Consider the following 57001-nt stretch of genomic DNA (forward strand, 5'->3'; position numbering starts at 1 on the left):
ATGGGCACCGGCGGGATTGGCATCACCGTCGGCAGCGCTAAATCGCGCCATGAGATGAACGAGGACGGCACCACCCAGAGCCAGAGCGCCAGCACGGTCGGCTCCACGGGCAGTAATGTCAGCATCAGCGCGGGCGGCCAGACACATATCGGTGGCTCTGATTTAATTGCGGGTAAAGATTTGTCCATTACCGGCGACAGCGTGGTGATTGACCCCGGCCACGACAGACGTACCCGCGACGAGTCTTTTGAGCAGAAGAGCAGCGGGCTGACGCTTGCGCTGTCGGGCGTGGTGGGAAGCGCGATTAACAGCGCTGTTACGGCGGCGCAGAGTTCGAAAGAAGAAAGTGACGGCAGGCTTGCAGCGCTGCAGGCCACCAAAGCGGTCCTGTCCGGCGTGCAGGCAGCCCAGGGGGCGGAGCTTGCGCAGGCAGGCGGCGACCCGAACAACGGCATGGGCGTCAGCCTGTCGCTGACCACCCAGAAATCGAAATCAGAGCAGCATCAGCAGTCCGATACGGTCAGCGGCTCCACGCTTAACGCGGGCAATAATCTTGCCATCACCGCGACCGGAAAGGGTAAAAGTGAACACAGCGGCGATATTGCCATTGGCGGCAGTCAGCTCAGGGCGGGTGGTGACACCACCCTCGATGCGGCGAATGACATCCTGCTGTCGGGTGCGGCAAACACGCAGCAGACCTCCGGTAAAAACAGCAGCAGCGGCGGAGGGGTGGGTATCAGCATTGGCGGCGGCTCGAACGGCGCGGGCATAAGTATTTTTGCGAATGTGAATGCCGCGAAAGGAAAAGATAAGGGCAACGGCACTGACTGGACCGAAACCACGATAGACAGCGGCAAGACCGTTACCATTAAGAGCGGGAACGACACCGTGCTCAATGGGGCGCAGGTCAACGGCAATAAAATTGTGGCTGACGTGGGACATGACCTGCTGATGCGCAGCCAGCAGGACACCAACAAATACGACAGCAAGCAGACCAGCGTGGCGGCGGGCGGCAGCTTCACCTTCGGCAGCATGACGGGCTCCGGCTACATCAGCGCCAGCCAGGACAAGATGAAGAGCCGCTTTGACTCCGTTGCCGAACAGACGGGGATGTTTGCCGGTGATGGTGGCTTCGATATCACCGTCGGCAACCACACCCAGCTTGATGGTGCGGTTATCGCTTCCACCGCCACGGCAGATAAAAACCACCTTGATACCGGTACGCTGGGCTTCACTGATATCCACAACGAAGCGGACTTTAAAACCGAGCACAGCGGCGTAAGCCTGAGCGGTGGCGGCAGCTTCGGGGGCGACCAGTTTAAAGGCAATATGCCGGGCGGCGTAGTTTCGATGGCCGGTAACAGCGGGCATGCGGAAGGCACCACGCAGTCGGCCGTTGCTGACGGCAGCATCACCATTCGCGACAAGGATAACCAGAAGCAGGACGTGGCGAACCTGAGCCGGGACACTGAGTATGCCAACGACAGTATCAGCCCGATCTTCGACAAGGAGAAAGAGCAGAAGCGGCTGAAGGAAATCGGGATGATCAGCGATATCGGCGGCCAGGCGGCGGATATTGCGCGGACGCAGGGTGAGCTGAGCGCCATTAAAACGGCCAAAGAGCGCATGAACAGCGTGACGCCTGAAGACCGTGACGCTGCCAAAACACAGTGGGAGAAGGCAAATCCGGGCAAAACACCAAAACCGGAAGATATCAGCAATCAGATTTATCAGAACTACTACAACGAAGCCTTTAACGCGACAGGTATGGGCACCGGTGGTGCAGTTCAACGTGGTATCCAGGCCGCGACGGCAGCACTTCAGGGCCTGGCTGGCGGCAATATCGCTGGTGCACTGGCAGGGGCTTCGGCTCCGGAGCTGGCGCATCTGCTTAAATCAACGGAGGGTGATCCGGCCGTCAATGCTATTGCTCATGCTATTCTTGGTGGCGCGGTTGCAGCCATTCAGGGGAATAGTGCAGCAGCAGGCGCAGCGGGCGGAGCTTCGGCAGAGCTTGCCGCCAGCGCCATTATGGCGGTGATGTATCCGGGTAAAGCCGTCAGCCAGCTGTCAGAAGACGAGAAGCAGACAGTGAGTTCACTGGCAACCATCTCGGCAGGCATGGCGGGCGGGATTGCAGGGAACAGCACATCCGGTGCGGCAACCGCGGCAGGGGCCGGTAAGAATGCGGTTGAGAATAATGCGCTGGGCGATATTGCGCAGGCACAATCGGAAGGCAAGACGCTGGAGCAAAAGGCTGCTGAGTACGTTGAGGCGGAGAACGAGCGTTATAAGAAAGAAAACTGCGGCGGGCTAAGTGCAGAAACCTGCTCAGCCAAAATGTACGATGAACGCAGGGAAGCGCTGAAAGGTACAACATCGTTTGGTGCTGATTTTGTGCCGGTGGTCGGTGATATCAAAGGCTTTGCGGAGGCTGATTCAGCTATAGGCTATCTGGCTGCGGTTATTGGGCTGGTTCCGGGACTGGGAGATGTTGCAGGTAAAAGCCTCAAAGCAGCAGAGAAGGCTCTGGCAAAAGGTGATCTTGAGTCTGCATCTAAGCTGATTAACCAAGCCAGCAATGAAATACAATCAGTAAAAGCCCTTGATGTCGGTTCTTATAAAGATCTTAAAGCGCGAGAAGTCGTTGGTGATGGGCTGGAGCATGATCATATTCCATCATTTGCTGCCCTTCGTAAGGCAAAGGAAACTGAGCTGGGTAGAAAGTTGAGTCCAGCAGAAGAAAAAGCTTTATACCAGAATGCTACGGCAGTTGAGGTTCCTAAAGATGTACATACAGCAGGGCCGACATATGGTGGTAAGAATAACGCCACTCAGGTTCAAAATGATGCAATGGATCTTTGCGGAGCTGTATGCCGCGATACTGATTCTTTAAGAAAGAATATGTTAGAGCGAGGATATGACCCTAAACTGGTCGATGATGCGATAAAACAGATTCAGGATAGGAACCAGCAAATGGGAGTGATTAAATAATGTTGCCATGGAATTACTTTATTGAGATTTTAGGGTGTTCAAAATTTGATGATAACTTTGTTAAATTGTCTGAAAAATTCAATGAGTTACCAAGTTTCGATACAGGTGTACTGGGTGACAGGAATTATTATTCCTTCTTCCAAGCAGGTGTTTTGTTGTTGTTAGAAAATGAAACAGTAAATCAAATTAGTTTCTACATACAGCCGGATGAAGGGTTCTCAGCCTATAAAGGGGCTTTACCATTCAAAGAGCTAGAGTCTGAAATTATCCAATTACTAGGTGAACCCTCTGCCAGCGGCGGGGGAAAAATGGATATGCTTCTGGGCTATATAAATCGCTGGATTAAATATGAGAAAGAAGGCTATTCCCTGCATCTGCAATTTGACCAAAATGACCAGTTATGCCGGGCCAGTCTGATGTGTTCAGAATGACCCAAAATCCCGGCCACTTATGAGCCGGGATTTTTTACCTGTCAGCCAGCCATCAGCCCCACTTCCCCGCTGGCGGCCGTTTAGCTGAAATCACCTCGATAAACTCGAGGATCTGTTGTTGCTTACGGCCTGAAAGTTTACAGACCTTCTTCAGCGTCTGCATAATCTCCGGCTCTGGCGGCGGTGCGGGTAACGGCTCCTGGGCGGTGAGCACCAGACAACCGGGCATCACGCGGATCTTCAGCGGCGTCCCGGTCGCAAACCCCGCATCTTCCAGCCAGTAGCCCTTCAGGGTAATGGTCGGTGCAGGTTCGTGGGTCTTCCAGTCTCGGATGTAGCCCACGGTATAACGGCGTATTTTTAATTCCGGTGCTTCTGTTGTAACAACATCTGACTTAGAATCGTGCTCAGCCATAATAACTACTCCTAACTAGTTGTTGTGGTTAGCGGTGATTCAGTGCGCCAACACTGGATTATCGCGTCTTCTTTCAATGCTGATCCTCTGCTTTTTTAGCTTTTCTGTTAGCATCATGTCTCAAAAGTGCCTTGATTAATAACTTTGTTGCTGCTTTTCCTTCCTGAGTTAACTGATTAACCGCTTCAAAAAGAAGTTGTAATTCCCGATCAGGATTGCGTTCAGCTTCAGCAAAAACTAACACATCTGCACTTACTGATAATGCCAGGGATAAGTTATGTATGGCCTCAAGCGTTGGCTGAACTGAATCGCCACGGAGAACTACAAACGTTTTTCAGCGGCAGTATAATCACCGGCTCCTAAGCAATCAGCACCAGGTGGCAACCAGGCTTTATAAGCATCGTCAACGATGTACCCGTCGCAACAGCCCGTGCTGTTGTTATGTTCCAGCCAGTAATTGGCATCCCTTTTGCGAAACCTTTAAACACAATCTTTCCCGTCAGTTTCCTTACGATTTTCCTACCCTTAATAAGCTTGCTAATCATTCATAAACCGCATAACGACTGAATCCTGGAGAGCAACATGATTAAGCCTCATTTTTCCGCCCTGTTATTTGGCGCGCTGCTGGCAAGTTTTGCGGCGCTGGCCGCCCCGCCCGACAACGTGATTAAACCCGTGCGTGGCACTATTGATGCAGTGAATGACAATTCGGTACAGGTAACCACCCGGCAGGGAGAAAAGCTCTTAATTGGGCTGACGGATAAAACGAAAATAAACGGCGTCAGTCAGGCAAAAATGAGCGATATCAAGCCGGACAGTTTTATCGGCACGGCTGCTGAACAACAGGCGGACGGCACGCTAAAAGCGCTGGAGGTTCATGTTTTTGACCCAAGCCTGCGCGGTTCCGGTGAAGGTTTTAATCCGTTTGAGTCCGCCAGTGGCCAGGTAAACACCATGACCAACGGTACCGTAGGCAAACTTGTAAACAGCAATGGCCGCACGATGACGGTGAAGTATCACGACAAAGAAAAAACCATCACTGTGCCGGACGATGTACCGGTGGTACTCATCGCCCCCGGGGATAAATCGCTGTTAAAACCCGGCGCCAAAGTTGTGCTTTTTGCAATGAAGGACGAGAAAGGCCAGGTGGTGGCACGGGGCATTTCAGCGGGAAAAGATGGGTTAACGCCGCCGATGTAAGCACCGGCAATTTGTTAAAGGGAGGCGGTTGCCCGCCTCCCTTTGATGCGGCCTGAACATGAAATCACTTAACGTATTTCATGATGACTTCAAGCAGTTGCAGCAACGCAACCATGAGTTTCAGAAACGCGAGTGCGATTTCCATCCAGCTCATACGCTTTCTCCTGTGACCAGGAGCACTTTCAGCCAGCGTACCTCTCCGCTGCCTGTAACCGGCTGAGTTTGTTGAGATTACATGGTGCGCTCCTCAGAGGTTAAGGCACTGACGGCACCACCCGTTTCAGCCAGGACTTGAATTGCGCGGCGGATTGCGGCCTCAGAGCACAGCATCAACAACGTCATCAGTATAACAATTGCACTGTATAAATACACAGTGGTTTGTTGCGAATGCGAGCGGCTTCGCAGAATGAAAATATAACTTTTGCTCAAAATAGCAGCAATGATTTGCGCCGCCGCGGGTTTCGTCGTATATTTCGGGTGTTGAGATTACGTGGTGTGCTAAGCAGTAAAAGCCATAACGTAGCAAAACAGAAAACCTCGCCTCACCAGCGGGGTTTTTTGTTATCCGGCTTCTGACAGCCGCCTTTTCCGGGCGCCAGGCATTCACCGGAGCGCGCATCCCCTTCCCCCTTGCTCAATTCAGGCTTCACAACCCTGACTCCTGAAAACAGCGATGTGATAAAGGAGCATTTATGAACGGACCCGATCCGCAAAATAAGCACCCAATGGCGGGATTCCCGCAGGTGTGTTTTATCAGGAATACGATAACCAACCCGAACATTATCGTCGGCGATTACACCTATTACGACGACCCGCAGGACTCAGAAAACTTCGAGCGCAACGTGCTCTATCACTACCCGTTTATTGGCGACAAGCTCATCATCGGCAAGTTTTGCGCCATCGCCAAAGGCGCTCAGTTCATTATGAACGGCGCGAACCATAAGCTTTCCGGCCTCTCGACCTATCCGTTCCAGATATTTGGCAACGGCTGGGAAAAGGTGATGCCGGGCGAAGGGGATTTGCCTTACAAGGGCGATACCGTGATCGGCAACGATGTGTGGATCGGCTATGAGGCGCTGATTATGCCCGGCGTTAAAATTGGCAACGGAGCAATTATTTCCTCACGCTCGGTTGTGACATCAGATGTGCCTGCCTATACCCTGGTGGGCGGCAACCCCGCAAAGCCATTAAAAACTCGCTTCGCTCCGGATGTCATTGCGCACCTGGAAGCCCTGGCATGGTGGGACTGGACGCCTGAAGCCATTACGCAGAATCTGGCGCAGATTGTTGCGGGCGATGTAGAGGCGCTGCTGGCGTGCAGCCAGTCAAAATAGACGAGAGATGATGTTGTAAGGCCCGTTGCCGAGCGGGCCTCGCTTGCTATGAACACATGTAATTAAACGGCCCGCGTTCACAGGGGCGCATCCAGGTATGAATTTTGTCTTCTTTAAACGTATACATGCCGCCAAAGAACGGATCGACAATCAGCCAGCCCGGCACGCCGAAGAAAATAATATTGCCGAAGGTGTACCAGCGGCTAAAACGGTACTCAAGCGGCATGCTCGCCGAGTAATAACCTTCCTGCTTTAGCGTTAGCGTATAAGCCTGCTTCCCGAAATAACCGCCGTCCGACTTCCTGAGCGTAACGGACTGCGGCGTAGTGCCGATGGCGGTTATCTGGCCCTCGTTATCAGTAATCATAAAGGGTACGTTGGCGGGCGTGCTGTCGATAAAGACCGTCTCTTCACCGTTACCGACGATGGCGGCGCAGCCCGTCAGCAACAACGGCAATAAAAGCAGACAAATAAATTTTTTCATGCTGAACGCTCCGGCTCTTCCTTTCTGTAGCGAACAAGAGCGACACAGGGGGTGGGGAACTTTAGAGGGGGGACAAGTCGCTCCTGAGGAGAAGTCCGGGTCGAGGGCGTTCAACCTCAAATAAGACCGCCGCCCTCAATCTAACTCAGTGAATCTCGTTCGTTGCATCGCCGATCATCATTAACCCGGCGTCCGTCTTAATAAAGCGCGGGGCTTTTAAATCCTCAACCAGAACGCCGATCAGCTCGAATACTAAGCCTGTTATGTGTTCTTCCTGCTCCGGAGACTGCTGACGTTGTAATAGCAGCATGGTTAACGCCGCGCAGTATTCCCGCAGGGTTTCGGAATCTGTTGAAAGCGCGCAGGGATAATCATTTTCTTTTGCCACTTCTACCGTCAGGCGCTCAATCAGATGTGCGGGCAACGGCGCTTTCAGCACAACTTTTAATACCTCCAGCCCGGCATACAGGCGGCCGCATAGCGCCACGCGTTCGGTACTGTCGTCGTTTTCGATAAGCGCATCGACAAGGCTTTCGCAGCAGTCGAGCACCTGGAATAAATCCATCGTCGCGCCAAACGGGGTTTTTAAAAGCCTGGTGATAGCCGACTCGATAACTGGTTGAGTGCACAGGATTTCAGAAGAGGTGATTGTGGTACTATTCGTGTTAGCCATGGCGTTATGTCCTTAACGTTGTGGTTAGACGCCTCGTTAGTGTTGCAGCACTGCCGGGGCGTTGCTCTTTTCAGAGGCGGCATGATAAGGTGGCCTCCTATATAATCCAAGTTAATAAATAGGTGGCCTCTTGTCAATCACTTCGCGCGATAAAAAACCAAAAGGCGGTGGACAGTCCCCACAGTTCAAGATGCGTATTGATCCAGCCTTGCGAGAGCAGTTGGATGTTGAGGCAACTGAGCAAGGAATGAGCCTCGCGAACTGGTTTAAGAATCTTGCTCGCGAAGCCTTGAAAAGGAAGGGGATTGAACCTAAGGGGTGAAAATATATTCTCCTAACGCTGAATTATACTTTATTGCATACTATTTGATACTTCTTTAATAGTTTATCAAACTAGATGTTTTATTATTTATATAGATGATAGGGATAGTAAATGAAGAGTATAGTTTTTTTTAATAACAAGGGTGGAGTAGGTAAGACGACTTTGCTTTGTAATGTGGCATCTTTGTTTGCTCTTGAATACAGCAAAAAAGTGCTAGTTGTTGACACTGATCCGCAGTGTAATACCACGACTTATTGTATGGGCGAAGAAGAAATAGAAAAGATATTTTCAAAGGTCAAACGCGAAACCATTGAAGTATTTTTTGAACCATTGAAAAAAGGGAAAGGAGTTCTTGATGCTCCGATTACTCCTTTAAAATCAAAACGCTTTGGATTTGATCTTATTTCTGGTGATCCAAAATTGTCGTTGAGTGAAGATTTGCTTGCATCGGACTGGAAGTCAGCAATTTCAGGAGATGCAAGAGGACTACAAACCAACTTTGTGATAAAAGATCTTTTATTAAAATACGAGAATGATTACGACTTTATTTTCTTTGACGTTGGTCCATCGTTAGGTGCTTTGAATCGATCAATACTAATTTCTTCAGATTTTTATATTGTCCCAATGTCTGTTGATTTATTTAGTCTTTCAGCAATTGAAAATATTTCTATATCGCTAAATAAATGGAAGTCATCCATAAGTCGAAGTCTTGAGATTCATGAAGAGGAAGAGGGTGAAAAATTTACTATTTCAGGGACTGAGATTGAATGGACTTTGAAATTTCTTGGATATGCTGTTCAGCAATATACTGCAAAAACAGTAGGTGGAAGTAAAAGGCCTGTGAGAGCTTACGAAAAAATAAATAAGAAAATACCCTCTTTAATTGAAAAATATTTAGTTGGAACTTCTGTTAACGACATTAATGATTTTAAACTTGGAGAAATACAAAATCTTCATAGTTTAGTGCCACTTTCTCAGTCTGCGAATTGTCCGATTTTTAAACTAAAATCAAGCGATGGAGTTGTCGGAGCTCACTTTTCAATGGTCAAAGATGCGAAGGAAATCTTTGATTCAATTGCTCGTAATATCATTAAACAAATGGAGGTTGTATAATGATAAGCTGGCCTGTTGAGTTAATAAAAGATATAGCAAGGCGTAAGTCTGTTATTTATATTGGTTCTGGTGTTTCTATGAATAGTGTGAATAGACATGGACGAAGACCGAAAACGTGGGCAAGTTTATTAGAAGAAATGCTTGCTCACATACCTAGCCCCAAAAAACATATTTCAAAAATCTTGAAGGAAAATGATTACCTTACGGCTTGTGAAATAATTAAAAAAAAATTAGGCAAAGAACGTTTTGTTGGCCTTTTGCGAGATGAATATTTAAATCCTGGTTATATCCCCGCTGATATACATAAAAATATATTTAATCTTGACTCTAGAATAGTTATCTCACCAAATTTTGATAAAATATATGATACTTATGTCAATACTCAAACTAATGGTTCAACACAAGTTAAAAATCATTATGATGATGATGTCCAATCTGCCATTAAGGAAAGCGGCAGGTTAATTATTAAGGCTCATGGCACAATTGATACGCCAGAAAAATTGATTTTCACAAGAAAAGAATACGCTGAAGCTAGATCTAAATACAACGGATTCTATGAAATATTACAAGCTTTAGCCATTACGCATAATTTTATATTCATAGGGTGTGGCGTAAATGATCCGGATATAAGATTATTATTGGAAGATACTTTTTTTAAACATGGTAGCTATAAGTCCCATTATTTTATCCTTGCAAAAGGTGCAATTCATAATGATCAAGTAGATATTATCGAAAATACCATGAATGCTAAAGTAATTAATTATTCAAAAAATAATGATCACGAGGAGCTTACCTTATCACTTGAAGGATTAGTAACAAAAGTGAATGAATACAGAGAGCAATTGAGGGAAGATGGTAATTGGTAATAGGCCTTTTTACTTAAACATAAGCTGTAAAACTTGGCGGAAGATCACAGGAGTCGAACCTGCCCGGCACCGCTGGCGGCACCAACTGGAGTTGAAGTCCAGCCGTCTCACCGGAGACGACGATCTTCCCAGCCTCGATTGCTACATGGAGGCGGTGCGGATTATACCGGGTTTTAGGATTACTCCAAACAATGCTTTGCCCCGCCACCGTAATACTTCGCAAATCCTTAGCCAAAGCAACTATTCTGTACGTAAAGCATTCACCTCGGTAATCTTCCCCCGCCAAAAGAGCGACCCGGCTCACAGTTATAAAGAAACGTAATCTGATAGCCAGCAAACCGCCGACAGACGGTTTATTTAGCGGAAAAACGCCGCAAAACACCCAATCTGGAAGACATCCCGCATTGTTAACATGTTGATGAGGCGCTTTATCCTCTGCCGGTTATAGTGCCTCCATTGTGCAAACAGGGAGTGGCTTCTGGTGGAGATTCACAAATTGCTGGCGGTTAAGCATTATTCAACTCAGGGCCCATGCTACGATGAGTTTAAACATTGTTTAATCGAGGCGCCTTCCGTGAAAACACTGATTAGAAAATGGGGTAACTCCGCCGGGGCAATCATCCCTGCCGCAGTACTGGAGCAGGCAGGAATGAAATTAGGTGACAAATTGGATATTGAAGCCGTAGAAGGAGGGATTTTGCTGCGCGCAGCCAAACCGGTATACACGCTGGATGAGCTATTAGCCCGGTCTCCGGAAGGAAGTTTTGAGCTTGATGATGAAGATCGAGAATGGTTGAACACGAAACCTGTCGGGAAAGAGGGTGAATAGATGAGCATCTATCTGCCGGACCGGGGGGATGTGGTCTGGCTTGATTTTGATCCCGCAGCCGGACATGAACAGGCGAAGACTCGTCCAGCATTAGTTTTAACACCCCAGCAATTTAGCCGTCTGACGGGATTAACGGTTGTTGCACCCATTACGTCACGCGTCAGAGGTAATGCCCTGGAAGTGCATCTGGAAACCGGGAAAACTAACGGCGTGGTTATCTGTCATCACGTTAAATCGATAGATTTCCGGGCGCGGCGGATTCGTTTTATTGAGAAAGCACCTGAAAGCGTAACGGAAGAAGCTTTGTCTAAAGTGAAGGTCCTTTTTGATTAGCCGCAAAATATGCTCTGTCTATAAAGCTCCGCCAACCCGCTAAGAAAAAATTTTTTCATTTTTCTGACAATATTTCCGTTTCTCATTCGTCTACCTCATCAGAAGTAATAATTAGCTAACTGGTGAGGAGTAAAAAGATGAGAGATTTTGATATGCGTGGACATGGCCGGGATCGCGGCCACGGATTTGGCGGGCACCGGATGGTTAAGCCGTTGGTGATTGGCGTTGTGCTGGTTGCGGTGCTGGGCCTGCTGGTGATGTCCCTGTGGAATGCGCTGCTGCCTGCGGTTATCGGCGTGAAAAGCATTGGCTTCTGGCAGGCGCTGGGGCTGTTGGCGCTGTGCCGTATTCTGTTCGGCGGGCTGGGCTTCCGCCCGGGCATGTTCGGCAGAGGGCGCGAACGTCACCGTATGATGCATGAACGCTGGATGCAGATGACGCCGGAGGAGCGCGAGCAGTTTGTTCAGCAGCGCCGCGGAGGATTCTGGCGTCATGGTCGCGGCCATTGCCATCATCACGATGAGCATCATGGGAATCGCCGCGAGCGCCGCGAAGAAAACGAGCGCAGCCGCCAGAAGCCGGAAGATAACGTTCAGAAACCGACAGAAGCCGAGTGACATCGATGAAAGCCGGGACGGCGGGAAATTCCCTCGTGATGTCAGCGCTCAATGCGTGTCGCTCCAGGCTGAAAGCCTTTATTGTCGGCCGCACGGCGATACGTGAAGACGCAGACGATATCCTGCAGGAAGTGACCTGGCAACTGATGAAGGTGGAGCAGCCGGTGGAGAACGTCGCCGCCTGGCTGTTTCGCGCCGCGCGCAATGAAATGACCGATCGGGCGCGTAAAAAGCGCGAGCTTCCGCTTTCTGACTATTATTCTGCCGACGAAGAGGGCTTCCTGCCGGAAGACGAGCTGGCGGAAACGCTGTTCGGCGTACCGCAATCTCCGGAAGACGAATATCTGAGTGAACTACTCTGGAGTGAGCTGGAAGATGCGCTGTCGGAGCTGCCTGAGATGCAGCGCGAAGCGTTCGAAAAAACCGAACTATACGGTTACAGCTTTAAAGCGCTGGCGGAAGAAACCGGTAGCAGCGTTCAGGCGCTATTATCACGCAAGCACAAGGCCGTGCTTTATCTGCGGACCCGCCTTCGCAACCTTTATGATGAGCTAACGGAAGGCTAAGAAGAGTAGGGTGGATAAGCGCAGGCGCCATCCACCGCTAACAGCTTCTAAAAATTATTCCCCTTCACCCGGGAATAAAAACGGATTGATTGAGCTACGGGCAAAACCTTCCTGCTCCATGCTCGCATCCAGAATCAGCGAGGCCAGGTCGTCCGCCACGGCTTCGACTTTGGCGTCTTTTTCCTGATAGAGCAGCTTCAGATAGGTGCCGCAGTCGCCGCAGCTTTCAGCTTTAATCGCCGACTGTTCGCTGTCCAGCGACCAGTAGTTCAGATCGCGGGTTTGCTCGCAGTTGCTGCACTTCACGCGCACCACATGCCATTCGGTTTCGCACAGGTTGCAGTGCAGGTAGCGCAGGCCGCTGGTGGTGCCGATTTGCACAACGCCTGAAACCGGCATCGAACCGCAGACCGGGCAGAACTGGCGCTGTTCGCCGTATTCCGCCTTCGCCTTGCCTGGGATCAGGCTTGCCATTTGCGCCCAGTAGAGCGACAGCGCGGCCCAGATAAACGGGGCTTTGTCGCTGCTGACCTGCGCGAAATCCGCGTTGAACAGCGAGGTGGCCATCTCTTCCAGCTCCTGCGTCGACGCTTTTTCCAGGTTTTCGATAACCGCCAGCGCCTGGCCGCTCATTTCCGGCTTCAGCTCGGCGATCAGCGAATTGAGCAGGCGCTGCCAGTGCGGATCGCGCGGCAGCACGTGAATATCCAGCGGCGGCTTGCCGGTTTCGGCGGATTTTTGAATCAGCGCGGTTAAATCCATCTGCAGCGGGTGGTCATATAACACCACTTCCTGCGCGTGGGCGATGAGCGCGGCAAAACGCAGGAAATCACCCAGCGGATTATTGGTCGCCAGCTCGCGCAGACGTTCGGCGCGGCGGTTGTAGAGATTTTTCAGCCTGGGGAACAATAACGGCGGAATCATCTCCGCCGTACGTTTCTCGCTCTTATCCAGCCTGTCTTGCGGGACTATGCGAATACTCATTCCGATCGTTTTTCCTGTTTTTGGCGAACTTCACGATACCATTTCGGGTGGTGTTTCTTCGCCCAGGTCGTGGTGACCCAGCCTTCCACCATCGCGGTAATCGTGCCTTTCACCCAAAGTGCGGCGTAGATGTGAACCATAATAACCACAATTAAAGCGACTGCGGCAAATGAATGCACCATTAAGGCTACGCGAATCACCGGGATTGAGAAAACAGGCGCGAAGTAAGGACGCCAGATAACCACGCCGCTTACCAGCAACAACACCAGCAGAATAATCGCCGCCCAGAATACGCATTTCTGGCCGAAATTATATCGCCCGGTATCGCCCACTTCCTCGTTGACGACGATCTTACGAATATTCTTCGCCCAAAAGATATCATCCCGATTGATTAGGTTGTGATGCCAGTAGCGGAAGAACATGATGATAAACGAGGCGAACATCACCACGCCGACGAACGGGTGGAGAATGCGCGCCAGTTGCGGCGTGCCCAGAATGTGCATCAACCAGTTGAAGGAGGGGAAGAAAAAGCCCAGCCCGCTCACCGCCGCCAGCACAAAGCAGAAGGCGGTGACCCAGTGGTTGATACGCTCAGGCGCGCTGTAGCGCTGAATGGTTACTTGTTTTTTCATGGTTTGCGCACCTCGTCATCGTCATGGTGCAGGTTATCGTCATCGATTTCGGCACGGTTCGGGCCGACCCCTACATAGTGGAATACGCTGGCGGCGAAGGTTGCAGCAAAGCCGATAGCGGCCAGCGGCTTCCACACGCCTTTCCAGAATTTCACCGTTGGGCTGATGGACGGATTCTCCGGCAGGCCGTGATACAGCGTCGGCTTGTCCGCATGATGGAGCACGTACATTACGTGCGTGCCGCCAACGCCTTCCGGATCGTACAGTCCGGCGTTGTCGTAACCACGGGTTTTCAGCTCCGCCACGCGTTCGCCGGCCAGCGTTTTCATGTCGTCTTTTGAGCCGAAATGAATCGCTCCTGTCGGGCAGGTTTTCACGCAGGCCGGCTCCTGGCCCACAACAACGCGGTCCACGCACAGCGTGCATTTGTAAACGCGGTTGTCCTCCGGGTTCAGGCGCGGCACGTCAAACGGGCAGCCCGCAATGCAGTAGCCGCAGCCGATGCACTGTTCGGACTGAAAATCGACGATGCCGTTAGCATACTGAATGATAGCGCCTTCTGAAGGACAGGCCTTCAGGCAGCCCGGGTCCGCGCAGTGCATGCAGCCGTCTTTGCGGATAAGCCATTCCAGTTTGTCGTTCTGCTCCACTTCCGAGAAGCGCATCACCGTCCATGATTTGGCGGTCAGGTCCGCCGGGTTATCGTAAACCCCGACGTTATGCCCCACCTCATCACGAATGTCGTTCCACTCCGAACACGCCACCTGACAGGCCTTGCAGCCGATGCAGGTGGTGACGTCGATAAGTTTTGCGACCTCTTGCTGGTGATCCCGCGCCTGCGGCGCGGGGGTGAAGCCGTTGGTGGCGGAACGACGGATGATGTCCTGAGATTGATAAGCCATAATTCGTCTCCGTTACACCTTTTCCACATTGACCAGGAACGCCTTAAATTCCGGCGTTTGCGTGTTGGCATCGCCGACAAACGGCGTCAGGGTGTTGGCGATAAAGCCTTTCTTCGCCACGCCCTCGTAGCCCCAGTGGATCGGAATACCTATCGTATCCACTTTCTTGCCGTCGACATCAAGCTGACGGATACGCTTGGTCACCACCGCCCTGGCCTTAATAAAGCCGCGGTTGGAGGAGACTTTCACCATATCGCCCTGAACAATACCAAGTGAGTTAGCGAGCTTTTCACCGATCTCGATAAACTGTTCCGGCTGCGCGATGGCGTTTAACAGCGCGTGCTTGGTCCAGTAGTGGAAGTGCTCCGTCAGACGATAGGTGGTGCCGACATACGGGAACAAGTCCGGCTTGCCCATCGCTTCCAGATCGCCCTTAAAGACGCGGGCTGCCGGGTTGGAAACCACGTTCGGGTGCAGCGGGTTGGTGCCCAGCGGCGTTTCAAACGGCTCGTAGTGTTCCGGGAACGGCCCTTCCGCCATTTTATCGATGGCAAACAGGCGGCCTAAACCTTCCGGCTGCATGATAAACGGCCCGACGTCGCTGCCTGGTGCTGCGGTGCTGTAGTCTGCAATGTCCGCGCCGCCCCACTTCGCGCCATCCCAGGAGATCAGGCGGCGTTTTTCATCCCAGGGTTTACCCTGCGGATCTGCGGAAGCGCGGTTATACAGAATGCGGCGATTGAGCGGCCACGCCCATGCCCAGCCCAGCGTGTTGCCAAGGCCCGACGGGTCGGCGTTATCGCGACGCGCCATCTGGTTGCCTTCCGGCGTCCAGCTCCCGGCGAAAATCCAGCAGCCGCTTGAGGTGGTGCCGTCGTCTCTCAGTTGGGCGAACGAGCTGAGCTGCTGACCTTTTTTCACCAGCACGGTGCCGGTTGCCGGGTCGATAACATCCTGTAGCGCCTTGCCGTTGCTTTCCATGGCCACTTCTTCCGGCGCCGGGTTGTCTGGCGTCAGATAGTTCCAGGTCATGTTCAGCACCTGCTCAGGCATCGCGCCGCCTTCACGCAAGTACATGTGGCGCAGGCGGGTGAAGATACCGGAGAGGATTTCACCGTCGTTCAGCGCTTCCCCCGGACCGTCCGCGCCTTTCCAGTGCCACTGCAGCCAGCGGCCGGAGTTAACGATGGAACCGTTCTCTTCGGCGAAGCAGGTGGACGGCAGGCGGAACACCTCGGTCTGGATTTTCGACGGATCGACATCGTTCATCTCGCCGTGGTTTTGCCAGAAGTTCGAGGTTTCGGTGTTCAGCGGGTCGATGGTCACGAGGAATTTCAGCTTCGACAGTGACGCAATGACTTTGTTTTTGTTCGGGAACGATGCGACAGGATTAAAGCCCTGGCACAGATAGCCGTTCACCTTGCCCTGATTCATCATCTCGAAGTATTGCAGCACGTCATACGGCTTGTCCCACTTCGGCAGCCAGTCGTAGCCCCAGCTATTTTCCGCCGTGGCTTTGTCACCGTAGAAGGCTTTCATCATCGAAACGAAGAATTTCGGGTAGTTGCCCCAGTAGTTAACCTGGCCTTCCAGCAGCGGTTTTGGCGTGTTGGCGGCAAGGTAAGTCTGGATATCAGCTTGTTTTTCACTCGGCAGGTTCATGTAACCCGGCAGGCTGGTGGACAGCAGGCCGAGGTCGGTCAGACCCTGGATATTGGAGTGGCCGCGCAGGGCGTTCACGCCGCCTCCTGCCATACCCATATTGCCGAGCAGTAGCTGAATCATCGCCATGGTGCGAATGTTCTGCGCGCCCACGGAGTGCTGCGTCCAGCCCAATGCGTAGAGGAACGACGCCGTTTTATCTTTTACGCTGGTTTCAGCAATGTATTCACAAACTTTCAGGAAGTCGTCTTTTGGGGTACCGCAAATATTGGAAACCACATCAGGCGTGTAGCGGGAAACGTGTTCTTTGAGCAGATTCCACACGCAGCGCGGATGGCTGAGCGTCAGGTCGCGTTTGGCGAAGCCTTTCTCATCCAGCTCGTAGTTCCAGGTGGTTTTGTCGTACTTGCGATTCGCCGCGTCGTAGCCGGAGAAAAGCCCGTCGTCGAAGCTGTAATCTTCACGCACAATCAGGTTGGCGTTGGTGTAGGCCTCAACGTATTCGCGGTTGAATTTATTGTTATTAATCAGGTAGAGCAGCACGCCTGACAGGAAGGCGATGTCAGTCCCGGAACGAATCGGGGTATAGAAATCCGCCACCGAAGCGGTTCGCGTAAAGCGAGGATCGATAACAATCAGCTTCGCGCCATTGTGAATTTTGGCTTCCATCGCCCAGCGGAATCCGACCGGATGCGCTTCTGCGGCGTTGCCGCCCATCACAATCACGAGATTGGCGTTTTTAATATCAACCCAGTGGTTGGTCATCGCACCGCGACCAAATGTTGGAGCAAGACTTGCTACCGTTGGTCCGTGTCAGACACGCGCCTGGTTATCCACGGCAAGCATGCCGAGGGCGCGGGTAAATTTCTGGGTTAAATAGCCGGTTTCGTTACTGGAGGCAGAGGCGCACAGCATGCCGGTGGAAAGCCAGCGGTTGACCGTGGCGCCCTGGTCGTTCTGCGCAATAAAGTTGGCATCGCGGTCTTCTTTCATCAGCTTCGCGATACGGTCAAAAGCCGTTTCCCAACTGATTTGTTCCCACTTAGATGAGCCGGGTGCCCGGTAAGAAGGGTATTTCAGGCGGCTTTCGCTGTGGATGAAATCTACAAGGCCTGCACCTTTAGGACAGAGCGCACCACGGTTGACCGGGTGGTCCGGGTCGCCTTCAATATGGAAGATTGATGCTTTGGCATTTTTCGCACCGTCGCCCAGGCTATACATCAATAGCCCGCAACCAACGGAACAGTATGTGCAGGTATTACGGGTTTCACGGGTGCGCAGCAATTTATATTGCCGGGTTTCCGCAAGCGCAACGCCGGGGGCAAAGCCCAGCGCCGCTGCCGTGGTGCCTGCCATACCGCCAGCACAGATCTTAAAGAACTGTCTTCTGCTGACCTGCATGGTTTGCTCCTGTTTCGACATTTTTCACATGACTTATAGGTTTATTTTTGCGGTGTTTGCCGCAAAGGTTCACAATCGAACCCTGAACGGATTATCACCCTCCTTCCTGGAGGGATAGTGCTTCAAGAATACCACATTGGTATTAAGGCTGTTCTTATCTGGTTAATGCAAAGTGAATAAAACCGACCGAAATCACGAAAAAATTGTGACTAACATCACAGGCTTGCGTTCTGTCGAATTATGGCAGCGCGGGTCTGTGGAAATCGCACAAACGGACTGGATTGCCGAAGAAGTGCCGGTTGCGCTGGTTTATAACGGCATTTCTCACGTCGTGATGATGGCTTCGCCTAAAGATCTGGAACTGTTTGCCATCGGTTTTTCATTATCCGAAGGGATTATTGAAACCCCGGCGGACATTTTCGGTATAGATGTGGCGCCCGTTTGTAACGGCATGGAAGTGCAGATTGAGCTGTCCAGCCGTCGCTTTATGGGGCTGAAAGAGCGCCGTCGCTCGCTTGCCGGGCGCACCGGCTGTGGCATTTGCGGCGTTGAGCAACTCAACGACGTGGGCCGCCCGATTCCACCTTTGCCGTTTACCCAGACCTTTGACCTGAATTTCCTTGATGCCGCGCTGGGCCAGATGCGCCAGTATCAGCCCGTTGGCGAATTATCCGGCTGCACGCACGTTGCGCTCTGGCTGAACGAACAGGGCGAGATTATGGCCGGCAAAGAAGACATCGGCCGCCATGTGGCGCTCGACAAAATGCTGGGCGCCCGCGCGCGGCAAAACTGGCACCGCGGCGCGGCGCTGGTTTCCAGCCGCGCCAGCTATGAAATGGTGCAAAAATCCGCCCAGTGCGGCGTTGAAATTTTGTTTGCTGTTTCTGCGGCAACCACGCTTGCGGTAGAAGTCGCCCGGCGCTGCAACTTAACGCTGGTGGGCTTCAGCCGCCCCGGTCGCGCTACTGTTTATACGCATCCGGGACGGCTGGTATAGGCCGCATCATATTAACTCCGCCAGCCACGGCGCTTATGCCAAACCCATCGCCAGATAAGACGATCTTTCCATTATTGCCGTCAGCCGTGTCCTGAACGGCGATGGCGATGGGGCGCCGGAAACCACGGCCATCAATGACCGCGTTGCGGCTATTGCCTTCCTGTACCTGCGCCTTTAATTAACGACTTTTCTTTGTGCCCGCAAAAAATGCGCGAATAGTCACATTTTTGAAAGCCTGATTTTTCTCATTAAAGCCCAAAGTACGGTGGCAGATTTTATTTTTTAACCATTCAGATTAATTCCTTGAAATATAGACCAATTTTTTGTCTTTCCATCAGGCTTCAGGGAAAAGTTATTCGTGAGTTAAATCACAAATTTCATCACTGAAATACCCCTGTCAATAACACCGCCCACCAAATGAATCACATTTTTGTGACATCGCTTGCAAATTTAAGGCTTGTTTAAAGTGAAAAATGTCTGCAAGAAAAATAAACGAGGCAAGGGTCATGAGAATCGGCATGGTAATTAGCGGCGGCGATGTCACAGGAATAAATAACTTTGTTTTTCAGGTTTCCAGACTGGCTCAGGCGGAAATTGTCTTGTTTAACGGCGGTATTCCAGGATTATTGCAGAATAAACACCAGCCTATTTCCCTGCGCGATTTAGTGGATTTTTCCGTCGCCGCTATTCCCATTATGTCTTCGGGCCGCACCAACCGTAAATTAACGGGAGGGGAATATGAAACAATCGCGAAGCAGTTAAAAGCCCTGCATATTGATGTGCTTATTATGGCGGGCGGCGACGGCTCGTTACAGTTTCTGAATAACCTTAGCGAATATGGCGTGAACTGCTTCGGCGTCGGTATGACTATCGACAACGACGTATATGGCAGCGATTACACCATTGGCTTTTCCACCGCCTGCGAACAGGTTATTAAAGAAGTCGCCAAGCTGCGCAATACGGGGCGCGCACTGCCGGGGCGCGTATTTATGGTGGAATTACTGGGCGGGTACTGCGGTGAATTAACCCTGCAATCCGCCATTAAAAGTAATGCTGACTTTGCGCTTCTCCCCGAATGTCAGCAAGGAATAAACGAGCTTGCCGGGAAAATAAGCACCCGGCTTGAAACGCAAAACAGCGTGGTGATCCTGTGTTCCGAAGGCTACACCAAAGAGTATTCCCCTGGTTTCCAGGGGGCGATAGATACCATGATTAAACAGCTCGAACCGAAAATCGGCGTACGTATTCGTAAGTCGATTATTGGTTACAGCCTGCGTAATGGCGACCCAACCTGCGAGGAAATCTATCAGGGCACTATTATGGCAGGTGAAGTGGTGCGTTGTATCCAGTCAGGCATGAGAAATAAAGCAATTATTATTAATTCGAGTAACAAACCGATCCCTATAGATTTAATCAGTATGCAAAAACGCCTCGTCGACACCGAAGGGCATCATTATAAATTAGCGAAGCAGCTCAATATTATTTGAGGAGATTTTCAATGCTTAAAATTCTTTGTGTATGTGGCTGCGGTTTAGGTTCCAGTTTCGCCATCGAAATGACGGCAAAAGCGGTACTTAAAAAATTAGAGATCCCGGCAGAAATAGATCACACCACGGTCTCCGAAGCGGGCGCCTTTAAATCGGACATTATATTAACCCAAAAAACCTTCGCCGATATTTTAACGGCCGACGCCAGCGAAGAGGAAATTAAACGGGTCATCGTGCTGCATAAGCTCACCGATAAAGACGAAATCGAACAAAAGATTGTCGCCTTTTTAAAAGCCCGCAATGTGAAGGTATTCGACCATGAATAGCATCATTAACTTTATTGTTAAAGACCTGCTAGGACAGGCATCAATACTGATTGCCTTTATCGCCATGCTCGGTCTTTTATTGCAAAAAAAATCGAAGGGCAAAGTAGCTGAGGGGACGTTTAAAACGCTGCTGGGCTTTTTAATCATGATGGCGGGCATCAACATTATTGTTGATACGCTCACTTTCCTGAACGACATCTTCACCCACGGCTTCGGCATGAAGGGCTACATCACCGACGTAGCGGCAATTGCGGGACTGGCAAACCGCGAGCTGGGTTCAGAAGTGGCGCTCACGCTAATGGTGATATTTATCGTCAACATCATCATTGCCCGCATCACGCCGTTTAAATACATCTTCCTTACCGGACAGGCCCTGCTGTGGATGGCGACCATCGGGGCGGTTATCGGCTATAAAGCCGGGCTTACCGGGTTACCGTTGATTCTGACCGGCGGCATTTTCGGCGGGATCATGGCGGTGCTGATGCCTGCTCTCGCTCAGCCTGTGGTGCGCCGTATTACCGGCTCCGATGACGTTGCGCTGGGCCATTTCTGTACCATCGGCTATCTGGTGCAGGCGGCGGTGGCGAAGGTAGTGGGCAAAGGCTCGAAGTCCACCGAAGACCTGGTCTTACCGGATAACTTTAAGTTCCTGCAGGACACCTACCTTTCCATGGCCGTGGTGATGATCCCGATGTACCTCATCCCCGCGCTGGCGGCAGGCCCGGAATATATAGGTCAATACTCCAACGGCGTGAACTACCTGATGTTTGCCTTTATGCAGGCCATTCAGTTCGTTGCCGGGGTGTTCGTGCTCTACAGCGGCGTACGTCTGCTGCTTAACGAACTGGTGCCCGCGTTCCGTGGCATTGCGATGCGCATCGTGCCTGACGCCAAACCAGCCCTGGACTGCCCGGTGCTCTTCCCGTACGCCCCGAATGCGGTGATTGTCGGCTTCCTCGCCACGACCGCAGGCTCCATCATCGGCATGATTGTCTTCCCGATGTTTGGCCTGGCGATGATCCTGCCCGGCCTGTTAACCAACTTCTTTGCCGGCGGCACCGCAGGGATTTTTGGTAACGCAATGGGCGGCAGACGCGGCGCAATTATCGGCGGCGTGGTACACGGCCTGTTTATCACCTTCCTGCCCGCCATCCTCGTCCCAATGCTGGAAAGCTATGGATTTACCGGCGTGACCTTCAGCGATTCCGATGTGATCAGCAGCGGCCTGATTCTGGGAAATGTCTTCCAGAATAACTGGACGTTTGTCGGCGTATTCATCCTGTTCGTGGCGCTTATCGCCTGGTTCGTGAATGGCAAATCAACCAAACCTCAAGAGGAAAAAGCACATGAGTCTGTATAACTTCCCGGCGTTATTGCAGGTGGCAAAAGAACGCAATTTTAAAGCGGTGGGCTCGTTTAATTTACATTGCCTGGAGATGCTGCCCGCTTATTTTAAAGCAGCGAAAGCCACTAACAGCCCGTTAATGATTCAGATTTCAACCGGGACGGCGGAATATTTAGGTTACCGCTTGCTGGTGGATTCCATTCGTTCCTTATCTGAAAGCCAGCAGATACCGACCTGCTTGCATCTGGACCACTGCTCGGACATTGAATCAATTAAAACGGCAATCGATGCCGGGTTCAGCTCGGTGATGTATGACGGCTCGCACCTGGACATGGCCGAAAATATCGCTAATACCCGTAAGGTCATCGATATCGCCCGTCCGCGAAATGTATCCGTAGAAGCAGAGTTGGGCGCGATTGGCGGCTCGGAAGACGGCAAAGCGGTGGCGGTGGAAGACATCTGCTTTACGACAACGGAAGATGCCAAACGCTTTGTGGATGAAACCGGCGTGGACATGCTGGCGGTGTCCGTCGGCACCGTGCACGGCCTGTATACCGGTAAAGCGCAAATCCAGCATCAGCGCCTGGCGGATATCAGCGAAGTCACCCGAACCCCGCTGGTGCTGCATGGCGGCACGGGCGTCAGCGATGAAGACATGCGGCGCGCCGTCGCGGGCGGCATCGATAAAGTGAACGTCGGCACTGAAATGAACGTACAGTGGGTCGGGCAATGCAAAGAAACCTTCGGGAAAGGCAAAGTGAACGACAGCGTACGCAAGTTTTTAATTCCGGCAAATGATGCGGTAGCTGCCGTATTAATCGAAAAGATCGCATTATTTAAATAATCACAGCGTTATCCTTTACTCTTTAATGTAACCCTGGTTGCGCGGCAATCGTCGGGGCGGGAGATAGCTATGTTTGGATCTTTAAAAAAACTTTTCCATCAAGATAATTCAGATACGGCGCAATATGATATTCAGGCCGAACAACTTGATGCTGAATTAACGGCGCTGGAGAAGACGCTGACGGAAAACCCCAATAATGGCGAAACGCAGAAAGCTTTAATGCTGCGCTATAACCAGGCGTTACAAGTTTATGCGAAGAGTAAAACGCATCGTCAGCATATCGATGCTTTATTTGTCAAAATTGATGAATTGCGAAATACCATTCGCAGGACTATTTAAGGAGCCATTATGGCTATTAAAGAGTTATTAATTGAAGCACAGGCGATTCAGGTCGGGGTGCGCGAAACGGACTGGCAAAAGGTGATTCAACTGGCGGCGCAGCCGCTGGTTGATAACGGCTATATCCTGCCCTCCTATTATCAGGCGGTAATTAATAACACTCTGGAGCATGGCGCGTATTATGTTTTTGAAGAGGGCATCGCTATGCCCCATGCCCGCCCGGAATGCGGCGTCATTAAAAATTGCTTTAGCCTGGTTTTGCTTGATAAGCCGATTGCGTTTGCCGATAGCGACAAGGCCGATATCGTTATTATGTTTGCGGCCCGCGACAGCAATGGCCACATTGAAGAAGGCATTCGCGCCATTGTGAATTTGTTAGGCGATGACGACGTGATGGCGAAGCTGCGCCTGGCAAAAGCTAAGGAAGAGGTGATCGCAATATTATGAGCAAATCTTCGCGGACACAGGGCAAAACGGTGGTACTTGTGAACGGCGTTCCGGCCTCGGGTAAAAGTACCGTCGCCCGTCTTTTATCCGAACATTTTGCGCTACCGGTGCTGACAATCGATGGCATCAAAGAACCGTTTATGGCGCAGTTTGATGAAATAGACAGGCCGTTTAACCGCCGTCTGGGCTGCGCGGCCTACGACGTTATCTGGTCGATAGTGGCAGACAGCCCGACGCAGTGCGTATTTATTATCGATGCCTGGTTTGGTTTCCAGCCCAAAGAAGCGCTGGAGCGTTATCTCGACCAGGCGGGCATCGCGACGGTGCTGGAAGTGTGGAATCAGATCCCCGGCAGCCTTGCTACGGCACGCTATGCGCAGAGGCTGGATGTGAGACGGCCCGGCCATCCCGGCGAAGAGTATCTGCCTGAACTGCTGAGACTTGCAGACAGCGCGCAGCCTATGGCGCTGGGGCCGGTTTATACCGTAGATCAAAGCCACCCGCTCGATACGCAAACGCTGCTGGAATGGTTAGGCAACAAGCTGGACATCCCCCAACACGCGCTAAGAATTGCCTGAACGACTAATCGGGGGGGGATTCCCCCTCATCCCCATCATTATTTAGCCAACAGACTCCATTTTTTGCTCGTTCTGCCGATAACTTATACAGGGCACCTGTAAAACAGGGCGACACGACCCGCCGGGTTATCATTCGAGGTTAAAATGGATAGTTTTCAGAAAGATATCGATGAGAGGGCTAACCTCGCGTTATCCAATAAATTTGAGCTGTTATTGTTCCGGTTAGGGAAAGGTCAGCACGCCGATAAATCAGAGCTGTATGGCATTAACGTTTTTAAACTGCGCGAAATCGTGCCGATGCCGAAAATCAATCGCGCGGCGGGGATGGAGTCGCCGTTGCTGGGCATGGCGAATATCCGCGACCAGATTATCCCGGTCATTGACCTGCCGGCCGTTACCGGTTGTACGCCGCAAACCGGGCTGAATCTTTTATTGATAACGGAATACGCCCGCAGCACGCAGGCTTTTGCGGTGGAATCCGTAGAAAATATCATTCGTCTGGACTGGAGCCAGGTTCATGCCGCCGAATCGGGGGTCAGCAGCCGTAACATCACCAGTATTGCCTCGCTGGACAGCGACGAGTACAAAGGCGAGCTGGCGCTGGTGCTCGACGTTGAACAAATTCTCTATGACATTATTCCCGCCGGACGCGATGTGGATGTCACAGCCATCGAAGAGAAAACCTACACCCTGAAACCGGGCGCGGTGGCGATTGTGGCAGAAGACTCAAAGGTCGCCCGTTCGATGCTGGAGCAAGGCCTGAAGGGCATGGGCATCCCGGCGATTATGCATTCAACCGGCCTGGAAGCCTGGGAAAAAATCAAAGTTATCGCGGCGGAAGCCAAAGCCGCAGGCCAGCCAATCACCGATCGTATTGGCATGGTGTTAACCGATATTGAAATGCCGGAAATGGATGGTTTTACCCTGACGCGCAATATTAAAACCGACGCGGCGTTAAAACAGATCCCGGTGGTGATTCACTCATCTTTGTCGGGCAGCGCTAACGAAGATCACGTGCGCAAAGTAGGGGCGAACGGCTACGTAGCGAAGTTCGATGTAAAAGAACTTTCAACGGTGATTCACAAGGCGCTGGAGGATGCCGCGCTTTAGTTTGTCTGCCCGTCACAGGGTGGGAGACGCTACGCTTTCCCACCCTGAAAGCCTGCGTAGCGTCTGCTGGCATTACGCTAAATAAAACACCTCTTTAAGCTCCGCACTCACCGGGCTGTTATCCGGATTGCTCGGCATAATCTCACGCATATGTTCCCACCAGCGCTGGCAGACTTCCGTTTGCGCAACCGCATTCCAGCGCTCCACGGATTCGATCTCTACCGTGGCGAAAAGCAGATGGCGTTTAGCGTCCAGATAAATAGCGTAATGATGTGCGCCGTGCTGTTTAAGCACTTCCTCAAGCTCCGGCCAAATCGGCGTATGGCGGCGCTGATATTCTTCATGGGCATCGGGGTTTACCTGCATCACAAACGCTTTGCGGATCATAATGCCTCCAGATAAAGCTCGCGTACCTCTTCACGGGTTGCGGTGCGAGGATTACACGGCGCGCAGGGGTCGGCGAGGGCTTTGTCCAGCCAGCCTTCAATGTCCGAGGTTTTCACGCCAAGCTGGCTGAAGCCAGACGGAATGCCGACGCGGGTTGATAACGCGCGGATCGCTTCGATCGCCTTCAGGCTTGCCTGATCTTCGCTCATGCCCTGTACGTTCACGCCCATCGCCACGGCGACTTTTGCAAAACGCGCCACGGCCTGCGGGCGGTTAAAGGCTTCGATAATCGGCAGCAGGATGGCATTGCACACGCCGTGCGGCAGATTGTGCGTTGCCCCCGGCTGGTGCGCCAGGGCGTGAACCAGGCCAAGCCCCGCGCTGTTAAACGCCATGCCGGCCAGATATTGCCCGTAAGCCATCATTTCGCGTGCTTCCAGATTTTGTCCGTCATCGACGGCTTTTGGCAGCCACTGGCTAATCAGGCGGATAGCTTCCAGCGCGTTGGCGTCGGTCAGCGGATGCGCGCCTACGGAAACGTAGGCTTCGATGGCGTGGGTCAGCGCATCCATGCCGGTAGCCGCGGTGACGCCAGCCGGGATGCCGAGCATGACGCTCGCATCATCAACGGCGATGTCCGGGATGATGTTTGAATCGATAATGACTTCTTTGACCTGGCGCTGTGAGTCGATAATTACGGCGTTGCTGGTCATTTCCGCCGCGGTGCCCGCCGTGGTGTTAATCGCCACCAGCGGAACGCCCGCGTTTACGACTTTGCCCACGCCGGAATAGGCGGTTGAAGGGCCGGGGTTTGCGGTAAGGATTTTAACCGCTTTAGCGGTGTCAATCGGGCTGCCGCCGCCGAAGGCGATGATGTAGTCGCATTCTGCCGCCTGGTACGCGGCAAATCCTTTCTGCACCAGCTCCTCGGTCGGGTTCGGGAAGACTTCATCAAACAGTTCATACGACAGCAGGTTTGCGTCCAGAGCGGCAAAGAGGCTGTCCAGCAGACCCATCTTTACCAACTGTCCGTCGGTGACGACCAGCGCTTTGCCCCAGTTTTTTCCGGCAATCAGCTTAACCATATCGCCGATTGCTCCCGCGCCGTGAAGGCTGATTTTGGGTAAGGCCAACATAAAGCTCATTGTGATTCTCCTTAATATTGCTGTTTCGAATTCTTAATGCGCCCATTTTTCCGGAATGAGCGTAGGGCGGGTAAGCGTAACGCCACCCGCCAGATGTTATTGGTGGATAGCGCTGCGCTTATCCACCCTGCGTTGTAAGACTCGCCGCGTAATAATCGGCAAAGAAATCACGGTGATAAGCATCAGGCCAACGATAATCGACATCACGATGCCCGGCACATTCAGCAGGCTCAGGCCAAACGTCACCAGCCCCATCAGGAACGCGGCGATAATCACGCCGGTCATGCTGCCGGAACCGCCAAGAATATTGACGCCGCCCAGCACCGCCATGGTGACCACGCTTAGCTCCCAGCCCATCGCAATCGTCGGACGCGTGCTGCCTAAGCGCGACGTCAGCAGCACCGCCGCAAGCCCGGCCATAACGCCGACTAACACAAACAGGATCATGTTGTGGCGCTTAACGTTGATGCCGGAATACCATGCGCCGGTCGGGTTGTTGCCGATGGCATAGGTGCGGCGACCAAAGTTGGTTTTGTGCAGCAGGAAAGCGAATACGCCAGCCAGCACGATAAATAGCGCAAACTCGAACGACAGCGCGCCCCACACGTAGCCCTGGCCGAACCACGCAAAGCTCTCCGGCCAGGTATTGAGCGCCTGGTCGCCCAGCAGGATGTAGGTGATGCCGCGATACAGGCTCATGGTGCCAATGGTGATGACGATGGATGAGAGGTTAAAGCGCGTTACCAGCCAGCCGTTGAACAATCCGCACAGCAGCCCCACGCCAAGCCCCACGCAAACCAGCAGCGGAGTATCGATGCCAGCTTGCGCGCAGAACCCCATTACCGTAGAGCTGAGCGCGATGGTCGAGGCGACGGACAGGTCGATTTCCCGGGCGATAATCAGCATCGCCATCGGCAGCACGATGATCGCTTTTTCGGTGAAGTTGAACGTGGCGTCCGACAGGTTCCAGATATTCAGGAAATAGGGCGAAGCCAGCGCGTTGGCGACAAATACCGCAAGCGTTACCGCGAGCAGGAAACTTTCCCAGCACAGCAGGCGCTTAAACAGCGGCTCCGGTTGAGCCGCAGGAACCCTTTGTTCAGAGATCAGCGTCTTATTCATGGTTTCACCGCCTCTTTCTGTTTAGAAAGCGCGGCATCGCGCAGGATTAGTCGCCCTTTACGTTTATTGCCGCGTTCGTTCAGCAGCACGGCAACCACAATGACCGCGCCGGAAATAGCCATCTGCCAGAAAGGCGACACGCCGATCACCGGCAGCGCGTTGTTAATGACGCCGAGGAACAGCGCGCCCAGCAGGCAGCCCAGCACGCGGCCGATGCCGCCCATAGTGCTTATTCCGCCAATGACGCACGCCGCGACGATTTGCAGTTCAAAACCGTTAGCAACGTCCACATACGCAACGGCAAAACGAGAAATCCACAGATAGCCGCAGAAACCTGCCAGCGCGCCGCTCAGGCTGAAGCTGATGAACTGCATTTTTCCGGCGTTGATGCCCGTGTAATACGCGGCCGTCGCGTTGCCGCCCGCGGTGTACATGGCGCGCCCGGTGCGGCTGTAAAGCAGGAAGTAGCCCACAAGCAGCAGGGCTGCAACGGCGCACCAGCTCAATAGCGGCATGCCCAGCAGGGAAGTGCGCGGCAGCGCGAGGAAGTTACCGCTCATCTGGTGAGCGTTGATCCAGCCTCCCTTTGAGAGCAGAAAAATAATGCCGCGGTAGATGCTCATGGTGCCGAGCGTCACCACGATCGCCGGAATACCCAGCTTCCACACCAGCAGCCCGTTAATCATGCCCATCAGCAGGCCAAGTAGGGTGGCGATAATCAGCAGAAGAAAGACCGGAATTTCCGGATGATGGAAGTTCAGCAGCGCGACAATCATCCCGGTGAGCGCAAGGTTAGCCGCCATCGAAAGGTCGATACCTTTGGTCAGCAGCACCATCATCTGGCCGAGCGCCAGAATAATCAGAATGGAAGTATCGTTAAAAATCTCTACCAGATTGCCGGGCGCCAGGAACGACGGCACACGGCTGCCGATAGCCAGCACCATCAGCAAAATCACCCCGGCGAGCAGGGCTTCACGGTGTTTAAGCAGTTTGCGCCACATTATGCCGCCTCCTCGCTCGCGCCGCTGGCCGCGCTGACAATGGTCTCCGCCCTGGCCTCGCCGGCTTTGTATTCCGCCACCATCAGCCCTTCGTGCATGACGATAATTCTGTCCGCCATGCCCATCACCTCCGGCAGCTCCGACGACACCATAATCACTGCCAGCCCCTGGCCGACCAGCTCGGACATAAACTGATGCACCGCGGCTTTGGAGCCGATATCAATGCCTTTGGTCGGCTCATCGAGAATGATGACCTCAGGCTGCGTCGCCAGCCATTTGCCGATCACCACTTTCTGCTGATTACCGCCGGAAAGCGTTTCGACTTTCTGTCGCCAGCTAAACGCCTTCACCTGCAGGCGCTTTGCATATTCATCGGCGAGCGCCCATTCGCGGGATTCGTTAAGCACGCCGTTCGGATTAAGGCGGCTGAGCTGCGGCAGGCTGATGTTCTGGCTGATAGGCAATTCGATAATCGCCCCCTGTTTCTGTCGCTCTTCCGGCACGCAAACAATCCCGGCTTTGATGGCATCGGCGGGCTGGCTGAACTCGACGGTTTTGCCGTTTAAGCGAATCTCGCCCTTACCCGGGCGCGAGACGCCGGACAGCGCCTGCATCAGTTCGGTTCGCCCGGCGCCGACCAGGCCGTAAAAACCGAGAATTTCCCCTTTGCGCAGGGTGAAATTGATATGAGCGAATTCCGTTGGATGGCAGAGATCTTTCACTTCCAGCACGGTTTCGCCCGGCTCGCAGGCGGTTTTTGGATAAGCGTGGCTGATTTCACGCCCGACCATCATGGTCACCATGCGGTCTTCGGTAATGTCGCTGATTTGCCCGGAACCGATATAAACGCCGTCGCGCAGGACGGTGTAATGATCGGCAATCGCAAAGATTTCATCGAACTTATGAGAGATAAACAGGATGGCTTTGCCTTCACGTTTCAGGCGTTCAACGATTTGATAAAACTCGACGTTTTCGTGCTGCGACAGCGCGGCGGTGGGCTCATCCAGAATCACCACCTGGGCTTCAAAAGATAGCGCCCGGGCAATCGCAACCATATGGCGCTGGGCGATGCTCAGCGTTTTGAGCGTGGCGCGCGGGTCGATTTGCACTTCAAGGCGGGTCAGGATTTCCCGCGCCTGCTGGTGCATGGCGGGCCAGTCGAGCTTTTTGAACAGGCCGCGATACAGATAGTGGCCGACAAAAATGTTTTCGGTCACCGTGAGTTCGTCGAACAGCACGGTTTCCTGATGAATTGCCGTGATGCCGACTTTGTGCGCCGCTTCAGGATTGGGCAGCGTTATCGGGATCGCTTTATAAAGCAGCTCGCCTTCTTCCGGCTGGTAAATGCCGGTCATGACTTTGACCAGCGTGGATTTGCCCGCCCCGTTTTCCCCAATCAGCGCCGTGACTTTGCCAGGCCAGAGGTCGAGGTGAACATTTTCAAGGGCGCGCACGCCCGGGAATATTTTGGTTATTCCCCTGAGTGACAGCAGTGGTGTGGAGGCAGTCATCGTTAAATTCCCCATCCAGAATGCAAAAAGTGGTGGATGGCGCCTGCGCTTATCCACCCTACACTGGGCTCGTAGGGCGGGTAAGCGCAAACGCTCCCCGCCACATTGCTATCAGAAGATCTTCGAGAATTTATCGATATTGCTGGCGTCATAAACAAACGGCTCGGCCATTGCGCCACTGCCGTCGGCGTCCAGTTTCACCTTGCCTAATTTACCCATGCTGGCTTCGGTTTTGGTGGCGCTGCCTTTAACTAAATCATCGGCCAGGTAAGTTGCCGCGTAGCCCAGGTCGATAGGGTTCCAGATGGCGAAGCTTTTTGACGCGCCGGATTTAATAGCGCCCGCCATTTCAGACGGCAGGCCCAGACCGGTCACGTAAACCTGGCCGATTTTGCCCTGATCTTTAACCGCCTGAGCGGCGGCAACGATGCCCACGGAGGAGGGGGAAACAATAACTTTCAGATCGGGATAAGACTTCAGCAGGCCCACGGTTTCGCGGTAGCTTTTATCGGAAAGGTCATCCCCGTAAGCCACGGTTACCAGATTGACGGACGGGTACTTCGGCAGCACCTTTTTCATCTCGGCAATCCAGATGTTCTGGTTAGTGGAAGTCGGCGTTGCGCTCAGAACCGCTACGTCGCCTTTCTCAACGTTCATGGCTTTTAGCGCTTCGGCGGCCAGCTTGACGTTAGTTTCGCCAATCAGTGCGTTATTGGACGGATTAAGGTGGATCTGACGGCCATCTTTGGCGACGCCGGAATCCCAGGAGACGACCTTAATGCCGCGCTGCATGGCTTTTTTGAGCACGGGCACCACGGCGTCCGGGTCGTTGGCGGAGATAGCGATAGCATCCACGCCTTGGGCAATCAGGCCGTTAAGCACTTCAATCTGCGCTTCGGCGGTGGTGGTGGTCGGGCCGGTATAGATGACTTTGACATCTCCCAGCTCTTTGGCGGCTTCCTGAGCCCCCACGTTTGCTGCTTCAAAGAAACCATTGCCGAGGGATTTCGCCACCAGGGCGATTTTCACTTCGGCAAGAGCAGAGCTGGATAAACTCAGCGCGGCAACGGTGAGCGTACAACCTAATATTGCTTTAATTTTCATTGCTTGTACTCCGCATGTAGGGTCAGTTTGCAGGTGTTTTTTATTGTTATTAACGGTACTTTTTGTCGGATGACGCTGCGCTTATCCGACCTACAAAGAAAATGTAGGGTGAATAAGCGCAGCGTCATTCGTCGTTCAGTTTTGTAGGGTGGATAAGCGAAGCGCCATCCACCGTTACAGAGTTACAGCTCTAATGCGCTGGCTAATGGGGTGACGCCAAAACGTTTGCCAAGCGCGATAAGCTCATCGCGGCTGATGGTCTGCTTCATGCCGCCCATCGAGATGACTTTGACCAGCACTTCCGCAGACTTTTCGGCGGTATCGATAAGGCCAAAGGCTTCGTCGAGCGTCGGGCCGCTGCCGAATACGCCGTGGAACGGCCACAGCACAAGCGAGTGTTTTTGCATTTCGCCTGCGGTCGCTGTTCCAATTTCATCGGTGCCCGGCACCATCCAGGGCAGGATGCCCACGCCGTCCGGGAACACGACCAGACACTCGGTGCTGCCTTCCCACAGCTTGCGTGTGATGATGTCGGTATCGTTTTCCAGCACGTAAGTCAGGGCAATCAGATTGGTGGCGTGACAGTGCATAATTACGCGATCGCGACCGTCGGTCACTTTCATACGCACACAATGTGACTGGAAGTGCGATGCAAGTTCAGAAGTCGGCACCGCTTCGTTTTCCAGTCCCCACAAAATGTGGTAGCCCATGCCGCGGCTGTCCACTTTTACCACGCCAATATTTGCGGCCGGATCGAGCTGAACGTTGCGGAAGAATTTGCCGGAACCGGTGACGATAAACGGCGTATTGGCGAGATCGGGCATCTGCTGGCTTAGCGTGATATAGCGCGGCTCGGCGTGGAAATCAGCCTGGAAAGGCGCGATGTCGGCTTCGCTCAGACGCATGGTGATGTTGCCGCCGTTGCGTTCGTCCCAGCCTTTCAGCCAGGCGTCGCTGGTCGCTTTGATCATGCCTTCGACAAACCAGGCGTTAAGGATGTTCTGCATAGTTTTGTGTTTCCTGTTTTTTATCTGGCGGATGGCGCTACCGCTTATCCGCCCTACGTTTGTAAGGTATTTGTAGGGTGGATAAGCGAAGCGTCATCCACCGGTAATCAACTAGCCGCGCTTAACCAGCACGTCTTTCTCGTAGCCGCGCACGTTATCCAGCCATTGCGCATCGGCCGGGACATCGTTGCGCTGGCAGTACATTTCCCAGACGGCCTGCCACGGCAGGGATTTCTGCTCTTCGAGCAGCGCCAGACGACCGGTGTAATCGCCTTCGTTTTCAAGCTTGCGCAGGGTTTCTGTTGGCTCCAGCAGGGCGCGCAGCAGCGCTTTCTTCATGTTGCGGGTGCCGATAACCCATGCCGCGATGCGGTTAATGGACGCGTCAAAGAAGTCGAGACCGATGTGCACGCGGTCGAACAAATCGTGGCGGATGATTTCGCTGGCGATCGCCTGGGTTTCATCGTCCAGCAGCACCACGTGGTCGCTGTCCCAGCGCACCGGGCGGCTGACGTGCAGCAGCAGGCGCGGCACGTAGAGCATGGCGCTGGAGATTTTGTCGGAGATGACTTCGGTCGGGTGGAAATGGCCCGCATCCAGGCACAGCGCCGTCTGGCGGCTGGTGGCGTAGCCAAAATAGAATTCGTTAGAGCCCACGGTATAGCTTTCGGCACCGATGCCGAACAGTTTGCTTTCCACCGCGTCAATGTGGTGAGCCGGGTTCAGCTTCTCGCTCATGACTTCGTCTAGCGCATTCAGCAGGCGCTGGCGCGGGGCCAGCCGGTCAACGGTGACATCTTTCATGCCATCCGGGATCCAGATATTCATCACCGAAGGCGTGCCGAGCTGCTCGCCAAAGTAGGCGGAAACTTTGCGGCTGGCCTTCACATGGTCAATCCAGAACTGGCGGGTTTTATCGTCCGCGTGGGAGAGAGTAAAACCGTCTTCGCTTAGCGGATGCGAGAAGCAAGATGGATTGAAATCCAGGCCCAGGCCGTTTGCTTTTGCCCATTCGACCCAGTTTTTGAAGTGTTCCGGCTTGATTTGGTCGCGGGAAACCGGCGTAGCGGACTCAAGATAAATAGCGTGCAGATTCAGGCGCTTTGGCCCCGGAATCAGGCTTAACGCCTGCTCAAGGTCGGCGCGGAGTTCGGCTGCGTTGCGCGCTTTGCCCGGATAGTTGCCGGTCGCCTGGATGCCGCCGCTCAGCGCGCCTTCCGGGTTTTCAAAGCCGGCAACGTCGTCGCCCTGCCAGCAGTGCATAGAAACCGGCAGACGGTCCAGTTGACGCAGCGCGGTTTCTGCATCAACGCCGACGGCAGCAAAGCGCTGCTTAGCCAGTTCCCAGGCTTGAATGATAGAGGTGGTCATGCGCAAAACTCCTTACAGGTTTGACGGTTATGCGGAAACTGCGCCACGTAGCGGGCAATTTCGCTGTCTGTTTGAGGGGAAAAAGATTTGAGTTGATAGCTGGCGGCGACGATTGTCCGGAAGTCGTCAACGTCGGTGATTTCATCCAGCGCCATTAGCTGGCAGCCGATATTTCCGAGCGTGGAGGCTTCCACCGGCCCGGCTAATACCGGTACGCCGCAGGCGTCGGCGCAAAGCTGGTTCAGCAGTTCGTTCTGGCTGCCGCCGCCTACGATATGCAGGCAGCTAACAGGGCGGCCGCGTAGCTCGGCCAGCTCCTGAAGAATTTGCGCATAAAGCAGCGCCAGGCTGTCGAAGATACAGCGCGCTAGCTCGCTGTCCGTCAGCGGAACAGGCTGCTGGCTTTCCCGGCAGGCGGCCTGAATTTCGCGGCTCATGCTTTCCGGGTTAATAAAGCGATCGTCGTTAGGATTGATGACAAATTTGCAGGCGGGAATTTGTCTGGCGCGGGCAATCAAATCCGACAGATCGGTAATCGCCAGTTCTTTTGTGACGCGTTGCAGCAGCCACAGCCCCATAATATTTTTTAGTACCCGGTAGCGGCCTTCCGCCCCGCCTTCGTTAGTGATGTTGGCGGCCAGCGCTTTGCGCGTCGCATAGGGCGTTTTGCTTTCAAAGCCCATTAAAGACCAGGTGCCAGATGAGAGGTAAGCAGCCTCTTTATCTTTCAGCGGCGCGCCTAATACCGCACTTGCGGTATCGTGAGTCGCGACGGAAACGACCGGGATTTTGTTGCCTTCCCGGCAAATCCACTGGCCGATAACGTTGCCCGGATGCGTTGGTGTGCCAAACCATTTGCGCGGCACGCCGGCCCAACCAAGCAGCGTTTCATCCCAGCTATCGCTATTGATGTTGATCAGTTGCGTGGTGGTAGCGTTGGTATATTCCCAGTTCAGCGCGCCGGTTAAGCGGTAACAGAAATAGTCCGGGATCAGCAGCGCATGTTCGACTTTATCCAGCACTCCTGGCTGCTGTTCGCTGAGCGCGCGCAACTGGTAAAGCGTATTGAAAGGCAGGAACTGAATGCCGGTGCGGCGATAAATTTCTTCCCGGCCTAACTCGCCGAGGGCGTTTTCCATTACGCCATCGGTGCGGTTATCCCGATAGGACACGGGCAGGCCGACGCGCTTACCGTCGCGGTCAAGCAGCACAAAATCCACACCCCAGGTATCAATGCCGATGCTGTCGATAACGATGCCTTCATCGCAGGTTTTTTGCAGGCCGGTGCGGATTTCCTGCTCCAGCGCGTCCAGATCCCAGGTGGCGAAACCATCCGTTCGCTGCAGGCAGTTGACGAAGCGGTGAATTTCACGCAGGCAGATACTGCGGGTATCACGGTCAAAGCGCGCCAGCATGACGCGGCCGCTTGAAGCGCCCAGGTCAACTGCAACACTATGGCGAAGAGTCATTGTCAGGGTCCTTACGAATTAATTGACCCTACTTTAAAAACGAATGCCCGCGCTCACCTTCTTGTTACTGACAGGCGCAATGCCGCTTTGGCAAAGAAGCAAAGATGAACGTGAGTGATATCACAAATTCGTTTTTACATCTGTCGCATGCGGCCTGTGACGCTTCCCGCATTTCCGAATAATTCCCGCGATTTCTTAAAAAACGAACCGTTTTTAACGGTTTTCACGTCAAAAATTTAAGGTGCAGATGAGAATCGTTATCTACTATCAGGCAACTGTTCAAAAGGTGGTGGGTGCGAGAATGACAATACTGCATGGTTTTGATTTCTTCCCGTCAGGTAACGCGTCGGTGGCGATTGAACCCCGTTTGCCGCAGGCGGCGTTTCCTGAGCATCATCACGACTTCTATGAAATTGTGATTGTGGAGCACGGCACCGGCACACATGTTTTTAACGGGCAGCCTTATACTCTGAGCGGTGGTTCGGTGTGCTTCGTGCGCGATCACGATCGCCATCTGTATGAGCACACAGAAAATCTCTGTCTGACCAATGTCCTGTACCGCGCACCGGATGCGTTTTGCTTTTTATCGGGTCTGGATAAGCTGCTGCCGCAGGAGCAGGACGGCAATTATCCCTCGCACTGGCGGGTGAACCAGCCGGTACTGCAGCAGGTGCGCGGGTTGATAGAACAGTTCGAAAAAATCGGTGAAAGTATGGATACCCATGCCGTCGCCAGCCGGGAAATGCTGTTTATGCAGCTTCTGGTGCTGCTGCGTAAAGGCAGCATGATGGAAGGCGTAACGAACGCGGAAGGGCGGCTCAATCAGCTTATGGCCTGGCTTGAGGACCATTTCGCCGAGGAGGTTTGCTGGGAGCAGCTCGCCGGGCAGTTCACGCTTTCGCTGCGCACGCTGCATCGCCAGCTCAAGCAGCAAACCGGGCTTACGCCGCAGCGCTACCTTAATCGCTTACGTCTGATGAAGGCTCGCCATATGCTGCGCCACGGCGAGGAGAGCGTGACGGATATCGCTTTCCAGTGCGGCTTTGGCGACAGTAATCACTTTTCCACGCTGTTCAGGCGCGAGTTTTCCTGGTCGCCACGCGAAATTCGTCAGGGGCGGGATACTCAACTTCAGTAATCGCGAACGCAATCACCGTTTTTTTTAGCGAAAAAGCCAATACTTCTCAGCTACTTTTTTGTCGGGTGGCGCACGCTTACCCGACCTACGTTTGTAAATTGTAGGGGGATAAGCTTAGCGCCTTCCTTCCTGTGGATGTTGCGTAGAGGTATTGCGGTGGCCGGTCATTTAGTGCTGAAAAAAACAGACTTTTTTGCGTCCAGCGCCCAGCCCGTGGCGGTGGCGGATCGTTATCCGCAAAACGTCTTTGCCGAACACTCTCATGATTTCTGCGAACTGGTGCTGGTGTGGCGCGGCAACGGTCTGCACGTGCTTAACGACCGGTCCTGGCGCATCACCTGCGGCGATCTGTTTTATATCCGCGCCGAAGACCGCCACCGTTATGAATCGGTTAACGATCTCGTCCTGCATAATATTATTTATTGTCCGGAAAGGCTGAAGCTTAACGTCGACTGGGATGATTTGCTGCACCGGCAATCGGTCGCGGGCAGCGATCCGCGCTGGCGGCTTAGCAGCCACGGTATGGCGCAGGCGCGGCAGTTAATCAGCCAGCTTGAGCACGAAAGCCCGAAGCAGGACGCGCTCTCACTTTGCCTGACGGAAAGCCTGTTTCTGCAGCTTTGCATTTTGCTGCGTCGTCATCGTTATCAGTCGCGGGATGCCGCTGGGCCCGATGGCGGTGAAACGCTGGATTTATTAATGGCGGCTCTTGGCTCAAGCCTGGAAACCCCGTTTGAACTTCAGCAATTCTGCCAGCAGCATCAGGTAGCGGAGCGCCACCTTCGCCAGCTTTTCCGCCAGCAAACCGGGATGACCATCAGCCAGTATTTGCGTCAGTTACGCATTTGCCAGGCGCAGGATTTACTGCGTCACAGTGAGATGCTGATTAGCGATATCGCCACGCGCTGCGGCTTTGAGGACAGCAATTACTTTTCGGTGGTGTTTACCAAAGAGACAGGTTTGACGCCACGGATGTGGCGCCAGCGTTATGCGGTTGAAGTTAGTTAGCCATGCCCAGCCCAACGATATTGGCGGCAATAATTATCACCACGCAGCCCACGCTCAGCACGCCCACCGGACGGCGGCCCGCCGCCTTCCATTCTTTCATAATCAGGCCCACCAGCCCGCCGCACAGCACGTAGAAACTCATGTGCAGCATCCAGCTCATATAGTCGTACTGCGCCGGAATGCTGGCGTGCCCCCAGGCGTAGAAAAAGAATTGCAGATACCACATTGCTCCGCCGAGCGCTGCGAACAGCACGTTGCTGATAAGCAGCGGTTTTGCCACGGAGAAATCGGCTTTTACCGACAGGTTCTTCACTTTTGCCAGACGAATGAAGCAGAACCCGAGATTTATCACCGCGCCGCCGCCCATGATTATCACGTAGCTTGGCAGAGCGATATACAGCGGATCAACGCCCAAATCTGCGGCGGCTTCGTGCATAGGTTTTGCGGCATCCATCGCAAACGACATCCCGGCGGAGAAAATGCCGCACATTACCGCCAGAATGAGTCCCTTTTTCAAATTGAACTCTTCGGCTTTGATGCCCATCTGGCGTTCTTTAAGCTGGCCTGCGCGAGTCACCGTAGCCACGCCAATTAGCGCAACCAGCACGCCCAGTAAGGTCATGCGCCCGCCCGGCGTGCCAATCAGCACGTCAAACTTGCCGGCAATAATAGGGGTCATTAACGTACCGACAATCAACGTAATGCCAATGGCGATGCCAATGCCCATCGACATACCGAGGTAGCGCATCGTCAGGCCGTAGTTAATGTTTCCGATGCCCCACATCGCGCCAAAAAGAAAAATGGGCAGCAGGGTGGAGAGGCTAAAGGAGCCGTAGTAGGCCCAGACGTCAGGCAGCAGAATGGCGCTGACCAGCCAGGGTAAAACTATCCAGGAGACGAAGCCGCCGACTGCCCACATGGTTTCCCAGGACCAGCGCTGTACTTTCTTGAAGGGGGCGTAGAAGCAGGCGGCGCTTGCCGCCCCCACCAGATGCCAAAGTATCCCCATCGTTATTACGTTACTCATTTTCTATCCCTTTAGTTTTATTAAAAACGCAGGGGCGACCGCTCACGACCCCAATATCATTAAGTCTAAAGAGTGAGTAACGGGCTAACCTTCAGTGTGCTGCCGCGGCGGCAGCGTTACTGGCAAAATTCAGCGGGTAGGCAGGATATCGATCACAATTTTTTAGTTAGTTCTGTCCTGCAATAACAAATATGTCGCGCGAAAAGGAATGAGCTCCGCCTCCGCGGCGTTTTATCATCCTGACAAGCCTTATTTTTTCTTAAACATACCAAAAAGTTATAACCTTATAGAAACTACGGCATTGATAAACATTTTCAATATCATTTAATTAACTATAATGAACCAACTGATTACGCGGCGATAACAGATCTCAGGCCGCCCAACAATAGTGGAGAAGATGAACATGAGTTATACATTGCCATCCCTGCCTTACGCTTACGACGCTCTGGAACCGCACTTCGACAAACAAACGATGGAAATCCATCACACTAAACACCACCAGACCTACGTCAACAACGCTAACGCAGCGCTTGAATCTCTGCCAGAATTCGCAAACCTGCCGGTTGAAGAGCTGATCGCTAAACTGGACCAGTTGCCAGCAGACAAGAAAACCGTACTGCGTAACAACGCCGGCGGTCACGCTAACCACAGCTTCTTCTGGAAGGGCCTAAAAACCGGCACCACCCTGCAGGGCGATCTGAAAGCGGCCATCGAGCGCGATTTCGGTAGCGTTGAAAAATTCAAAGAAGAATTTGAAAAAGCGGCTGCGACCCGCTTCGGCTCCGGCTGGGCGTGGCTGGTGCTGAAAGACGACAAACTGGCCGTGGTTTCTACCGCAAACCAGGACAGCCCGCTGATGGGCGAAGCCGTTTCCGGCGTTTCCGGCTTCCCGATTGTGGGCCTGGACGTGTGGGAGCATGCTTACTACCTGAAGTATCAGAACAAGCGTCCTGATTACATCAAAGCGTTCTGGGAAGTTGTGAACTGGGACGAAGCGGCAGCCCGTTTTGCTGCTAAAAAATAAGTTGCATTGCAACTGACGAGAGGCGAGCCTGATGGCTCGCTTTTTTTATGTCTGTTGCATAACAGGGAGAGGCAGATGCACCATCCGCTACAGGTTTATATCGGTAAAATTCGTGATTACGAAGGCAGCAGGCCGAGTGCGATTGCAAAATATCAGGTCGATGGCGAGCTACGGCTGACGGAGCTGGGGCTGGAAGGCGATCAGCAGGCCGAGAAAGTGATTCACGGCGGGCCGGATCGTGCGTTGTGCCACTATCCTCGTGAACATTATCTCCACTGGGCGCGAGAATTTCCCGAGCAGGCAGAGCTGTTTACCGCTCCGGCTTTTGGCGAAAATCTTTCAACCAGCGGCCTGACGGAAAAAAACGTCTACATTGGCGATATCTTCCGCTGGGGCGATGCGCTTATTCAGGTTACGCAACCTCGTTCGCCGTGCTTTAAGCTCAACTACCATTTCGGTATCGGTGATATGGCCTCTTTGATGCAGAAATCAGGCTACTGCGGCTGGCTGTACAGAGTAGTGATGGCGGGGAATGTCGCTACGGAAACCCCGCTGGAGCTGGTTTCCCGCGTGAGTGATGTGAGCGTCGCTGAAGCGATAGCTATCGCCTGGCATATGCCGTTTGATGATGAGCAGTACCATCGCCTGCTGTCAGCGGCAGGGCTTTCGGTTAGCTGGACGCGCACCATGCAAAAACGTCGACTTTCAGGAAAGATGGAGAACAATTCACGGCGCTTGTTTGGGAAGTCATAGATTTATCAGATCCCGGAAACGAAAAAACCCGCCAGAGGCGGGTTTTAGAATCTTTGCTTAGGCAGCAATTACAGGCTGGTTACGTTACCAGCTGCTGGGCCTTTAGCACCACTTTCGATGGTGAAAGACACTTTCTGGCCTTCGTCCAGGGACTTGTAGCCATCGTTCTGGATAGCAGAGAAGTGTACGAACACATCTTTAGAGCCATCGTCAGGAGTGATGAAGCCGAAGCCTTTGTCAGAGTTGAACCACTTAACCAGACCAGTCATTTTAGCAGACATTGATATTACCTTTTAAATAGAGTTTGCCTTGCGGCGCATTGGTATGCTTTACAGATTTTTGAAGCGATAAAGGAGAAACTCACTTTGAAAGGTATCTACGATAACTTCTGGAGGACTGCTTTGCTTGAAAGGTCTGTGCGTCAAACCGATGTCGGCATTAACGCATATTTAACCAGGTGATGACAAGAATTATTTCAGCCGTCCACAGGGCTGGAAGGTAAGCCGCCTGGAAACTCCCCGCCTTTCAACGGGGAAATAGCATCACTGCATTGCGTTTTGAGCGCTTGAATAAGCCTGCATAAATGCCTGATGCTGCGACGCCAGCGGGCCTATCAGCGAGTTGTACTGGCTGGCCTGCTGTGAGGTCGGGAACTGGATGCCGCCTGCGGTAAAGCCGACCTGCGTTCCCTGCTGCTGGATAAAATCACCTACCTGAACCAGTTGCTGAGTGAAGGTCTGGGCGGCAGGAATCAGCGGCGCCATGGCGTTCGCCGGGGCTGTAACCACTTTCTGATAAACCCGATCGTAAACGGTTTTTAGATCGTCCGACTGTTTTAACGTGGAGCGCGCGCTGTCCGCCTGCATTTTGGCGTTCTGCACTTGCTGGCCAAGCACATTCAGGGAACCGTTCGCCTGACGCAGCGCTTCACGCTGAGTCATATAATCCTGCGGAACACGAATGCTGTTTACGCTGTCGACCACCGGCTTCATGCCGTCGTCCATCGCCTGGCTTATTTGCTGAGAGAAGCCGTATAAAATGGCGTAGTCAGAAACCAGCGGACCGAACTGTTTTTTCTGATCGGCCGTCAGCGTAGGCAGGCGTTCACCGCTACGCATGGCTGTATTTTGCAGAAAATCGATAAACGCCTTGCGTTGATCGCCTTCTTTATCAAAGCAACCGCTGAGGCTCACCACCATTAATAACGCCGCAAGCGACGCAAACCAGCGAGAGCAGGACTTACCTGTCGCCATCTTTTCTACTCCTTTCACCAAATAATGCAAATGCGCATACGCGTACCCGATAATGTAGCTAATGATAGTCCAGGCCGCTCGCGCAAGATACCCTTTCACAACAATCTCTTTAAGCCAAAATCGCAGCCTGAAGCTGCCTTTTTGCTCGCTTTTTATAGCAGGTTCGGGCAGGAGCTGCCGCAGGGTGATTGTTGCGTAAATGTTAACCTTCTCACAGATCCGCGCCCTGACGCACTTCGCATCCCATTATTTAATCCTTTAATATTTAATGGATTACGGTTGACGGGCTTTAGCTTCCGTCCTGAGCGGTACGATAATCGCACACAAACACCCGCCGGATGATTGCCGAATAGCCCGCTGAATGGTTTGATTTAACGAACGATTAACGAATCTTTGTTCGATAATCGAACATTTCAGGTTAACTCCGGCAGGTTTCGGCCCACCCTACGCTCCGGCCGCGGCTTGCTGCTTTCGCAGGACTTGCCTTATGACAAATTCAACGACCGATATTCAGGCATTTATTAACGAGCACCGCTTCTCTAAGTTCCAGTGGATGATTCTCGCGCTGTGTTTTATTACCGTCGCGATGGACGGCTTCGACACCGCCATCATCGGCTTTATCGCCTCGGACCTGGTCCAGGAGTGGGGCGTGCAGAAATCCGACCTTGGCCCGGTGATGAGTGCGGCCCTGGTCGGTCTGGCCGTTGGCGCGCTTACAGCCGGGCCGATGGCCGATCGCATCGGACGTAAAAAGGTGCTGGTGCTGTCGATTCTGGTATTTGGCGGCTTTAGCCTGCTGACGGCGTTCGCCACCAGCCTGACCACGCTCGCTGCGCTGCGTTTTCTTACTGGCCTGGGGCTGGGAGCGGCGATGCCCAATGCGGCAACGTTAATGTCCGAATACGCGCCGGAGCGTAAACGTGCGCTGCTGGTCAACCTGATGTTTGTCGGCTTCCCGATAGGTTCTTCCATGGGGGGCTTTATTTCCGCCTGGATGATCCCGCATTTGGGCTGGCAAAGCGTGCTGATCCTGGGCGGCGTGATGCCGCTTATCCTCTCCGTGGTGCTGATTATCTGGCTGCCGGAATCGGCTCGTTATCTGGTGGTGAAGAATAAACCGCAGAAAGATATCGCCGCTATTCTCAAGCGCATTGCTCCGCTCCCGGCGACGGAGAACCTGCGTTTTGTGCTTAACGAAGCTGGCGGACACATTAAAGACAAAACTGCGCTGGGGGTCATTTTCTCGCCGCGCTATCTGGTCGGTACGCTGATGCTTTGCCTGACATATTTTATGGGCCTGCTGATTTTCTATCTTCTGACCAGTTGGCTGCCGCTGTTAATCCGTGAAACCGGCGCATCCCTGAGCCAGGCTTCGGTTATTACCGCCCTGTTCCCGCTGGGCGGGGGGATCGGGGTGCTGATAATCGGCGCGCTGATGGACAAACTGAACCCGAACAAAGTGGTCGCCGTAGGATATTTGCTGACGGGCCTGTTTGTTTGTCTGGTCGGCTTCTCGACCTCAAGCCTGGTGCTGATGGGCGTGATGGTGTTTATCGCCGGAACCATCATGAACGGTGCGCAATCCTCAATGCCTGCGCTGGCGGCCGGGTTTTATCCAACGCAAGGGCGAGCGACGGGCGTGGCATGGATGCTCGGGCTTGGGCGTTTCGGCGGTATTCTGGGGGCCTTTAGCGGCGCATTCCTGATGCAGGCGGAGCTCTCATTCAAAACCATTTTTATGCTGCTGGCGATCCCGGCGCTGCTCTCTGCCATCGCATTGATGGTGAAATCCTGGGCAGGCCTGCGTGCTCCTCGCGTAAATCGCTTAGGGAACAGCGAACTGAATAAAGCCACGCAAAAAGCCTGAAGGTTCGTCTCCTGCCAGCGGTGGAGAAGGAACGCCGCTGGCGCAATAAGTGCATAACCATTTACAAATTTATACTTAGTCCCCTTTCTGGCCTGATTTTCAATCTGTTATGACGCTTAATTTCTCGTTTAAATCGCATAAACAACAAGTTCTATAAGAATAGTTACGCTATGAATCATCAGCATGCTTTTTTCAGGCTATTCTTAAAAGGCTTCTTAACCTTCACGAGGTCAATGTGTGATTTATGAGGAGTTCTCAATGGAATATAAAGATCCAATGATTGAACTGCTTAGCAGTCTTGAGCAGATAGTTTTTAAAAACGAACAACAAACGGTGACCCTGAGAAATAAACCCAACGCGTTTTCGGAATTTGAGCAGGTGCGTAAAAGCACGGGCTTGAAAATTGATGATTTTGCTCGCGCGATGGGGGTCAGTGTTTCGATGGTGCAGGAGTGGGAATCAAAACGAATCAAACCCTCCAGTACCGAACTGAAGCTGATGCGCCTTATACAGGCGAATCCCATGCTCAGTAAGCAGTTGATGGAATGATTTTGTACTTTGTACCCTGACTTGCCTTAACCAAAACCCCGCTCAATGACGCGGGGTTTGTTGTTTCCGGAGGCGGGACTAAAAGCGAATCATCATTAAACGAAACCGTAATGTCCGGAAACCAGACCTGCATCACTACCAAAATCGCAAAAATTAACCATAACTAAAGAAGGGCAAATACCAGACAAGCAAAAGGAGGCTGTATGTCTAAGAAAATCCTGGTTCCTATCGATATTTCTGAAATGGAACTGACGCAGCAGGTTATTCCTCATGTAGAGGCGTACGCAAAGCAGGACGATGCCACAATCCATTTCCTGGCGGTCATTCCTGATTATACCTATTTTGCCTCTTACGGCCTGGGTTACTCTTCGATAGCGCCTGATGTCAAAGAGAGGGAAGCTGCGGCTATGGAGTCGCTGAGCGATATTATCGCTAAATTCAGCCTTCCCGGCGACCGGATTGAAAAGCACATGGTGAGCGGCACGCCAAAAGATCATATTCTCCGGCTGGCCGATGATATTAACGCTGACGTGATTATTCTGGCTTCGCACAGGCCAAGCATGTCTACCTACCTTCTTGGCTCAAACGCCGCGGCGGTGGTTCGTCATGCGAAATGTTCAGTGCTGGTCGTGCGCTGAAAAATTATCAGGCTGTAATAATAAAAAACCCCGCTTTCGCGGGGTTTTCCGTTACAAGCGGCGCTCGTTACTGCAGCAGAGAAATATCTGCGACCTGCAGGAACAGCTCACGCAGTTTGGACAGCAGCGTCAGGCGGTTGATGCGCAGCGCTTTGTCTTCGGCGTTGACCATCACTTTATCGAAGAACTCATCAACCGGCTCGCGCAGGTTGGCCAGTTCGACAAGCGCTTCCTGATAGCGGCCTTCGGCGAAGAAGGGTTCCAGCTTATCGCGCAGCACAACCAGATTGGTCGCCAGACGGATCTCCTCGGCTTCTTTCAGAACGGAAGCGTGAACGTGGTCGTTCAGCGTTTCTTCTGACTTCGCCAGAATGTTGGAAACACGTTTGTTTGCCGCCGCAAGCGCCGCCGCCGCTTCCAGAGTACGGAAGTGGGATACGGCCTTCATGCGCGCATCGAAATCTGCCGGTTTGGTCGGACGACGCGCCAGTACGGCCTGGATGGTATCCACGCTGTGGCCTTCTTCCTGATACCAGGCGCGGAAACGGCCCAGCATAAAGTCGATAACGTCATCCACTACCTTCTGGTTGGTCAGCTTGCTGCCGTACAGGCGCACGGCCTCTTCGGTCAGAGTTTGCAGATCCAGCGGCAGGTTTTTCTCAACGATGATACGCAGCACGCCGAGGGCTGCACGACGCAGAGCAAACGGGTCTTTATCGCCTTTTGGATGCTGGCCGATGCCGAAGATGCCCGCAAGGGTATCCATCTTATCGGCAATGGCTACGGCGCAGGCCACGAGGTTAGACGGCAGTTCATCGCCCGCGAAACGCGGCTGATATTGTTCGTTCAGCGCAACGGCCACGTCTTCGGCTTCGCCGTCGTGACGCGCGTAGTGCATGCCCATCACGCCCTGGGTGTCGGTGAATTCGAACACCATGTTGGTCATCAGGTCGCATTTGGACAGCAGGCCAGCACGGGTTGCGTGATTCACGTCCGCGCCAATCTGCCCGGCAATCCAGCCGGAAAGCGCTTCGATACGGTTGGTTTTATCGCGCAGCGTGCCGAGCTCTTTCTGGAACAGAACGGTTTCCAGACGCGGCAGGTTATCTTCAAGACGCTTTTTGCGGTCGGTATTGAAGAAGAATTCCGCATCCGCCAGACGCGGACGAACAACCTTCTCGTTGCCGGAGATAATCTGCAGCGGATCTTTCGATTCGATGTTCGCCACGAAGATGAAGTTTGGCAGCAGCTTGCCGTCGTTCGCGTAAACCGGGAAGTACTTCTGGTCGCCTTTCATGGTGTGAACCAGCGCTTCCGCAGGCACCGCGAGGAATTTCTCTTCGAACTTAGCGGTGAGCACCACTGGCCATTCAACCAGCGAGGTCACTTCTTCAAGCAGGCTTTCGCTCAGATCGGCGTTACCGCCGATTTTGCGAGCGGCTTCTTCTGCACCCTGCTTGATAACGGCTTTACGCTGCTCGTAGTCGGCGATAACTTTGCCGCGCTCCAGCAGAATCTGCGGATACTGATCGGCGTTATCAATGGTGAATTCCGGCTCGCCCATAAAACGGTGGCCGCGAATTACGCGGTCGGACTGAATACCCAAAATGGTTGCCGGAATAACTTCATCGCCCAGCAGCAGGGTCACGGTGTGGACCGGACGCACGAAGTGCGTATCGTTGGCGCCCCAACGCATCAGTTTTGGAATCGGCAGTTTGGTCAGCGCCGTTGCGATCATCGCAGGCAGCAGCGTTTGCACGCTTTCGCCTTTAACGTGCGCGCGGTACATCAGCCATTCGCCTTTATCGGTTTTCAGACGCTCCGCTTGATCGACGGTGATGCCGCAGCCGCGTGCCCAGCCTTCAGCGGCTTTGCTCGGTTTGCCTTCGGCATCAAACGCAGCAGAAATCGCCGGGCCGCGTTTTTCAACTTCGCGGTCAGGCTGTGCTTCGGCAAGGTTTGCGATTTTCAGCGCCAGGCGGCGCGGAGACGCGAACCATTTCACTTCACCGTGGGCGACGTTCGCCGCATCCAGTTCCGCCGTTACGTTCGCAGCAAAGGATTCCGCCAGGCTGCGCAGGGCTTTTGGCGGCAGCTCTTCAGTGCCGATCTCCACCAGAAAAGTTTTTTCAGACATGCCAGCCTCTTTATTTATTCTTATTGCACATCGGGAAGCCAAGCGCTTCACGAGAAGCGTAATAGGCTTCGGCCACGGCTTTGGTCAGCGTACGGATACGCAGAATATAGCGCTGACGCTCGGTCACCGAGATGGCCTTACGCGCATCCAGCAGGTTGAAGCTGTGCGCCGCTTTCAGAATGCGTTCGTAAGCCGGCAGCGGCAGCGGATTTTCCAGCGCCAGCAGGTGCTGCGCTTCTTTCTCGTACTGCTCGAAGCAGGAGAACAGGAAATCCACATCGGCGTGCTCGAAGTTGTAGGTTGATTGCTCAACCTCGTTCTGATGGAACACGTCGCCGTAGGTGGTTTTACCCAGCGGGCCGTCGCTCCAGACCAGATCGTAAACGCTGTCCACGCCCTGGATATACATCGCCAGACGCTCTAAACCGTAGGTGATTTCGCCGGTGACTGGCTTACATTCGAGGCCGCCAACCTGCTGGAAGTAGGTGAACTGCGTCACTTCCATGCCGTTTAGCCACACTTCCCAACCCAGACCCCAGGCGCCAAGCGTTGGGTTTTCCCAGTTGTCTTCTACGAAGCGAATATCATGGATAGTCGGGTCCATACCCAGCTCTTTAAGAGACCCGAGATACAGCTCCTGAATATTGTCCGGTGACGGCTTAATCACCACCTGGAACTGATAATAGTGCTGTAAACGGTTCGGGTTCTCACCGTAGCGGCCATCGGTTGGACGGCGGGACGGCTGCACATACGCGGTAGCCATTGGTTCCGGCCCTAAAGCCCGCAGGCAGGTCATCGGGTGAGAGGTGCCAGCGCCGACTTCCATGTCCAGAGGTTGAACAATGGTGCAGCCCTGGCGGGCCCAGTAATCCTGTAAAGTCAGGATCAGGCCTTGAAAGGTCCTGGTGTCAAACTTTTGCATGTTGATTTCGCACGCGTTCGAGTGGGTTTAAAGTGAAGCGGCCAGTATACCCGTTGACCGCAAGATATACAGCCCGAATCCACGCGCAAAAAAGAGCTGTTTGCCTTTGGTTGCGGCTTTAAGTCGTCGAAAGGTGTAAGAATTGACCACTTTCGTCAAAGGAGCAGGTAAATCCTTCCTGGCGCGTGGTGCTGCCCTTTATCTCAAAACTCCCCTGATACTGCTTAAGATCGAGCACGCTTATTCGCTGAGCGCGAGTGTTATAGCGATGCGCCGCTTCCTGTTTACAGGTTTCCACCATTTCGGCATTTTGTACGACCGGCGTATGAGCCTGCTGCGCGAACTGGGGATGCGATTGGGTAGAAGCGCACGAGCTTAGCAGGAGCGCGGCCAGCGCCAGCGCCCAACAGCTATTTTTCTTTTCTGGCATCATCATTGGTTATCGGTAAGTTAAACTTATTGTTGTTATTCACTATTTACGAGCAGCCCGTATTCTGCAAACACAGAAAGCCGCGGATTTGCTTTTTAAGATTTTTACAGAGGAACGAATGCAGCCAAAAATTAACTGGATTGATAACCTGCGCGGCATCGCGTGCCTGATGGTGGTGATGATCCATACCACAACCTGGTACATCACTAATGCGAGCATGGTCACTCCATTCAGTTGGGATTTGTCGAATGTGCTGAATTCGGCCTCACGCGTCAGCGTCCCGTTATTTTTTATGATCTCAGGCTATCTGTTTTTTGGCGAACGCAGCGCCCGGCAGCGCCATTTCCTGCGCATCGGGCTGTGCCTGCTGTTTTATAGCCTGATTGCGCTTCTCTATATCAAGCTTTTCACGCCGATCAGCGCCGGACTTTCGCTGCGCTATATTCTGCAAAAACCCGTCTTTTATCACCTGTGGTTTTTCTTCGCGATAATTGTGATTTACCTGCTTTCCCCGTTGATTCAGGTGAAAAAAGTCAACGCGACGGTGATTTTAGGGCTGATGGTTTTGCTGGGGGTTATCGCTAATCCCAATACCGTGCCGCAAACGCTCGGCGAGGTGAAATGGCTGCCCGTTAATCTCTATATTCGCGGCGATACGTTTTATTACGTGCTCTACGGCCTGCTGGGCCGGGCGATTGGCATGCTGGAAACGGAAAAAGGCTGGATAAGCGCGCAGGCGGCGGGATTGTTCGCAATTTGCGTGATATCGATTTCTTTAGGTACGCGTAACCAACTGGAAATAAACGGTAATTTTTCTGACACTTTCTACGTTTACTGCGGGCCGCTGGTATTTATCGCCGCCATCAGCCTGCTGGTTCTGGTGAAGAATTGCCTCAACTCGCGGCCAGTACCGGGCCTGGCGTTTATCTCGCGGCATTCGCTGGGAATTTATGGTTTTCACGCGCTGATAATTCATTTCCTGCGCACGCATGGCTATCAAATCACTACTTCGCCGGTGCTGGATATTTTGTGGATTTTCGGCGCGACGCTGGTGTGTAGCCTGTTGCTGTCGATGGGCTTGCAGCGAATAGATACCCGTAAGCTTGTGAGCTAAGCGTTACGGGCGCGTGCCCGGTGGAGCTGGCGTGGGGAGGAAAATCCTGCCGCCACGGCAGCCTGCTCGATGCGGGTGCCCTGCAATAAACGCTGCTCGGCAACCGCAAGCCGTAGCTGTTCCAGATAATCCCGCACCGATATGCCCAGATGCTGCTGAAAAAGCCGCGATAAATGACGCGAACTGACGTGCACTTTGTCGGCAATCTCCTGCACGCTCCAGGCAGATTCAGGCGCCGCCGATAGCAAATCCTGCGCGCGATGCACCGCCGGATGAATATGATTACGGTAGCGCAGCCAGGGCGAAAGCTGCGGATCGTCTCCCGAACGGCGAAACCACACGACCATCTCGCGAGCCACGTCTAACGCGGCCTTCGGCCCGCAATAGCGATTAATCAGGTGCAGCGTCAGGTCAATGCCTGAGGTGATGCCGGCGCTTGTCCAGATCCCCCGGTCTTCGACAAAAATACGGTTATCTTTTACCTGAGCGGTGGGCGCGGCGGCGCGTAATCTTGCCAGCACATCGTGATGGGTGGTGCACTGCACCCCGTTCATCAACCCGGCTTTTGCGGCCAACAGCGAGCCGGAGCAAACGCATACCAGATTAAGCTGCTGGCTGTGAATCTGCGGTTGCAGACGGGTGAGCCAGCGGCGTACCTCCTCGGCCTGCGGAGTATCGAAGAAGCGGTTTGAATCGCATACGCCCGGCAACACCAGAAGGCTGCCGGGCGGCAAACTATCCGGCAGCGGTTCAATGCCGCCAAAACTGAGCCCGATTGAGGTGGTAACCTGTGGGGCCGGGCCGATGAAATGCAGGTGAAACGCGTCCCCGGCAAGCGCCAGCGTTTCCGCAGGCCCCGTGAGATCGAGCGACAGCACGCCAGGCAAAACAACGAACCAGACCCCAATACTCACGATAACGACTCCAGGCACTCAGCAACGGTTTGAATATCCGCAAAACGGCCCGCCAGCACCGTTTCTGTACGGTGGCGCAGGGTAGCGGCATCCAGCGTAACGCCTTTCCACTCCATCGGGAAGGTGAGCATGGCTTCGCTGACAAAAGAAACGCGATAGCCCAAATCCGACGCCACGCGCGTGGTAGTTTCGCAGCACTGTTCGGTACGCAATCCGCAGATAATCAGATGATTGATGTCGCGTGTCCGCAGCCAGTGATCCAGCCCGGTGTCGGTAAAAGCGTTGTGGACGTGTTTCTCAAAGGTGACATTTGCCTTGTGGGTAAGAAAAGGCATCGGTTTCACAAAGCCAGAGGCGCGTGCAAAGGGGTCGTCGCCGTCTTCGTGAAAGATATCAACGACGGGAATATTCAAATCCTGACAGCCGGAAATTAGCCGTGTAATGGCCTGCTGAAAAGCGGGCAAGTCATTTTCCTGCCAGTAGTCACGATGGAAAAAAGATTGCTGCGTATCGATATTAATCAGCGCGGAACGGGACATTTTCAGACTCCTCATCGGTGGGTATGAGGCCATTGTGACAAGGGATTATCCTGTTGCTAATACCAGAAACGGACAGGATGAGGGTGAATCGGGACCTGTTATAAACTTTGCAAAGTTGGATGGCGCCTGCGTTTATCCGACCCGTGTTGCGAAATGTCTTGTAGGGTGGATAAGCGCAGGCGCCATCCACCCTACAAAAAATATCATGACATCAACGGCAAAAGCTGCTGATAAATCTGGTTAAACACCTGCCGACGCCCGGCATAGCGCTGATGGCGCGCCATATCCGGCTGGTGCTGCTGTTCCAGTTTGAGCTGTGGAAGCAGCGACTGCAGCGACTGCCCGGGCGAAACAGCGATTTGCGCCAGACGCGCTGCGCCAAGCGCCGGGCCGACATCGCCTCCGGTGCGGTAATCCAGCGTTTGTCCGCTGATATCCGCCAGCATCTGGCGCCAGTAGGGGCTGCGTGCGCCGCCGCCGATAAGCGTGACGCTCTTTGGCGTGATGCCGCACGAATGCACCACATCCATGCCGTCTGCCAGGGCATAGCCGACGCCTTCAAGCACGGCGCGAGCCAGTTCCGCCGGGCCATGCTGATGCGTTAAGCCGAAGAAAACGCCTTTCGCCTGGGGATTATTGTGCGGCGTGCGCTCGCCGGAAAGATAGGGCAGAAACCAGACCACGCCTGCATCTTCGTTCGCTTGTTCGGCTGCGGCCAGCAACGCCGGAACGCTGCCTAATCCGGTCAGCTTTGCCGCCCAGTCAAGGCAGGAGGCGGCGCTGAGCATTACCGACATTAAATGCCAGCGGTTTGGCAGCGCATGGCAGAAGCTGTGTACCGCGCTTTCCGGCCTGCTGCGGAATCCGTCGCTGACGGCAAAATAAACGCCCGAGGTTCCAAGGGATAACATGGCCTGCCCGGCATCCACCATGCCGACGCCGACAGCCCCTGCGGCGTTATCGCCGCCGCCTGCCACTACCGGAACGGCCGGTATGTTCCATGCCTGTGCGACCTCAGCTTTCAGCACGCCGGTTATTTCACTGCCTTCAAATAATTCGGGCATATGCTGGCGGCTCATGCGACATGCGTCGAGCATCGTGTCGCTCCAGTCGCGTTTTGCGACATCAAGCCACATCGTGCCTGCCGCATCGGACATATCGCTTGCGAATTCGCCCGTCATGCGCAGGCGCAGGTAATCTTTAGGCAGCAGCACCTTGTTGATTTGCGCAAAAATATCGGGTTCGTGGCGTTCGACCCACAGCAGTTTTGGCGCGGTAAAACCCGGCATCATCAGGTTGCCGGTAATGTCGCGAGAATTTTCGACGTTGGCTTCCAGCAGGGCGCACTCTTCGCCGCTGCGGCCGTCGTTCCATAAAATAGCCGGACGAAGCACGCGCTGCTTGCTGTCTAAAAGCGTTGCGCCGTGCATTTGTCCGGCAATTCCCAGCGCTTTTACGTCCGTGAGAGAATGTTGTTCACCCAGCGCCTTCATCGCCCGGTCCGTTGCCTGCCACCAGTGCTCAGGATCTTGTTCCGACCACAATGGATGCGGACGAGAGACGCTCAGCGGTTCGGTGCGGGATGCCAGCACTTCACCTTCTTCTCCGAGCAAAATCGCTTTGACGCCCGACGTCCCAAGATCGATTCCGATGTACATAATGGCCACTCCTTATAGCTGCGCCACGCAGAACGTGGCGCAGGCAAGATGATGATTGTGTGAACGGCGCACTTATCTGTCGAACAGGTAGTGATTAACCAGGTTTTCCAGCAGTTCCTGATGACCACTCTGGTGCTGCGGCGCCAGATTGTGTTGTTCAGCGTACTGCGCAATCTGCGCAAGGGACATCTGCCCTTTCAGAATTTGCTGGCCGAGTTCACCATTCCAGCCGGCGTAGCGTTTCGCCACGCGTTTATCCAGCTCGCCGTCTTCAATCATGCGCGCGGCGATTTTCAGCGACAGCGCCATGACGTCCATCGCGCCGATGTGGCCGTAGAACAGGTCATATTTATCGGTACTCTGACGACGCACTTTGGCGTCAAAGTTTAGCCCGCCGGTGGTAAAGCCGCCCGCTTTGAGGATTTCGTACATCACCAGCGCGTTTTCTTCCACGCTGTTCGGGAACTGGTCGGTATCCCAGCCCAGTTGCGGGTCGCCGCGGTTAGCGTCCACTGAACCGAAGATGCCAAGCGCAATGGCGCTGGCGATTTCATGATGGAAAGAGTGGCCGGCAAGGGTGGCGTGGTTCGCTTCGATGTTTACCTTGATCTCTTTTTCCAGACCGAACTGTTTCAGGAAGCCGTAAACCGTCGCCACATCGTAGTCGTACTGGTGCTTGGTCGGTTCCTGCGGTTTTGGCTCGATAAGCAGCGTGCCGCGGAAGCCAATTTTGTGTTTATGCTCAACCACCATTTGCATGAAGCGGCCAATCTGTTCGCGCTCCTGGCGCAGGTCGGTATTCAGCAAAGACTCATAGCCTTCGCGTCCGCCCCACAGCACATAGTTTTCACCGCCCAGTTGATGCGTTGCGTTCATCGCTGAAACAACCTGAGAGGCCGCCCAGGAAAACACTTCCGGGTCCGGGTTGGTAGCGGCGCCCGCGCCGTAGCGAGGATGGGTGAAGCAGTTCGCCGTCCCCCACAGCAGCTTCACGCCGGTTTCCTGCTGTTTTTGCGCCAGCAGTTCGGTCATTTGCGCAAAGTTATTCTGGTACTCTTTAAGCGACGCGCCTTCCGGGGAAACATCCACGTCGTGGAAGCAGTAATACGGCACGTTGAGCTTATGGAAGAATTCAAAGGCGACCTCGGCTTTACGTTTTGCCAGGGCAAGGGCATCCCCCGCTTGCTGCCACGGGCGCTCAAACGCGCCAACGCCGAACATATCCGCTCCGGTCCAGCAGAAGGTATGCCAGTAGCAGGCGGCGAAACGCAGATGCTCTTCCATGCGTTTACCGAGCACCAGCTCATCTGGATTGTAATGGCGGAACGCCAGGGGATTGGTGGTTTCAGGACCTTCGAAACGAACACGATCAAGTTGGTCGAAATAGGCTTGCATAATGAACTCCGTAATCAGGAAAACTGCGGCCAGGCGAATGTGTACTTATCCTGGATTTTCCTCGACGGATGCTCAATTACGTTATTTCACACTGCGCTTCAGAGAATACCCAAACGTGCGCCGCCTCGCAAAAATCGCTGAAAAATATACAAGAAAAACATTCGAGGTCTATTCCATAAATTATGGAAAGTGATGAGTCAGCTAATTTAAAAGAAGATCCCCATCATAAATTGACAATTAAACCAAAAATCATAATGGGAAGATAAAAATCTGTAATTGCCGGTTCTTCATTCAGCGTCAACAATTCCCCCGTCTGCACATGTAAACAATTCTTTAATCCGAATAATCACCACCCTACAGGTAACAATAATATGAAGATTAAGAACCTCTTACTGACCCTGTGTGCCTCGCTCGTTCTGACCTCCATGAGCGGCATCGCAAAAGAAGTAAAAATCGGTATGGCCATCGACGACCTGCGCCTTGAGCGCTGGCAAAAGGACCGCGATATTTTTGTGAAAAAAGCCGAATCGCTGGGCGCCAAAGTGTTTGTTCAGTCTGCCAACGGCAACGAAGAAACCCAGATGTCGCAAATCGAAAACATGATTAACCGTGGCGTGGATGTGCTGGTCATTATTCCTTACAACGGCCAGGTATTAAGTAATGTGGTCGCTGAAGCAAAACGCGAAGGCATAAAAGTATTAGCCTATGACCGTATGATTAATAACGCAGATATTGATTTTTATATCTCTTTTGATAATGAAAAAGTAGGTGAATTGCAGGCGCAGAGCATTGTCGATAAAGTCCCTTCCGGTAATTATTTCTTAATGGGCGGTTCACCCGTTGATAATAATGCCAAATTGTTCCGTGCCGGCCAGATGAAAGTATTAAAGCCGTATATCGATAGCGGGAAAATAAAAGTCGTTGGCGACCAATGGGCGGACGGTTGGCTGCCGGAAAACGCGCTGAAAATTATGGAAAATGCGCTGACGGCGAATAACAACAAAATTGATGCCGTCGTCGCTTCCAACGATGCCACCGCGGGCGGCGCTATTCAGGCACTGAGCGCGCAGGGGCTGGCGGGCAAAGTGGCAATTTCCGGTCAGGATGCGGATCTCGCTGGCGTGAAACGCATTATTGCCGGTACGCAGACCATGACGGTTTATAAACCGATAACCAGGCTTGCAAATACTGCCGCTGAAATCGCGGTGGAATTAGGCGAGGGCAAACAGCCTGCCTCTGATGCCACGCTCAATAACGGTCTGAAAGACATTCCATCCCGCCTGCTTACGCCGATTGAAGTGGATAAAGCCAATATCGACAGCACCGTGGTGGCCGATGGTTTCCACAAAAAAAGCGAACTCTAACCCATATCGCCCGTAGCTTGCTGCGGGCGGCAATTTTGGCCAGGCGGGGGAGAGGTTATGCCTTACTTGCTGGAAATGAAGAACATCACCAAGGCTTTTGGCGTGGTGAAGGCGGTGGACAACGTCAGCCTGTCGGTCAATGCCGGCGAGGTGATGTCGCTGTGCGGCGAGAACGGCTCCGGGAAATCGACGCTGATGAAAGTGCTGTGCGGCATCTACCCCTATGGCAGCTACGAGGGCGAAATCTGGTTTGCGGGTGAACAACTGCAGGCGGGCCACATTCGCGACACCGAACGCAAAGGCATCGCCATCATTCACCAGGAGCTGGCGCTGGTAAAGCATCTCACCATCCTTGAGAATATTTTCCTCGGTGCCGAGATATCGCGCCACGGCATGCTGGATTACGACAGCATGACGCTTCGCTGTCAGAAGCTGCTGGCGCAGGTGAACCTGAATATTTCCCCGGACACCCGCGTGGGCGATTTGGGGCTTGGTCAGCAGCAACTGGTTGAGATAGCTAAAGCGCTCAACAAGCAGGTACGGCTGCTGATTCTGGATGAGCCCACGGCTTCGCTAACGGAGCGCGAAACGGAGGTCTTATTAACGATTATTCGCGATCTGCAGGCTCATGGTATCGCCTGCATCTACATTTCTCACAAGCTCAACGAAGTAAAAGCCATCTCTGATTCTATCTGCGTTATCCGTGACGGGCAGCCTATCGGCACGCGCAATGCCGAACAGATGAGCGAAGACGATATCATCACCATGATGGTTGGTCGTGAGCTTACGGCGCTTTATCCGAGCGAGCCGCATCAAACGGGCGAGGAGATTCTGCGTGTGGAGCACCTTACCGCCTGGCATCCGGTCAACCGGCATATCAAACGCGTAAACGACATTTCGTTTTCACTGCGCAAAGGAGAGATTCTCGGCATTGCCGGGTTGGTGGGAGCCGGACGCACCGAAGCCGTTCAGTGCCTGTTTGGCGTCTGGCCGGGCAAATCGGAAGGCGAGATTTTTATCGACAACAAACCGGTAAAAATCACCCGCTGCCAGCAGGCGATTGCCCACGGTATTGCCATGGTGCCGGAAGACCGTAAAAGAGACGGTATTGTGCCGGTAATGGCGGTGGGGCAGAACATCACGCTGGCGTCTCTTGGCCAGTTCACTGGCGCGTTAAGCAGCCTGGACGATGCCGCTGAACAAAACTGCATTTTACAGTCTATTCAACGCCTGAAAGTCAAAACGTCGTCGCCGGGGCTGGCAATCGGCCGCCTGAGCGGGGGCAATCAGCAAAAGGCGATTCTCGCCCGCTGCCTGCTGCTTAACCCGCGCATTCTTATTCTCGATGAGCCAACTCGGGGCATAGATATCGGCGCCAAATATGAAATCTACAAGCTCATTAATCAACTGGTACAGCAAGGGATTGCCGTGATTGTGATCTCCTCTGAATTGCCTGAAGTGCTGGGTCTGAGCGACCGGGTGCTGGTCATGCACGAGGGGCGTATCAAAGCCAACCTGATTAACCACAACCTGACCCAGGAGCAGGTCATGGAAGCCGCACTGAGGAGTGACCATCATGTCGAAAAGCAACCCGTCTGAAATCAAGCTTGCCGCGCCACTTGCTTCGCCCTTCGGCGGCCTGAAGGCGCTTAATCTGCAAGTGTTTGTCATGATTGCCGCCATTGTCGTCATCATGCTGTTTTTTACCTGGATGACGGACGGCGCGTATCTGAGCGCGCGAAATGTTTCAAACCTTCTGCGCCAGACGGCCATCACCGGGATTCTGGCTGTAGGCATGGTGTTTGTGATTATCTCTGCGGAAATTGATCTTTCCGTTGGCTCTATGATGGGTCTGCTGGGCGGTGTGGCGGCGATTTTCGACGTCTGGCTGGGCTGGCCGCTGCCGCTGACCATCGTCGTTAC

At 53.4% G+C, this 57001-nt stretch carries 58 protein-coding genes and 1 tRNA gene (1 of these 59 cut by a window edge); 31 read left to right on the plus strand and 28 right to left on the minus strand.

What is annotated here, in order from left to right:
* Positions 1-2994: hemagglutinin repeat-containing protein (locus MUA00_RS15675; protein ID WP_333780881.1), on the plus strand; the 2994-nt coding region annotated here is incomplete at its 5' end.
* A complete protein-coding gene (locus tag MUA00_RS15680) occupies positions 2994-3425 on the plus strand; it encodes a hypothetical protein (protein ID WP_271123961.1) in 432 nt (143 codons plus the stop codon). The genes MUA00_RS15675 and MUA00_RS15680, both read left to right, overlap by 1 nt.
* Before the next feature lie 52 nt (positions 3426-3477).
* Here MUA00_RS15680 and MUA00_RS15685 read toward each other — a convergent pair whose 3' ends face one another.
* Together MUA00_RS15685 and MUA00_RS15690 are read right to left on the minus strand one after the other, a co-directional pair.
* On the minus strand, positions 3478-3840 hold the full coding sequence (locus tag MUA00_RS15685) for a SymE family type I addiction module toxin (protein ID WP_271123962.1): 363 nt from the start codon (positions 3838-3840) through the stop codon (positions 3478-3480).
* Positions 3841-3913: 73 nt separating this feature from the next.
* Positions 3914-4084: a hypothetical protein gene (locus MUA00_RS15690; protein ID WP_271123963.1), complete on the minus strand. Its 171-nt coding sequence runs from the start codon at positions 4082-4084 to the stop codon at positions 3914-3916.
* A 338-nt stretch (positions 4085-4422) separates the two neighbouring features.
* Between MUA00_RS15690 and MUA00_RS15695 the strand changes: the two genes are divergently transcribed.
* A complete protein-coding gene (locus tag MUA00_RS15695) occupies positions 4423-5040 on the plus strand; it encodes a hypothetical protein (protein ID WP_271123964.1) in 618 nt (205 codons plus the stop codon).
* Positions 5041-5732: 692 nt separating this feature from the next.
* A complete protein-coding gene (locus tag MUA00_RS15705) occupies positions 5733-6374 on the plus strand; it encodes a Vat family streptogramin A O-acetyltransferase (RefSeq protein WP_271123966.1) in 642 nt (213 codons plus the stop codon).
* Positions 6375-6420: 46 nt separating this feature from the next.
* On the opposite strand, the gene MUA00_RS15710 is transcribed toward MUA00_RS15705, so the two are convergent.
* On the minus strand, positions 6421-6858 hold the full coding sequence (locus MUA00_RS15710; protein ID WP_271123967.1) for a hypothetical protein: 438 nt from the start codon (positions 6856-6858) through the stop codon (positions 6421-6423).
* Between the two features lie 145 nt (positions 6859-7003).
* On the minus strand, positions 7004-7531 hold the full coding sequence (locus tag MUA00_RS15715) for a hypothetical protein (RefSeq protein ID WP_271123968.1): 528 nt from the start codon (positions 7529-7531) through the stop codon (positions 7004-7006).
* A gap of 130 nt (positions 7532-7661) precedes the next feature.
* Between MUA00_RS15715 and MUA00_RS15720 the strand changes: the two genes are divergently transcribed.
* From MUA00_RS15720 to MUA00_RS15730, 3 genes are all read left to right on the plus strand, one after another.
* Positions 7662-7853, plus strand: coding sequence for a toxin-antitoxin system HicB family antitoxin (locus MUA00_RS15720; RefSeq protein WP_271123969.1), 192 nt, complete (start codon positions 7662-7664; stop codon positions 7851-7853).
* Positions 7854-7964: 111 nt separating this feature from the next.
* Positions 7965-8966: a ParA family protein gene (locus MUA00_RS15725; RefSeq protein ID WP_271123970.1), complete on the plus strand. Its 1002-nt coding sequence runs from the start codon at positions 7965-7967 to the stop codon at positions 8964-8966.
* Entirely contained in the window at positions 8966-9832 is an 867-nt protein-coding gene (locus tag MUA00_RS15730) for an SIR2 family protein (protein ID WP_271123971.1), read from the plus strand. The genes MUA00_RS15725 and MUA00_RS15730 overlap by 1 nt, the downstream gene beginning before the upstream one ends.
* Positions 9833-9866: 34 nt before the next feature.
* Here MUA00_RS15730 and MUA00_RS15735 read toward each other — a convergent pair.
* A tRNA-Sec gene (locus MUA00_RS15735) sits at positions 9867-9961 on the minus strand.
* Between the two features lie 445 nt (positions 9962-10406).
* On the opposite strand from MUA00_RS15735, the gene MUA00_RS15740 reads away from it, so the two are divergent.
* From MUA00_RS15740 to MUA00_RS15755, 4 genes are all read left to right on the plus strand, one after another.
* Entirely contained in the window at positions 10407-10661 is a 255-nt protein-coding gene (locus MUA00_RS15740; RefSeq protein WP_271123972.1) for an AbrB/MazE/SpoVT family DNA-binding domain-containing protein, read from the plus strand.
* Complete coding sequence (locus MUA00_RS15745) at positions 10662-10994, plus strand: type II toxin-antitoxin system PemK/MazF family toxin (RefSeq protein ID WP_271123973.1); 333 nt, start codon at positions 10662-10664, stop codon at positions 10992-10994.
* 137 nt (positions 10995-11131) lie between these two features.
* The gene (locus MUA00_RS15750; RefSeq protein WP_271123974.1) at positions 11132-11611 is read left to right on the plus strand and encodes a hypothetical protein; all 480 of its coding nucleotides are present in this window, start codon (positions 11132-11134) and stop codon (positions 11609-11611) included.
* Positions 11612-11616: 5 nt separating this feature from the next.
* A complete protein-coding gene (locus MUA00_RS15755) occupies positions 11617-12177 on the plus strand; it encodes an RNA polymerase sigma factor (RefSeq protein ID WP_271124250.1) in 561 nt (186 codons plus the stop codon).
* A gap of 54 nt (positions 12178-12231) precedes the next feature.
* On the opposite strand, the gene fdhE is transcribed toward MUA00_RS15755, so the two are convergent.
* From fdhE to fdnG, 4 genes are read right to left on the minus strand one after another with little or no spacing between them, the layout of a single operon-like run.
* On the minus strand, positions 12232-13161 hold the full coding sequence (gene fdhE, locus MUA00_RS15760; protein ID WP_271123975.1) for a formate dehydrogenase accessory protein FdhE: 930 nt from the start codon (positions 13159-13161) through the stop codon (positions 12232-12234).
* On the minus strand, positions 13158-13793 hold the full coding sequence (gene fdoI / locus MUA00_RS15765; RefSeq protein WP_271123976.1) for a formate dehydrogenase cytochrome b556 subunit: 636 nt from the start codon (positions 13791-13793) through the stop codon (positions 13158-13160). The genes fdhE and fdoI overlap by 4 nt, the downstream gene beginning before the upstream one ends.
* Positions 13790-14695: a formate dehydrogenase subunit beta gene (gene fdxH / locus MUA00_RS15770; RefSeq protein WP_271123977.1), complete on the minus strand. Its 906-nt coding sequence runs from the start codon at positions 14693-14695 to the stop codon at positions 13790-13792. The genes fdoI and fdxH overlap by 4 nt, the downstream gene beginning before the upstream one ends.
* Before the next feature lie 12 nt (positions 14696-14707).
* Positions 14708-17758 carry a formate dehydrogenase-N subunit alpha gene (fdnG, locus tag MUA00_RS15775; protein ID WP_271123978.1) on the minus strand — a complete coding sequence of 1017 codons (3051 nt, stop codon included), beginning with the start codon at positions 17756-17758 and terminating at the stop codon, positions 14708-14710.
* Between the two features lie 172 nt (positions 17759-17930).
* Here fdnG and fdhD point away from each other — a divergent pair, with 172 nt between their 5' ends.
* The 9 genes from fdhD (at position 17931) to MUA00_RS15820 (ending at position 25231) form a co-directional block, all read left to right on the plus strand.
* Complete coding sequence (gene fdhD, locus MUA00_RS15780) at positions 17931-18755, plus strand: formate dehydrogenase accessory sulfurtransferase FdhD (protein WP_271123979.1); 825 nt, start codon at positions 17931-17933, stop codon at positions 18753-18755.
* 506 nt (positions 18756-19261) lie between these two features.
* The gene (locus MUA00_RS15785; RefSeq protein WP_271123980.1) at positions 19262-20242 is read left to right on the plus strand and encodes a 6-phosphofructokinase; all 981 of its coding nucleotides are present in this window, start codon (positions 19262-19264) and stop codon (positions 20240-20242) included.
* An 11-nt stretch (positions 20243-20253) separates the two neighbouring features.
* The gene (locus MUA00_RS15790; RefSeq protein ID WP_271123981.1) at positions 20254-20568 is read left to right on the plus strand and encodes a PTS sugar transporter subunit IIB; all 315 of its coding nucleotides are present in this window, start codon (positions 20254-20256) and stop codon (positions 20566-20568) included.
* Positions 20561-21928 (plus strand): PTS sugar transporter subunit IIC, encoded by a 1368-nt coding sequence (locus MUA00_RS15795; RefSeq protein WP_271123982.1) that lies wholly within the window; start codon positions 20561-20563, stop codon positions 21926-21928. The genes MUA00_RS15790 and MUA00_RS15795 overlap by 8 nt, the downstream gene beginning before the upstream one ends.
* Positions 21915-22757 carry a class II fructose-bisphosphate aldolase gene (locus MUA00_RS15800; protein ID WP_271123983.1) on the plus strand — a complete coding sequence of 281 codons (843 nt, stop codon included), beginning with the start codon at positions 21915-21917 and terminating at the stop codon, positions 22755-22757. The genes MUA00_RS15795 and MUA00_RS15800 overlap by 14 nt, the downstream gene beginning before the upstream one ends.
* Before the next feature lie 69 nt (positions 22758-22826).
* A complete protein-coding gene (locus MUA00_RS15805) occupies positions 22827-23096 on the plus strand; it encodes a hypothetical protein (protein ID WP_271123984.1) in 270 nt (89 codons plus the stop codon).
* 9 nt (positions 23097-23105) lie between these two features.
* Complete coding sequence (locus tag MUA00_RS15810) at positions 23106-23543, plus strand: PTS sugar transporter subunit IIA (RefSeq protein ID WP_271123985.1); 438 nt, start codon at positions 23106-23108, stop codon at positions 23541-23543.
* Positions 23540-24121 (plus strand): P-loop NTPase family protein, encoded by a 582-nt coding sequence (locus tag MUA00_RS15815; RefSeq protein WP_271123986.1) that lies wholly within the window; start codon positions 23540-23542, stop codon positions 24119-24121. The genes MUA00_RS15810 and MUA00_RS15815 overlap by 4 nt, the downstream gene beginning before the upstream one ends.
* 144 nt (positions 24122-24265) lie before the next feature.
* The gene (locus tag MUA00_RS15820; protein ID WP_271123987.1) at positions 24266-25231 is read left to right on the plus strand and encodes a chemotaxis protein; all 966 of its coding nucleotides are present in this window, start codon (positions 24266-24268) and stop codon (positions 25229-25231) included.
* Positions 25232-25303: 72 nt separating this feature from the next.
* Here the strand turns inward: MUA00_RS15820 and rhaM are convergent, their stop codons facing one another.
* The 9 genes from rhaM to rhaB all read right to left on the minus strand — a co-directional run bounded on the left by rhaM (position 25304) and on the right by rhaB (position 35348).
* Complete coding sequence (gene rhaM, locus MUA00_RS15825; protein ID WP_271123988.1) at positions 25304-25618, minus strand: L-rhamnose mutarotase; 315 nt, start codon at positions 25616-25618, stop codon at positions 25304-25306.
* Positions 25615-26763: a lactaldehyde reductase gene (fucO, locus tag MUA00_RS15830; protein ID WP_271123989.1), complete on the minus strand. Its 1149-nt coding sequence runs from the start codon at positions 26761-26763 to the stop codon at positions 25615-25617. Before fucO ends, rhaM begins: the two co-directional genes overlap by 4 nt.
* Before the next feature lie 96 nt (positions 26764-26859).
* Complete coding sequence (locus MUA00_RS15835) at positions 26860-27885, minus strand: ABC transporter permease (RefSeq protein WP_271123990.1); 1026 nt, start codon at positions 27883-27885, stop codon at positions 26860-26862.
* A complete protein-coding gene (locus MUA00_RS15840) occupies positions 27882-28886 on the minus strand; it encodes an ABC transporter permease (protein WP_271123991.1) in 1005 nt (334 codons plus the stop codon). The genes MUA00_RS15835 and MUA00_RS15840 overlap by 4 nt, the downstream gene beginning before the upstream one ends.
* The gene (locus tag MUA00_RS15845; protein WP_271123992.1) at positions 28886-30397 is read right to left on the minus strand and encodes a sugar ABC transporter ATP-binding protein; all 1512 of its coding nucleotides are present in this window, start codon (positions 30395-30397) and stop codon (positions 28886-28888) included. The genes MUA00_RS15840 and MUA00_RS15845 overlap by 1 nt, the downstream gene beginning before the upstream one ends.
* Before the next feature lie 111 nt (positions 30398-30508).
* Positions 30509-31501 (minus strand): rhamnose ABC transporter substrate-binding protein, encoded by a 993-nt coding sequence (rhaS, locus tag MUA00_RS15850; protein ID WP_271123993.1) that lies wholly within the window; start codon positions 31499-31501, stop codon positions 30509-30511.
* A gap of 182 nt (positions 31502-31683) precedes the next feature.
* Positions 31684-32508, minus strand: coding sequence for a rhamnulose-1-phosphate aldolase (gene rhaD / locus MUA00_RS15855; RefSeq protein ID WP_271123994.1), 825 nt, complete (start codon positions 32506-32508; stop codon positions 31684-31686).
* A 111-nt stretch (positions 32509-32619) separates the two neighbouring features.
* A complete protein-coding gene (rhaA, locus tag MUA00_RS15860; RefSeq protein ID WP_271123995.1) occupies positions 32620-33879 on the minus strand; it encodes an L-rhamnose isomerase in 1260 nt (419 codons plus the stop codon).
* Entirely contained in the window at positions 33876-35348 is a 1473-nt protein-coding gene (gene rhaB / locus MUA00_RS15865; protein WP_271123996.1) for a rhamnulokinase, read from the minus strand. Before rhaB ends, rhaA begins: the two co-directional genes overlap by 4 nt.
* Before the next feature lie 301 nt (positions 35349-35649).
* Between rhaB and rhaS (MUA00_RS15870) the strand changes: the two genes are divergently transcribed.
* A complete protein-coding gene (rhaS, locus tag MUA00_RS15870; RefSeq protein ID WP_271123997.1) occupies positions 35650-36486 on the plus strand; it encodes an HTH-type transcriptional activator RhaS in 837 nt (278 codons plus the stop codon).
* 156 nt (positions 36487-36642) lie between these two features.
* Positions 36643-37494 carry an HTH-type transcriptional activator RhaR gene (gene rhaR / locus MUA00_RS15875; RefSeq protein ID WP_271123998.1) on the plus strand — a complete coding sequence of 284 codons (852 nt, stop codon included), beginning with the start codon at positions 36643-36645 and terminating at the stop codon, positions 37492-37494.
* On the opposite strand, the gene rhaT is transcribed toward rhaR, so the two are convergent.
* The gene (gene rhaT / locus MUA00_RS15880) at positions 37487-38521 is read right to left on the minus strand and encodes an L-rhamnose/proton symporter RhaT (protein WP_271123999.1); all 1035 of its coding nucleotides are present in this window, start codon (positions 38519-38521) and stop codon (positions 37487-37489) included. The two genes, rhaR and rhaT, sit on opposite strands and share 8 nt — an antisense overlap.
* Before the next feature lie 403 nt (positions 38522-38924).
* Here rhaT and sodA point away from each other — a divergent pair, with 403 nt between their 5' ends.
* Together sodA and yiiM are read left to right on the plus strand one after the other, a co-directional pair.
* A complete protein-coding gene (gene sodA, locus MUA00_RS15885) occupies positions 38925-39545 on the plus strand; it encodes a superoxide dismutase [Mn] (RefSeq protein WP_271124000.1) in 621 nt (206 codons plus the stop codon).
* Positions 39546-39620: 75 nt separating this feature from the next.
* Positions 39621-40298, plus strand: coding sequence for a 6-hydroxyaminopurine reductase (gene yiiM, locus MUA00_RS15890; protein ID WP_271124001.1), 678 nt, complete (start codon positions 39621-39623; stop codon positions 40296-40298).
* Between the two features lie 68 nt (positions 40299-40366).
* Here yiiM and cspE read toward each other — a convergent pair whose 3' ends face one another.
* Complete coding sequence (gene cspE, locus MUA00_RS15895; RefSeq protein ID WP_121264842.1) at positions 40367-40579, minus strand: transcription antiterminator/RNA stability regulator CspE; 213 nt, start codon at positions 40577-40579, stop codon at positions 40367-40369.
* Positions 40580-40840: 261 nt separating this feature from the next.
* A complete protein-coding gene (locus tag MUA00_RS15900; protein WP_271124002.1) occupies positions 40841-41551 on the minus strand; it encodes a DUF3053 domain-containing protein in 711 nt (236 codons plus the stop codon).
* Between the two features lie 487 nt (positions 41552-42038).
* Between MUA00_RS15900 and MUA00_RS15905 the strand changes: the two genes are divergently transcribed.
* The 3 genes from MUA00_RS15905 (at position 42039) to uspF (ending at position 44605) form a co-directional block, all read left to right on the plus strand.
* A complete protein-coding gene (locus tag MUA00_RS15905) occupies positions 42039-43418 on the plus strand; it encodes an MFS transporter (protein WP_271124003.1) in 1380 nt (459 codons plus the stop codon).
* A 258-nt stretch (positions 43419-43676) separates the two neighbouring features.
* Positions 43677-43967 carry an HTH-type transcriptional regulator gene (locus MUA00_RS15910; RefSeq protein WP_271124004.1) on the plus strand — a complete coding sequence of 97 codons (291 nt, stop codon included), beginning with the start codon at positions 43677-43679 and terminating at the stop codon, positions 43965-43967.
* A gap of 203 nt (positions 43968-44170) precedes the next feature.
* Positions 44171-44605: a universal stress protein UspF gene (gene uspF, locus MUA00_RS15915; protein WP_271124005.1), complete on the plus strand. Its 435-nt coding sequence runs from the start codon at positions 44171-44173 to the stop codon at positions 44603-44605.
* Positions 44606-44672: 67 nt separating this feature from the next.
* Here the strand turns inward: uspF and glyS are convergent, their stop codons facing one another.
* The 3 genes from glyS to MUA00_RS15930 form a co-directional block, all read right to left on the minus strand.
* Entirely contained in the window at positions 44673-46742 is a 2070-nt protein-coding gene (gene glyS / locus MUA00_RS15920) for a glycine--tRNA ligase subunit beta (protein WP_271124006.1), read from the minus strand.
* Between the two features lie 10 nt (positions 46743-46752).
* Entirely contained in the window at positions 46753-47664 is a 912-nt protein-coding gene (gene glyQ, locus MUA00_RS15925; protein ID WP_271124007.1) for a glycine--tRNA ligase subunit alpha, read from the minus strand.
* A gap of 118 nt (positions 47665-47782) precedes the next feature.
* The gene (locus MUA00_RS15930; RefSeq protein ID WP_333780882.1) at positions 47783-48100 is read right to left on the minus strand and encodes a YsaB family lipoprotein; all 318 of its coding nucleotides are present in this window, start codon (positions 48098-48100) and stop codon (positions 47783-47785) included.
* 112 nt (positions 48101-48212) lie between these two features.
* On the opposite strand from MUA00_RS15930, the gene MUA00_RS15935 reads away from it, so the two are divergent.
* The gene (locus MUA00_RS15935) at positions 48213-49208 is read left to right on the plus strand and encodes an acyltransferase (RefSeq protein WP_271124008.1); all 996 of its coding nucleotides are present in this window, start codon (positions 48213-48215) and stop codon (positions 49206-49208) included.
* Here MUA00_RS15935 and MUA00_RS15940 read toward each other — a convergent pair.
* From MUA00_RS15940 to xylA, 4 genes are all read right to left on the minus strand, one after another.
* Complete coding sequence (locus MUA00_RS15940) at positions 49205-50122, minus strand: GlxA family transcriptional regulator (RefSeq protein WP_271124009.1); 918 nt, start codon at positions 50120-50122, stop codon at positions 49205-49207. The genes MUA00_RS15935 and MUA00_RS15940 overlap by 4 nt on opposite strands.
* On the minus strand, positions 50119-50661 hold the full coding sequence (locus tag MUA00_RS15945) for an isochorismatase family protein (RefSeq protein WP_271124010.1): 543 nt from the start codon (positions 50659-50661) through the stop codon (positions 50119-50121). The genes MUA00_RS15940 and MUA00_RS15945 overlap by 4 nt, the downstream gene beginning before the upstream one ends.
* Positions 50662-50864: 203 nt before the next feature.
* Positions 50865-52319, minus strand: coding sequence for a xylulokinase (xylB, locus tag MUA00_RS15950; protein WP_271124011.1), 1455 nt, complete (start codon positions 52317-52319; stop codon positions 50865-50867).
* A gap of 72 nt (positions 52320-52391) precedes the next feature.
* Entirely contained in the window at positions 52392-53714 is a 1323-nt protein-coding gene (gene xylA / locus MUA00_RS15955) for a xylose isomerase (protein WP_271124012.1), read from the minus strand.
* Positions 53715-54085: 371 nt separating this feature from the next.
* On the opposite strand from xylA, the gene xylF reads away from it, so the two are divergent.
* The 3 genes in view from xylF to xylH are tightly spaced (at most 57 nt apart) and all read left to right on the plus strand, a layout consistent with a single transcriptional unit that may run on beyond the window.
* Positions 54086-55078: a D-xylose ABC transporter substrate-binding protein gene (gene xylF, locus MUA00_RS15960; RefSeq protein ID WP_271124013.1), complete on the plus strand. Its 993-nt coding sequence runs from the start codon at positions 54086-54088 to the stop codon at positions 55076-55078.
* 57 nt (positions 55079-55135) lie between these two features.
* On the plus strand, positions 55136-56677 hold the full coding sequence (locus MUA00_RS15965; protein ID WP_271124014.1) for a xylose ABC transporter ATP-binding protein: 1542 nt from the start codon (positions 55136-55138) through the stop codon (positions 56675-56677).
* Positions 56655-57001, plus strand: partial view of a xylose ABC transporter permease XylH gene (gene xylH / locus MUA00_RS15970; RefSeq protein ID WP_271124015.1) — the start only. It continues 835 nt past the right edge of the window; only the first 347 of its 1182 coding nucleotides appear in the window; it begins with the start codon at positions 56655-56657; its stop codon lies beyond the right edge, outside the window. Before MUA00_RS15965 ends, xylH begins: the two co-directional genes overlap by 23 nt.

Source organism: Dryocola boscaweniae (genome assembly GCF_025215095.1).
Lineage (GTDB): Bacteria > Pseudomonadota > Gammaproteobacteria > Enterobacterales > Enterobacteriaceae > Dryocola > Dryocola boscaweniae.

Coding starts and splice junctions, on each gene's coding strand:
- MUA00_RS15820 (WP_271123987.1), top strand. CDS start 24,266: ATGGATAGTTTTCAGAAAGATATCGATGAGAGGGCTAACCTCGCGTTA.
- rhaA (WP_271123995.1), bottom strand. CDS start 33,879: ATGACCACCTCTATCATTCAAGCCTGGGAACTGGCTAAGCAGCGCTTT.
- MUA00_RS15945 (WP_271124010.1), bottom strand. CDS start 50,661: ATGTCCCGTTCCGCGCTGATTAATATCGATACGCAGCAATCTTTTTTC.
- fdhE (WP_271123975.1), bottom strand. CDS start 13,161: ATGAGTATTCGCATAGTCCCGCAAGACAGGCTGGATAAGAGCGAGAAA.
- rhaT (WP_271123999.1), bottom strand. CDS start 38,521: ATGAGTAACGTAATAACGATGGGGATACTTTGGCATCTGGTGGGGGCG.
- sodA (WP_271124000.1), top strand. CDS start 38,925: ATGAGTTATACATTGCCATCCCTGCCTTACGCTTACGACGCTCTGGAA.
- fdxH (WP_271123977.1), bottom strand. CDS start 14,695: ATGGCTTATCAATCTCAGGACATCATCCGTCGTTCCGCCACCAACGGC.
- xylF (WP_271124013.1), top strand. CDS start 54,086: ATGAAGATTAAGAACCTCTTACTGACCCTGTGTGCCTCGCTCGTTCTG.
- yiiM (WP_271124001.1), top strand. CDS start 39,621: ATGCACCATCCGCTACAGGTTTATATCGGTAAAATTCGTGATTACGAA.
- rhaM (WP_271123988.1), bottom strand. CDS start 25,618: ATGATCCGCAAAGCGTTTGTGATGCAGGTAAACCCCGATGCCCATGAA.
- MUA00_RS15725 (WP_271123970.1), top strand. CDS start 7,965: ATGAAGAGTATAGTTTTTTTTAATAACAAGGGTGGAGTAGGTAAGACG.
- MUA00_RS15805 (WP_271123984.1), top strand. CDS start 22,827: ATGTTTGGATCTTTAAAAAAACTTTTCCATCAAGATAATTCAGATACG.
- MUA00_RS15835 (WP_271123990.1), bottom strand. CDS start 27,885: ATGAATAAGACGCTGATCTCTGAACAAAGGGTTCCTGCGGCTCAACCG.
- MUA00_RS15900 (WP_271124002.1), bottom strand. CDS start 41,551: ATGGCGACAGGTAAGTCCTGCTCTCGCTGGTTTGCGTCGCTTGCGGCG.
- MUA00_RS15845 (WP_271123992.1), bottom strand. CDS start 30,397: ATGACTGCCTCCACACCACTGCTGTCACTCAGGGGAATAACCAAAATA.
- rhaD (WP_271123994.1), bottom strand. CDS start 32,508: ATGCAGAACATCCTTAACGCCTGGTTTGTCGAAGGCATGATCAAAGCG.
- MUA00_RS15905 (WP_271124003.1), top strand. CDS start 42,039: ATGACAAATTCAACGACCGATATTCAGGCATTTATTAACGAGCACCGC.
- MUA00_RS15755 (WP_271124250.1), top strand. CDS start 11,617: ATGAAAGCCGGGACGGCGGGAAATTCCCTCGTGATGTCAGCGCTCAAT.
- MUA00_RS15730 (WP_271123971.1), top strand. CDS start 8,966: ATGATAAGCTGGCCTGTTGAGTTAATAAAAGATATAGCAAGGCGTAAG.
- fdoI (WP_271123976.1), bottom strand. CDS start 13,793: ATGAAAAAACAAGTAACCATTCAGCGCTACAGCGCGCCTGAGCGTATC.
- MUA00_RS15745 (WP_271123973.1), top strand. CDS start 10,662: ATGAGCATCTATCTGCCGGACCGGGGGGATGTGGTCTGGCTTGATTTT.
- glyS (WP_271124006.1), bottom strand. CDS start 46,742: ATGTCTGAAAAAACTTTTCTGGTGGAGATCGGCACTGAAGAGCTGCCG.
- MUA00_RS15710 (WP_271123967.1), bottom strand. CDS start 6,858: ATGAAAAAATTTATTTGTCTGCTTTTATTGCCGTTGTTGCTGACGGGC.
- MUA00_RS15715 (WP_271123968.1), bottom strand. CDS start 7,531: ATGGCTAACACGAATAGTACCACAATCACCTCTTCTGAAATCCTGTGC.
- MUA00_RS15935 (WP_271124008.1), top strand. CDS start 48,213: ATGCAGCCAAAAATTAACTGGATTGATAACCTGCGCGGCATCGCGTGC.
- MUA00_RS15705 (WP_271123966.1), top strand. CDS start 5,733: ATGAACGGACCCGATCCGCAAAATAAGCACCCAATGGCGGGATTCCCG.
- MUA00_RS15965 (WP_271124014.1), top strand. CDS start 55,136: ATGCCTTACTTGCTGGAAATGAAGAACATCACCAAGGCTTTTGGCGTG.
- rhaS (WP_271123997.1), top strand. CDS start 35,650: ATGACAATACTGCATGGTTTTGATTTCTTCCCGTCAGGTAACGCGTCG.
- fucO (WP_271123989.1), bottom strand. CDS start 26,763: ATGAGCTTTATGTTGGCCTTACCCAAAATCAGCCTTCACGGCGCGGGA.
- MUA00_RS15680 (WP_271123961.1), top strand. CDS start 2,994: ATGTTGCCATGGAATTACTTTATTGAGATTTTAGGGTGTTCAAAATTT.
- rhaB (WP_271123996.1), bottom strand. CDS start 35,348: ATGACTCTTCGCCATAGTGTTGCAGTTGACCTGGGCGCTTCAAGCGGC.
- xylA (WP_271124012.1), bottom strand. CDS start 53,714: ATGCAAGCCTATTTCGACCAACTTGATCGTGTTCGTTTCGAAGGTCCT.
- glyQ (WP_271124007.1), bottom strand. CDS start 47,664: ATGCAAAAGTTTGACACCAGGACCTTTCAAGGCCTGATCCTGACTTTA.
- uspF (WP_271124005.1), top strand. CDS start 44,171: ATGTCTAAGAAAATCCTGGTTCCTATCGATATTTCTGAAATGGAACTG.
- MUA00_RS15785 (WP_271123980.1), top strand. CDS start 19,262: ATGAGAATCGGCATGGTAATTAGCGGCGGCGATGTCACAGGAATAAAT.
- MUA00_RS15815 (WP_271123986.1), top strand. CDS start 23,540: ATGAGCAAATCTTCGCGGACACAGGGCAAAACGGTGGTACTTGTGAAC.
- MUA00_RS15840 (WP_271123991.1), bottom strand. CDS start 28,886: ATGTGGCGCAAACTGCTTAAACACCGTGAAGCCCTGCTCGCCGGGGTG.
- MUA00_RS15695 (WP_271123964.1), top strand. CDS start 4,423: ATGATTAAGCCTCATTTTTCCGCCCTGTTATTTGGCGCGCTGCTGGCA.
- MUA00_RS15685 (WP_271123962.1), bottom strand. CDS start 3,840: ATGGCTGAGCACGATTCTAAGTCAGATGTTGTTACAACAGAAGCACCG.
- cspE (WP_121264842.1), bottom strand. CDS start 40,579: ATGTCTGCTAAAATGACTGGTCTGGTTAAGTGGTTCAACTCTGACAAA.
- MUA00_RS15930 (WP_333780882.1), bottom strand. CDS start 48,100: ATGATGATGCCAGAAAAGAAAAATAGCTGTTGGGCGCTGGCGCTGGCC.
- MUA00_RS15790 (WP_271123981.1), top strand. CDS start 20,254: ATGCTTAAAATTCTTTGTGTATGTGGCTGCGGTTTAGGTTCCAGTTTC.
- MUA00_RS15810 (WP_271123985.1), top strand. CDS start 23,106: ATGGCTATTAAAGAGTTATTAATTGAAGCACAGGCGATTCAGGTCGGG.
- rhaS (WP_271123993.1), bottom strand. CDS start 31,501: ATGAAAATTAAAGCAATATTAGGTTGTACGCTCACCGTTGCCGCGCTG.
- MUA00_RS15800 (WP_271123983.1), top strand. CDS start 21,915: ATGAGTCTGTATAACTTCCCGGCGTTATTGCAGGTGGCAAAAGAACGC.
- MUA00_RS15750 (WP_271123974.1), top strand. CDS start 11,132: ATGAGAGATTTTGATATGCGTGGACATGGCCGGGATCGCGGCCACGGA.
- xylB (WP_271124011.1), bottom strand. CDS start 52,319: ATGTACATCGGAATCGATCTTGGGACGTCGGGCGTCAAAGCGATTTTG.
- MUA00_RS15910 (WP_271124004.1), top strand. CDS start 43,677: ATGGAATATAAAGATCCAATGATTGAACTGCTTAGCAGTCTTGAGCAG.
- MUA00_RS15795 (WP_271123982.1), top strand. CDS start 20,561: ATGAATAGCATCATTAACTTTATTGTTAAAGACCTGCTAGGACAGGCA.